General features: G+C 63.4%; 69 protein-coding genes (1 of these 69 running past the window's edge). 68 read left to right on the top strand and 1 reads right to left on the bottom strand.

The genetic code is table 11. The features are described from left to right. The first annotated feature begins 1 nt into the window (after window position 1). The 24 genes from BLO63_RS19370 to BLO63_RS19485 all read left to right on the top strand — a co-directional run bounded on the left by BLO63_RS19370 (window position 2) and on the right by BLO63_RS19485 (window position 22,192). A complete protein-coding gene (locus tag BLO63_RS19370; protein WP_162841848.1) occupies window positions 2-715 on the top strand; it encodes a phage minor tail protein L in 714 nt (237 codons plus the stop codon). Next, the gene (locus BLO63_RS19375; protein ID WP_091444171.1) at window positions 715-1,488 is read left to right on the top strand and encodes a Mov34/MPN/PAD-1 family protein; all 774 of its coding nucleotides are present in this window, start codon (window positions 715-717) and stop codon (window positions 1,486-1,488) included. The genes BLO63_RS19370 and BLO63_RS19375 overlap by 1 nt, the downstream gene beginning before the upstream one ends. Further along, entirely contained in the window at window positions 1,481-2,125 is a 645-nt protein-coding gene (locus BLO63_RS19380) for a tail assembly protein (RefSeq protein ID WP_091444173.1), read from the top strand. Before BLO63_RS19375 ends, BLO63_RS19380 begins: the two co-directional genes overlap by 8 nt. Beyond that, entirely contained in the window at window positions 2,122-6,807 is a 4,686-nt protein-coding gene (gpJ, locus tag BLO63_RS19385; protein ID WP_143007096.1) for a TipJ family phage tail tip protein, read from the top strand. The genes BLO63_RS19380 and gpJ overlap by 4 nt, the downstream gene beginning before the upstream one ends. After that, the gene (locus BLO63_RS19390; RefSeq protein ID WP_091444178.1) at window positions 6,804-8,126 is read left to right on the top strand and encodes a hypothetical protein; all 1,323 of its coding nucleotides are present in this window, start codon (window positions 6,804-6,806) and stop codon (window positions 8,124-8,126) included. The genes gpJ and BLO63_RS19390 overlap by 4 nt, the downstream gene beginning before the upstream one ends. Window positions 8,127-8,252: 126 nt before the next feature. Continuing rightward, the gene (locus BLO63_RS19395) at window positions 8,253-8,555 is read left to right on the top strand and encodes a hypothetical protein (RefSeq protein ID WP_091444180.1); all 303 of its coding nucleotides are present in this window, start codon (window positions 8,253-8,255) and stop codon (window positions 8,553-8,555) included. Window position 8,556: 1 nt separating this feature from the next. Continuing rightward, the gene (locus BLO63_RS19400; protein ID WP_091444183.1) at window positions 8,557-8,775 is read left to right on the top strand and encodes a DUF7940 domain-containing protein; all 219 of its coding nucleotides are present in this window, start codon (window positions 8,557-8,559) and stop codon (window positions 8,773-8,775) included. A 34-nt stretch (window positions 8,776-8,809) separates the two neighbouring features. Next, window positions 8,810-9,397: a lysozyme gene (locus BLO63_RS19405; protein WP_091444186.1), complete on the top strand. Its 588-nt coding sequence runs from the start codon at window positions 8,810-8,812 to the stop codon at window positions 9,395-9,397. Further along, window positions 9,397-9,795 carry a hypothetical protein gene (locus BLO63_RS19410; protein ID WP_091444188.1) on the top strand — a complete coding sequence of 133 codons (399 nt, stop codon included), beginning with the start codon at window positions 9,397-9,399 and terminating at the stop codon, window positions 9,793-9,795. Before BLO63_RS19405 ends, BLO63_RS19410 begins: the two co-directional genes overlap by 1 nt. Beyond that, window positions 9,785-9,991, top strand: coding sequence for a hypothetical protein (locus BLO63_RS19415; protein ID WP_091444191.1), 207 nt, complete (start codon window positions 9,785-9,787; stop codon window positions 9,989-9,991). Before BLO63_RS19410 ends, BLO63_RS19415 begins: the two co-directional genes overlap by 11 nt. Window positions 9,992-10,080: 89 nt before the next feature. After that, a complete protein-coding gene (locus tag BLO63_RS19420; RefSeq protein WP_091444193.1) occupies window positions 10,081-11,997 on the top strand; it encodes a hypothetical protein in 1,917 nt (638 codons plus the stop codon). 36 nt (window positions 11,998-12,033) lie between these two features. Continuing rightward, window positions 12,034-12,384 (top strand): hypothetical protein, encoded by a 351-nt coding sequence (locus tag BLO63_RS19425; RefSeq protein WP_091444195.1) that lies wholly within the window; start codon window positions 12,034-12,036, stop codon window positions 12,382-12,384. Beyond that, a complete protein-coding gene (locus tag BLO63_RS19430; RefSeq protein ID WP_091444197.1) occupies window positions 12,384-12,851 on the top strand; it encodes a hypothetical protein in 468 nt (155 codons plus the stop codon). The genes BLO63_RS19425 and BLO63_RS19430 overlap by 1 nt, the downstream gene beginning before the upstream one ends. Beyond that, complete coding sequence (locus BLO63_RS19435) at window positions 12,851-14,113, top strand: phage head spike fiber domain-containing protein (RefSeq protein WP_091444200.1); 1,263 nt, start codon at window positions 12,851-12,853, stop codon at window positions 14,111-14,113. Before BLO63_RS19430 ends, BLO63_RS19435 begins: the two co-directional genes overlap by 1 nt. Then, a complete protein-coding gene (locus BLO63_RS19440; protein ID WP_091444201.1) occupies window positions 14,110-14,520 on the top strand; it encodes a hypothetical protein in 411 nt (136 codons plus the stop codon). Before BLO63_RS19435 ends, BLO63_RS19440 begins: the two co-directional genes overlap by 4 nt. Window positions 14,521-14,630: 110 nt before the next feature. Further along, the gene (locus tag BLO63_RS19445; protein ID WP_091444204.1) at window positions 14,631-15,521 is read left to right on the top strand and encodes a PhoH family protein; all 891 of its coding nucleotides are present in this window, start codon (window positions 14,631-14,633) and stop codon (window positions 15,519-15,521) included. Between the two features lie 65 nt (window positions 15,522-15,586). Next, on the top strand, window positions 15,587-16,312 hold the full coding sequence (locus BLO63_RS19450; protein WP_091444205.1) for a hypothetical protein: 726 nt from the start codon (window positions 15,587-15,589) through the stop codon (window positions 16,310-16,312). An 82-nt stretch (window positions 16,313-16,394) separates the two neighbouring features. After that, window positions 16,395-17,720, top strand: a complete 1,326-nt coding sequence (locus BLO63_RS19455; protein ID WP_091444209.1) for a DnaB-like helicase C-terminal domain-containing protein — start codon at window positions 16,395-16,397, stop codon at window positions 17,718-17,720. Further along, on the top strand, window positions 17,720-18,838 hold the full coding sequence (locus tag BLO63_RS19460) for a hypothetical protein (protein ID WP_091444212.1): 1,119 nt from the start codon (window positions 17,720-17,722) through the stop codon (window positions 18,836-18,838). The genes BLO63_RS19455 and BLO63_RS19460 overlap by 1 nt, the downstream gene beginning before the upstream one ends. An 84-nt stretch (window positions 18,839-18,922) precedes the next feature. Continuing rightward, window positions 18,923-19,474: a WGR domain-containing protein gene (locus BLO63_RS19465; protein WP_162841849.1), complete on the top strand. Its 552-nt coding sequence runs from the start codon at window positions 18,923-18,925 to the stop codon at window positions 19,472-19,474. After that, on the top strand, window positions 19,474-20,037 hold the full coding sequence (locus BLO63_RS19470) for a hypothetical protein (RefSeq protein WP_091444216.1): 564 nt from the start codon (window positions 19,474-19,476) through the stop codon (window positions 20,035-20,037). Before BLO63_RS19465 ends, BLO63_RS19470 begins: the two co-directional genes overlap by 1 nt. Before the next feature lie 9 nt (window positions 20,038-20,046). Continuing rightward, entirely contained in the window at window positions 20,047-21,573 is a 1,527-nt protein-coding gene (locus BLO63_RS19475; RefSeq protein ID WP_091444218.1) for an ATP-dependent DNA ligase, read from the top strand. Next, window positions 21,570-21,980, top strand: coding sequence for a hypothetical protein (locus BLO63_RS19480; protein ID WP_091444221.1), 411 nt, complete (start codon window positions 21,570-21,572; stop codon window positions 21,978-21,980). Before BLO63_RS19475 ends, BLO63_RS19480 begins: the two co-directional genes overlap by 4 nt. Beyond that, complete coding sequence (locus BLO63_RS19485) at window positions 21,977-22,192, top strand: hypothetical protein (protein WP_091444223.1); 216 nt, start codon at window positions 21,977-21,979, stop codon at window positions 22,190-22,192. The genes BLO63_RS19480 and BLO63_RS19485 overlap by 4 nt, the downstream gene beginning before the upstream one ends. Window positions 22,193-22,194: 2 nt before the next feature. Here the strand turns inward: BLO63_RS19485 and repC are convergent, their stop codons facing one another. Then, window positions 22,195-23,322 carry a plasmid replication protein RepC gene (gene repC, locus BLO63_RS19490; protein ID WP_162841850.1) on the bottom strand — a complete coding sequence of 376 codons (1,128 nt, stop codon included), beginning with the start codon at window positions 23,320-23,322 and terminating at the stop codon, window positions 22,195-22,197. A 743-nt stretch (window positions 23,323-24,065) separates the two neighbouring features. On the opposite strand from repC, the gene BLO63_RS19500 reads away from it, so the two are divergent. The 44 genes from BLO63_RS19500 to BLO63_RS19690 form a co-directional block, all read left to right on the top strand. Continuing rightward, window positions 24,066-24,521: a helix-turn-helix domain-containing protein gene (locus tag BLO63_RS19500; RefSeq protein WP_091444230.1), complete on the top strand. Its 456-nt coding sequence runs from the start codon at window positions 24,066-24,068 to the stop codon at window positions 24,519-24,521. Between the two features lie 122 nt (window positions 24,522-24,643). Further along, window positions 24,644-24,913, top strand: coding sequence for a hypothetical protein (locus BLO63_RS19505; protein WP_091444233.1), 270 nt, complete (start codon window positions 24,644-24,646; stop codon window positions 24,911-24,913). 31 nt (window positions 24,914-24,944) lie between these two features. Next, window positions 24,945-27,323, top strand: a complete 2,379-nt coding sequence (locus tag BLO63_RS19510) for a cobaltochelatase CobT-related protein (protein WP_091444236.1) — start codon at window positions 24,945-24,947, stop codon at window positions 27,321-27,323. A 129-nt stretch (window positions 27,324-27,452) separates the two neighbouring features. Next, the gene (locus BLO63_RS19515; RefSeq protein WP_162841851.1) at window positions 27,453-28,715 is read left to right on the top strand and encodes an AAA family ATPase; all 1,263 of its coding nucleotides are present in this window, start codon (window positions 27,453-27,455) and stop codon (window positions 28,713-28,715) included. Continuing rightward, window positions 28,715-29,347, top strand: coding sequence for a sigma factor (locus tag BLO63_RS19520; protein WP_091444240.1), 633 nt, complete (start codon window positions 28,715-28,717; stop codon window positions 29,345-29,347). The genes BLO63_RS19515 and BLO63_RS19520 overlap by 1 nt, the downstream gene beginning before the upstream one ends. Continuing rightward, entirely contained in the window at window positions 29,325-29,885 is a 561-nt protein-coding gene (locus BLO63_RS19525) for a hypothetical protein (RefSeq protein WP_091444242.1), read from the top strand. The genes BLO63_RS19520 and BLO63_RS19525 overlap by 23 nt, the downstream gene beginning before the upstream one ends. Further along, window positions 29,885-30,157 carry a hypothetical protein gene (locus BLO63_RS21160; RefSeq protein WP_162841852.1) on the top strand — a complete coding sequence of 91 codons (273 nt, stop codon included), beginning with the start codon at window positions 29,885-29,887 and terminating at the stop codon, window positions 30,155-30,157. Before BLO63_RS19525 ends, BLO63_RS21160 begins: the two co-directional genes overlap by 1 nt. An 8-nt stretch (window positions 30,158-30,165) precedes the next feature. Next, window positions 30,166-33,528, top strand: coding sequence for a DNA polymerase III subunit alpha (gene dnaE, locus BLO63_RS19530; RefSeq protein ID WP_162841853.1), 3,363 nt, complete (start codon window positions 30,166-30,168; stop codon window positions 33,526-33,528). 52 nt (window positions 33,529-33,580) lie between these two features. Beyond that, the gene (locus BLO63_RS19535; protein ID WP_091444249.1) at window positions 33,581-34,132 is read left to right on the top strand and encodes a hypothetical protein; all 552 of its coding nucleotides are present in this window, start codon (window positions 33,581-33,583) and stop codon (window positions 34,130-34,132) included. Window positions 34,133-34,201: 69 nt separating this feature from the next. Continuing rightward, entirely contained in the window at window positions 34,202-34,426 is a 225-nt protein-coding gene (locus tag BLO63_RS19540) for a hypothetical protein (RefSeq protein ID WP_091444251.1), read from the top strand. 118 nt (window positions 34,427-34,544) lie between these two features. Beyond that, window positions 34,545-35,618 carry a hypothetical protein gene (locus tag BLO63_RS19545; RefSeq protein ID WP_091444253.1) on the top strand — a complete coding sequence of 358 codons (1,074 nt, stop codon included), beginning with the start codon at window positions 34,545-34,547 and terminating at the stop codon, window positions 35,616-35,618. 120 nt (window positions 35,619-35,738) lie between these two features. After that, complete coding sequence (locus tag BLO63_RS19550) at window positions 35,739-36,698, top strand: 5'-3' exonuclease H3TH domain-containing protein (RefSeq protein WP_091444256.1); 960 nt, start codon at window positions 35,739-35,741, stop codon at window positions 36,696-36,698. A gap of 58 nt (window positions 36,699-36,756) precedes the next feature. After that, window positions 36,757-37,863 (top strand): RecA family protein, encoded by a 1,107-nt coding sequence (locus BLO63_RS19555; RefSeq protein WP_091444259.1) that lies wholly within the window; start codon window positions 36,757-36,759, stop codon window positions 37,861-37,863. Next, a complete protein-coding gene (locus BLO63_RS19560) occupies window positions 37,863-38,210 on the top strand; it encodes a hypothetical protein (protein ID WP_091444261.1) in 348 nt (115 codons plus the stop codon). Before BLO63_RS19555 ends, BLO63_RS19560 begins: the two co-directional genes overlap by 1 nt. A 50-nt stretch (window positions 38,211-38,260) precedes the next feature. Continuing rightward, window positions 38,261-38,713, top strand: coding sequence for a hypothetical protein (locus tag BLO63_RS19565; protein ID WP_091444263.1), 453 nt, complete (start codon window positions 38,261-38,263; stop codon window positions 38,711-38,713). A gap of 63 nt (window positions 38,714-38,776) precedes the next feature. Then, window positions 38,777-39,244, top strand: a complete 468-nt coding sequence (locus BLO63_RS19570; RefSeq protein ID WP_091444266.1) for an ASCH domain-containing protein — start codon at window positions 38,777-38,779, stop codon at window positions 39,242-39,244. After that, window positions 39,213-39,608, top strand: coding sequence for a hypothetical protein (locus BLO63_RS19575; protein WP_143007097.1), 396 nt, complete (start codon window positions 39,213-39,215; stop codon window positions 39,606-39,608). Before BLO63_RS19570 ends, BLO63_RS19575 begins: the two co-directional genes overlap by 32 nt. Window positions 39,609-39,672: 64 nt before the next feature. Next, window positions 39,673-40,020, top strand: coding sequence for a hypothetical protein (locus BLO63_RS21015; protein ID WP_143007098.1), 348 nt, complete (start codon window positions 39,673-39,675; stop codon window positions 40,018-40,020). Then, window positions 40,020-41,114: a metallophosphoesterase gene (locus tag BLO63_RS19580; protein WP_162841854.1), complete on the top strand. Its 1,095-nt coding sequence runs from the start codon at window positions 40,020-40,022 to the stop codon at window positions 41,112-41,114. Before BLO63_RS21015 ends, BLO63_RS19580 begins: the two co-directional genes overlap by 1 nt. 54 nt (window positions 41,115-41,168) lie before the next feature. Further along, window positions 41,169-41,501, top strand: coding sequence for a hypothetical protein (locus BLO63_RS19585; protein ID WP_091444272.1), 333 nt, complete (start codon window positions 41,169-41,171; stop codon window positions 41,499-41,501). A 3-nt stretch (window positions 41,502-41,504) separates the two neighbouring features. Further along, complete coding sequence (locus BLO63_RS21165) at window positions 41,505-41,675, top strand: hypothetical protein (RefSeq protein ID WP_162841855.1); 171 nt, start codon at window positions 41,505-41,507, stop codon at window positions 41,673-41,675. A 1-nt stretch (window position 41,676) separates the two neighbouring features. After that, window positions 41,677-43,614: an AAA family ATPase gene (locus tag BLO63_RS19590; protein WP_162841856.1), complete on the top strand. Its 1,938-nt coding sequence runs from the start codon at window positions 41,677-41,679 to the stop codon at window positions 43,612-43,614. Next, window positions 43,611-43,880 carry a hypothetical protein gene (locus BLO63_RS19595; RefSeq protein ID WP_091444279.1) on the top strand — a complete coding sequence of 90 codons (270 nt, stop codon included), beginning with the start codon at window positions 43,611-43,613 and terminating at the stop codon, window positions 43,878-43,880. The genes BLO63_RS19590 and BLO63_RS19595 overlap by 4 nt, the downstream gene beginning before the upstream one ends. Then, window positions 43,877-44,152, top strand: a complete 276-nt coding sequence (locus BLO63_RS19600) for a hypothetical protein (protein ID WP_091444282.1) — start codon at window positions 43,877-43,879, stop codon at window positions 44,150-44,152. The genes BLO63_RS19595 and BLO63_RS19600 overlap by 4 nt, the downstream gene beginning before the upstream one ends. After that, on the top strand, window positions 44,149-44,376 hold the full coding sequence (locus BLO63_RS19605; protein WP_091444286.1) for a hypothetical protein: 228 nt from the start codon (window positions 44,149-44,151) through the stop codon (window positions 44,374-44,376). The genes BLO63_RS19600 and BLO63_RS19605 overlap by 4 nt, the downstream gene beginning before the upstream one ends. Beyond that, entirely contained in the window at window positions 44,366-44,614 is a 249-nt protein-coding gene (locus tag BLO63_RS19610) for a hypothetical protein (protein ID WP_091444288.1), read from the top strand. Before BLO63_RS19605 ends, BLO63_RS19610 begins: the two co-directional genes overlap by 11 nt. Before the next feature lie 82 nt (window positions 44,615-44,696). After that, window positions 44,697-45,176: a hypothetical protein gene (locus BLO63_RS19615; protein WP_091444291.1), complete on the top strand. Its 480-nt coding sequence runs from the start codon at window positions 44,697-44,699 to the stop codon at window positions 45,174-45,176. A 26-nt stretch (window positions 45,177-45,202) separates the two neighbouring features. Then, window positions 45,203-45,778, top strand: a complete 576-nt coding sequence (locus BLO63_RS19620) for a RuvC family protein (RefSeq protein WP_091444294.1) — start codon at window positions 45,203-45,205, stop codon at window positions 45,776-45,778. An 82-nt stretch (window positions 45,779-45,860) separates the two neighbouring features. Further along, window positions 45,861-46,826 carry a ribonucleotide-diphosphate reductase subunit beta gene (locus BLO63_RS19625; RefSeq protein ID WP_091444296.1) on the top strand — a complete coding sequence of 322 codons (966 nt, stop codon included), beginning with the start codon at window positions 45,861-45,863 and terminating at the stop codon, window positions 46,824-46,826. Between the two features lie 11 nt (window positions 46,827-46,837). Next, window positions 46,838-48,550, top strand: a complete 1,713-nt coding sequence (locus BLO63_RS19630; protein WP_091444299.1) for a ribonucleoside-diphosphate reductase subunit alpha — start codon at window positions 46,838-46,840, stop codon at window positions 48,548-48,550. Between the two features lie 2 nt (window positions 48,551-48,552). Next, on the top strand, window positions 48,553-48,882 hold the full coding sequence (locus tag BLO63_RS19635) for a hypothetical protein (RefSeq protein WP_091444302.1): 330 nt from the start codon (window positions 48,553-48,555) through the stop codon (window positions 48,880-48,882). Further along, entirely contained in the window at window positions 48,875-49,114 is a 240-nt protein-coding gene (locus tag BLO63_RS19640; RefSeq protein ID WP_091444305.1) for a glutaredoxin domain-containing protein, read from the top strand. Before BLO63_RS19635 ends, BLO63_RS19640 begins: the two co-directional genes overlap by 8 nt. Before the next feature lie 36 nt (window positions 49,115-49,150). Beyond that, window positions 49,151-49,528, top strand: coding sequence for a hypothetical protein (locus BLO63_RS19645; RefSeq protein WP_091444307.1), 378 nt, complete (start codon window positions 49,151-49,153; stop codon window positions 49,526-49,528). 82 nt (window positions 49,529-49,610) lie between these two features. Next, complete coding sequence (locus BLO63_RS19650; RefSeq protein ID WP_091444310.1) at window positions 49,611-50,129, top strand: hypothetical protein; 519 nt, start codon at window positions 49,611-49,613, stop codon at window positions 50,127-50,129. Continuing rightward, a complete protein-coding gene (locus tag BLO63_RS21170; protein ID WP_162841857.1) occupies window positions 50,122-50,265 on the top strand; it encodes a hypothetical protein in 144 nt (47 codons plus the stop codon). Before BLO63_RS19650 ends, BLO63_RS21170 begins: the two co-directional genes overlap by 8 nt. Then, window positions 50,262-50,465, top strand: coding sequence for a hypothetical protein (locus BLO63_RS19655; RefSeq protein WP_091444311.1), 204 nt, complete (start codon window positions 50,262-50,264; stop codon window positions 50,463-50,465). The genes BLO63_RS21170 and BLO63_RS19655 overlap by 4 nt, the downstream gene beginning before the upstream one ends. Before the next feature lie 3 nt (window positions 50,466-50,468). Continuing rightward, on the top strand, window positions 50,469-50,894 hold the full coding sequence (locus tag BLO63_RS19660) for a hypothetical protein (protein ID WP_091444314.1): 426 nt from the start codon (window positions 50,469-50,471) through the stop codon (window positions 50,892-50,894). Between the two features lie 23 nt (window positions 50,895-50,917). Beyond that, window positions 50,918-51,847 carry an FAD-dependent thymidylate synthase gene (locus tag BLO63_RS19665; protein ID WP_091444316.1) on the top strand — a complete coding sequence of 310 codons (930 nt, stop codon included), beginning with the start codon at window positions 50,918-50,920 and terminating at the stop codon, window positions 51,845-51,847. Window positions 51,848-51,857: 10 nt separating this feature from the next. After that, window positions 51,858-52,061, top strand: coding sequence for a hypothetical protein (locus BLO63_RS19670; protein WP_091444319.1), 204 nt, complete (start codon window positions 51,858-51,860; stop codon window positions 52,059-52,061). 8 nt (window positions 52,062-52,069) lie between these two features. Beyond that, window positions 52,070-52,525, top strand: coding sequence for a dUTP diphosphatase (gene dut, locus BLO63_RS19675; RefSeq protein WP_091444321.1), 456 nt, complete (start codon window positions 52,070-52,072; stop codon window positions 52,523-52,525). Between the two features lies 1 nt (window position 52,526). Beyond that, a complete protein-coding gene (locus BLO63_RS21175; RefSeq protein WP_162841858.1) occupies window positions 52,527-52,742 on the top strand; it encodes a hypothetical protein in 216 nt (71 codons plus the stop codon). A gap of 2 nt (window positions 52,743-52,744) precedes the next feature. After that, complete coding sequence (locus tag BLO63_RS19680) at window positions 52,745-53,365, top strand: AAA family ATPase (RefSeq protein WP_162841859.1); 621 nt, start codon at window positions 52,745-52,747, stop codon at window positions 53,363-53,365. 126 nt (window positions 53,366-53,491) lie between these two features. Beyond that, a complete protein-coding gene (locus tag BLO63_RS19685; RefSeq protein ID WP_091444325.1) occupies window positions 53,492-53,935 on the top strand; it encodes a hypothetical protein in 444 nt (147 codons plus the stop codon). Window positions 53,936-54,022: 87 nt separating this feature from the next. Next, window positions 54,023-54,090, top strand: partial view of a hypothetical protein gene (locus tag BLO63_RS19690; protein WP_091444327.1) — the beginning only. Its footprint extends 112 nt past the window's final position; the window shows 68 of its 180 coding nt (coding positions 1-68); its start codon is at window positions 54,023-54,025; the stop codon falls past the right edge of the window.

Genomic DNA, 54,090 nt, shown 5'->3' on the forward strand with positions numbered 1-54,090 from the left:
CATGACCAGTCAGATCAACGCCGAATCCCAGAGCCTGCAACCGAGCGCCACCATCTCGCTGTTCGTCCTGGACACGAGCTTTCTTGGCGGCCCGCTGCTCTATTTCGTCCAGGGTAGCGAGCACCGCGGCAATGTGCGCTTTGGCGGCATCGAATATGTCGCGATGGATGTCGAGTTCTCTGGGCTCGAGGTATCGGGCGCTGGCGGTCTTCCCACGCCCAAGATCCGGCTCGCCAACACTGACGGCCTGATCCAGGCGATCATCAACACCTGGGGCGATCTCGTCGGCTGCACGCTTCACCGCGTCCGGACCTTTGAGCGCTTTCTCGACGGACGCCCGGACGCCGATCCTGAAGCCTTCTACGGCCCCGACACCTTCCGTATCGAGCGGAAGGCGCTCGAAACCCAGCCCTTCATTGAATGGGACCTGTCGGCGGCGATCGACCAGGAGGGCAAGCAGATCCCGGGCCGGCAGGTGATCCGCGATACCTGCCTGTGGCGCTACCGGATCTGGAACGAGAACACGCACGCCTTCGACTACGCCAAGGCCCAGTGCCCCTACGCGGGCCTTCAGTCCTACGACATTAACGACCAGCCGATCTCTGATCCGTCCAAGGACGTGCCCTCGCGGCGGCTGAGCTGCTGCCGGGCCCGCTTCGGCGCCGGCAATCCGCTGCCCTTTGGCGGCTTCCCGGGTGTGGCGAGGACCAGCTGATGATTGACCGTTTCCCGGAGGCGTTCGCCGCCGCCGCCGCGCACGCGCGCGCTGAGTATCCCAAGGAGTCCTGCGGCCTCATCGTCGCCGGCGTCTATCAGCCGGCGGCCAATCTCGCCGACGACCCCATGAACGACTTCGTCCTCGATCCTGCTGTCATCAATCCGCTTCTGTTCGCCGGCGCAATGCGAACCGTTGACGCGATCGTTCATTCGCATCCGGGCGGCCCGCACTGGCCCTCGAAGGCCGACATGGAAGGTCAGATCCAGACCGATCTTCCCTGGGCGATCATCCCGCTCGACGAGGACCGCACCTACAAGCCGCTGGTCTGGGGCGCCAGCACGCCGATCCCGCCGATGATCGGTCGTGAATTCGTTCATGGCGTCACCGATTGCTACTCGCTGATCCGCGACTGCTTCCGGTTGGGCGCTGACGCACTGGCCGCCCAGGGCGTCACGAATGCCTGGCCGTTCATTCCGATCGAGCTGGAAGAGATCCCGCGCGAGGATAGTTGGTGGGCCGGCGACGCCGACCTCTACTCCGGCAATTTCGCGCGTATGGGCTTCGTCGTGGTGAAGATGCCCGACGTCCGGCCGGGTGACGTGTTCCTCACGAAGATCCGCTCGGAGAAGTTCAATCACGGCGGCCTGCTCGTCGGTAACGACCTGATCCTGCATCACCTTCCGGCCCGCCTCTCGCGCCGGGAGCCGGCCGGACTTTGGGGGCGCCAGGCTGGACTGTGGATCCGCTACGAGGGTCCGACCGATGCGTAAGGTCCATCTGCACGGCTCGCTCGGCAAGACCTATGGCCGCACGTTCGAGCTCGAGGTGGCGACGGCCGGCGAGGCTATTCGCGCGCTCTCGGTGAACTTCCCGGGCTTCCTGCAGACCATTCGCGACGGCGCCTGGCACATCGTGCGCGGCAAGAGCGTCGATAAGGGCTTCGACCTTGGCGAAGCGGAGATCGGCACGTTTCGGCTGGGTAAGGGCGATCTGCACATTGTGCCCGTTGTCGCCGGCTCCAAGCGCTCGGGCATGCTCAAGATCGTGCTGGGTGTTGCGGTCGCCGGCGCCGCCTTCTTTCTGGCGCCCGCTGCCGGCGGCCTGTCCGCCGCTATCGGCCCGGGCATGCTGTCCGGCATCACCTACGGCAATATGGCGATGTTTGGCGCCGCCCTCGCGCTTGCCGGCGCCTCGAGCCTGCTCTCGCCTGAAGAGAAGGACAACGGCGACGATAGCGGCTCCTTCACCTTCACCGGGCCCGGCAATGCCTATGCTCAGGGATCGCCGGTGCCGCTCGTCTATGGCGAGGTCATCACCGGCGGCGTGATGATCTCCGGCGGCATGGATGTCGAGCGCATCCCGGTCGGGAACGGCGCTTATGTCGGCTCCTATGGAGGCAAGAAGTGAACGCCCATACCCCCATGGGCGCGCGCGCTCTTGCCGATGCTGTTCCTCTCGTGCGGGGCTCTGGCGGCTCCAGCAAGGGCGGTGCCGCTCCGAACGCCCCCAATACGCTGCGCTCGCGCGCCCGGGCCAAGTTCATTGAGGCCATCTCGGAGGGTCCGATATGGGGCCTTGTTGACGGCGAGCGCTCGATCTTCTTCGACCAGACCCCGATCCGAAACGCGGACGGCACCTACAACTTCAAGGATGTCATCTGGGAGGACCGCAAGGGCAACCCCGACGACGCGCACTTCACCGGCCATTCGGCCGTGGAGACGCCCTTTGACGTCGAGGTGCAGGTCAAGAACGCCAACGGGCCGACCCAGCGCACCATCGTTGATCAGAACGCCGATGCCGTCCGGCTGATCCTTCGGATCCCGGCTCTCTTTCGCGCGGATGAAGAGACCGGCGCCATGCTGCCGGCCTCGCTCTCCTACGCCATCGACGTGCGCGCCTATGGCGGCGAATGGCAGGAGATGGTGGTCAAGCACTGGTTCAACCAGAAGACCACCTCGCCGTTCCAGGTGGCTCACCGCATCGATCTGCCGTTCCAGGGCTCGCCCTGGGATGTGCGCGTGCGCCGGCTGACCGCCGACTCGCCGACCGACAAGCTGCAGAACGAGCTCTACTGGGAGAGCTACATCACCCTCGTCGAGGGCAAGTTCACCTATCCCTTCACCGCGGCCGTCGGCATCGAGGTCAATGCGGAGGATCTGGGCTCCTCGATCCCGGCGCGGTCTTACCATGTCAAGGGCCTGCTGATTAACGTGCCCTCCAACTACGACCCGGAGACCCGCATCTATTCGGGCATCTGGGATGGCACGTTCAAGATCGCCTGGACCAATAACCCGGCCTGGGTCTTCTACGATCTCATCGTCAATGACCGCTACGGGCTCGGTGAGTTCATCTCGGCGGCTATCGTCGACAAGTGGTCGCTCTATACAATCGCCCAGTATTGCGATCAGCTGGTGCCGTCCGGCTACAAGAATGGCGACACGCAGGACGATATTTACGAGCCGCGCTTTACTTTCAACGGCGTGATCAACTCGCGCGACGATGCCTTCAGTGTGCTTCAGAGCATCACGAAGGTCTGGCGCGGCATGGGCTACTGGTCGCTCGGTCAGCTTTTCGCCACGGCCGACATGCCGGCCGATCCGGTCAAGGTGATCTCGCCGGCCAACATAATTGGTGGCGAGATCACCTATTCCGGCACCGCGATGAAGGCCCGGCACTCGGTCGTGGTCGTCTCCTGGAACGATCCGAACGACTTCTTCCGGCCGTCCAAGGAAGTCGTGATCAATCAGCAGATGCTCAACCGCTTTGGCTGGCGCGAGAAGTCGCTCCAGCTGACCGGCTGCACCTCGCGCGGTCTCGCCCATCGATACGGTAAGTGGGTCCTCGACACCGAGCAGAACGAGACCGAGACAGCTGAATACCAGGCGAGCTGGGACCACGCCGACGTCCGCCCGGGCGACATTATTGCGGATGCGAACCCTCACAGGGCGCGGGTTCGCCTGGGTGGCCGCATTGTTAGTCATCGCGGCCTGCGTGTCGAGCTCGACCACGATTTCGAGCCGGGCGAGGGCCACACCTACAAGCTCAAGCTCACCATGCCCGATGGGGCACTGGTGACGCGCGACATCGCGTCCTTTCTCGATGGACGCAATCTGCTGCTGGCGGACCCGTTTCCAGCCGAAGCCCTGCCGAATGCGATGTTCGCCATCACCGGCACGGACATCACGCCGCCTCTCTTCCGCGTGATTGCGCGCGAGGAGGTTGAGCCGAACATCTTCAAGATCTCGGCGCTTCAGCATGACCCGCAGAAGTTCGACCGCATCGAGCGCGGCATCGTTTTTGAGCCGCTGCCGGTGTCGCGACCCTCGACCACCGTGCCGGCGCCGACCAATCTGTCCGTGCGCGAGACCGGCTATGTCACCAACGGCCAGAGCTACCACTCACTGCTGCTCTCCTGGACGCCGCCGATCGACGTCGTCACCCGCGGCTTTCTCGTCTCGGCCGACACGCCCGAGGGGCAGCACATTGTTCTCGGCACGGTGCAGGGCTCCTCGCTGGAGCTGAGCAACACTCTGTCGGGTGAATACAAGTTCTACGTCCAGACCATCAACTTCACCGGCGTCGTCTCCGATCCGGCGGAGTTCGTGTTCGAGGCCGCGGGTCCACTCGGCTTCGCCCCGCCCGTCGTCACGGATTTGCGGCTGACGGAGCACCCGACGGCGAGCGAGTTCGCCGGCCGCGACCTGCGCGTGACCTGGCACAACCTGTTCGCCAATTCGACCGATGCCACGAGCGAGGGCGGGGCGCCGGCGCATGTCGTCTCGCCGAACTACTCCCACAACGTGGTCAGCGTCTACCACGGCGGCACGGGCGAGCTGCTGCGCCAGGTGACGGTGCGCGCCGAGGAGTTCCTCTACGACTACGGCTCCAACACGCTCGACAATGACGCCCTGGGTCGCGCCTATCCCTCGCGCTCCATCCGCATCGATGTGCAGGCGTTTGACGTCTTCGGCCGCTCCTCTGCCGTTGTCTCGCGGGTCTTTTCCAATCCCGTGCCGATGGCGATCGTGCCGAGCTACAATGTCGTCGGCTCGACCATCTTCCTGAGCTACTCGAAGGTCCCCGATCCTGACTTCGAGGGTATCCTGCTGTGGCGCTCGACCACGCCCGGCACGATCAATGTCCTGACCGACGCACCCTATTACGACGGTGCCAACAACCCGCTCACCATCTCTGGCGAGCCGGAGACCGGCTACTATTTCCGCATCGCCGCCTATGACGGCTTCGGCCCGGTCGATCTGAACTACTCGACCGAATTCACCATCACCACGCTGAGCGAGGGTGCTGATCTCGACCCCCCGGCCGTGCCGACGGGTCTTGCTGCGACCTCGGCCCTCCTGTCGAACGGCCGGGCCCGGGTGGGTGTCACCTGGAACGCCAACACCGAAGATGACCTCGCTGGCTATGACCTCGAGGTGCGCCAGAGCGGCGGCGCCTATGTCGCCTTTCCGACGACCACCAATCGCTACGAGTTCGATGGGCTGCCGGGCATCGTCTATCAGATGCGCCTGCGGGCCCGCGACAAGGCCGGCAATGCGTCGAACTTCACCGCGGTGCTCAACCACACCGCGTTCAAGGATGAGGTCGCGCCGGCGGCCGTGACGGCGGTCAGCGTGCAGCCGGGTCTGACCTCGCTCTGGCTGACCTGGACCAATCCGGCCGACGCGGATTTCGCCCATGTCGAGGTCTGGGAAGGCGCGAGCGCCCAGCAGTCGTCGGCGACCCTCATCGGCACCACCTCGTCGGGCTCCTTCCCGCGCACGGGCCTTGGGCACAACGTCCAGCGCTTCTATTTCCTGCGCGCGGTCGACACGTCCGGCAACAAGAGCGGCTTCGTTACGGCATCGGGCACCACGGCCCAGATGACGGCGCCCACGCGCTTGTCGATCAACGGCCTGGTGCTGACACCAAACAGCCCGGACGAAAACCGCGTCGCCTGGCCGACCTTCTCCATCACCTATGGCGAGCCCGGTCTTGCGCCGACCACGCGCGTGGTCGCCGCCGGCAATGCGCTGTGGACGGCGAACTCGCTGCATCTCTTCTATGTCGAGGGCGAGACGGTTCTGCGCGCCAGCACCAACGTCGCCGACGTCTTCACCAATCGCGGCTACCTGATCGGCATCTACCGCGGCGGCACCGATGTGCAGCTCGCCGAGGGCAAGGCGATGATCGACGGCGCCAATGTGCTCGCCGGCACGGTCGGCGCCAATCAGCTGGTGGCGAACGACGCCATCATCACCAACACGCTGCAGCTCGCCAATGGCATCATCACCGACGCCAAGATCGAGAGTCTCGATGCGTCCAAGCTGAAGGCGAACAGCGTTCTCGCCGACACCATCCAGGTGGGCGGCAGCACGCTCGGTGACATCCGGGAGTGGGCAAGTGACCCCGCGGCGCAGGTGAATGCCGGCGTGACCGCGATCGCGCCGGGCCGCATTCTGATCGGCGGCACGACCACCCTGTCGAACTGGATCTCGGGCTCCGACGTCACCAAGATCGACGGTGGCTCGATCGCGGCGAATTCGATCGCAGCGAACGCCGTCACCATCGGCATGCGCGGCCTGACGCTCGAGGGTATCGAGTTCGAGCACAACAAGCCGGCGGTGAATGACGTCGCCTGGACGGCCGGCACCATTTTCTACACGGACGACACCGGCGCGAACGCATCGGCGGCGATCGCCGCCGGCTCGGTCAGCTGGACGGCCGGGATCGTCTATATCTACTGGACGCAGGGCGCGGCGGCGCTCTCGACCACGACCTCCTTTGCGACGGCGAACGCCGCCAACAACGTGATCCTGGCGACCTATCGCGGCGCGGCGTGGCTGTTTGCCTCCTATGGCCGCACCGTCATTGACGGTGGCCAGATCAAGGCCCAGTCGATCGATGCTGCCCAGCTGAAGGCTGGCTCCATCACGGCGCAGATGCTGAGCGTCACCTCGCTCTCTTCGCTATCGGCGAACCTCGGCACGGTCACGGCCGGCCGGATCATGAGCGCCGACGGGTCGGTCGACTTCAATCTGGACGAGAAATACCTCGATTTCTGGTCCATGCCGCCGGGGACAGGCGCATGAGCCTTGGTCAGTCCCTCGTCGAGATCAATGGCATCCTTCGCTACCGCACGGTGCTTCCTGGTTACAACGCCAAGGATCCGGCCCTCGATCCGCGCTATGTCACCTTCGACAGCACCTGGCAGAATACGCTGAGGCTGATGGCGAGCGGGACAGTCGCCGGATCCAGTCTTTCGACGAGCATCTACCAGTTCCGGAACAGCGCGATAGGCGGCACGGTCATTGCCAACCGCATCGTGCGTGTAATCCCGGTGCCTGGTGCAACTGTCAAAACGCCGGCCCTGGTGTGGGCGGTCGCACCAGCTGGTAACGTGCAGAAGTTGACGGTTGTCGGCAACCAAGTATTTCAGACCCCGGTGCCCTTTCAGAAGGGGTATCGCATGTGCTCGGTCAACTTGAAGAACGACGCCATTCATGTGTCGCCCTCCTACAATAATCGGGACTACACCTACCTCGTCTTCAAGACCGACCCGACAACCACCGAGGAATCGGGTGGGAACGGCGCGCGTATTGGCCTGCATCCGCTCTATGGTATGGGCGCGTTCTTCTCAAGACCGGGCTTCAATCATCTCACCTGTTCGCTCGATGACATGATGCTGACGAGCGCCCGCAACATGGCGCAGGTCTATGAGACTGGCTATGTGACGGTGGATGCAACCTATTCGGGGGAGCCTTTCGGCAATAGCGGTGGTGGCGGGACGATCGTGAACCTGCGCGGCTCCTATCCCGACTTTCCGCCTGTCATTGCCTTTCGGACCTCTACGGGCGCTATCAGCCGGCTGATGTCCGTCTTCTGGCTGAGCCCGAGCCAGATTTTGGTCACGGGTGCTTCGAGCGGCAATCAGGTTCGCTTTGCTGTTCTCTCGGCTACGCCCGACTACATTCCTGATCCCGACACGCGCGCGGTCAGGCGCGTTCGTATGGTGAATGGCTCACTCGACATCACCAAGCGAAACATCGACTGGTCGGAGGCGACGAGCGACGCGGATTTTCTGTTCCGCTCGAGCCGCCAGACAGCGCAGTTCAACGGTATGCTGCCCTTTCCGACGGTCCTGAACAGCGGCTTCTACCCGCTGCACACCCCTTCTCCGGCAGGCGCCGGCCCGCCCTTCGTGTTCATGCTCGCCTTTGAGGCGACCTGTGGCTGGTGGTGTGGCTGTGGTTATGTCGACACTCAGGATATCGTCGGTATTACCCAGCAGTTCAATCCGCGCTTCCGCGGCGCCGTGATCAGCAACACCCATTATCAGTGGTATCGCGACTCGCAATACAGCAACAACATCAACGGCTGGGTCACCACGATGAACATCTCGGACTTCTAGGCGTGGCGCGATACCTCTGGCGATGAAAAGGCACGGCCGCGTGAGTGTTCTGCAGCCGTGCTTATGGACACTCCTCACCATCTAATGTATGTGTGTGCATACTTACTTTGACGGGTGATTAGGGTCATGCCAAGCGAGCCGAGCATCAGCCTGAACCAGAAGACGCTCGGCTTCTTCCTGGCCCTGGTCGCGGTCGTGACCCTGGGCTGGAACGCCGTCGCCTACTTCAAGGGCATCGAGCACAAGAACGTCGAGCAGGACATTCGCCTCGATCGCACCGACGAAGACCGACAGATCCAGAAGGAGCTGATCAAGGAGACCGGCGCCCTCAAGGAAGCAGTTGTGAAGCTCACCGGCGTCATCGAGCAGGCGCCGGGCCGCAAGGCGGAGATCCGCCCCAGCTCGCCCTCCTTCTTCGGGATGCCGTGACATGAAGCTCCTTCCGAACTGGCGCGAGATTCTCTTCAAGGCGTGGAGCGTGCGGCTCCTGATGCTCGCCATGCTGCTGACGGCCATCGAGGCCGTCCTGCCGCTCATCACCTTCATCCCCATTCCGCCTGGCTATTTCGCCGTCCTCTCCGGCCTCGTGACCGGCGCCGCCTTTGGCGCCCGGCTGCTCGCCCAGAAGAACCTCAGCGCCGGCGAGTGACCGCCCTGTAGCCCTTGCACCAACAGGAACCCTGATGCCCGTCTCCAAGCTCCGTCCCACCAAGCGCGCCTCCGCTGCGATCGCCGCTGTCATGGCCATGGCGGTGTCGATCGGTGGCGCCCTGTTCGTGACGGCTCCTAACGGCAAGCAGTATCCCGCAGCCGTCGTGCTGGCCGCCGAGCACATCGTCAAGGACTGGGAGGGCCTGCACCTCACCGCCTATCGCGACATGGTCGGCATCTGGACCATCTGCTACGGCGAGACGCTCGGTGTGAAGCCGGGAATGCGCAAGACCCGCGCCGAGTGTGAGGCGATGCTCTATGAGCGCCTCCATCGCGACTTCTACCTCGCCATCGTCAAATGCGCGCCCCAGCTCGCCGCAGCGCCGATCTCCGTGCAGGCGTCCATGCTGTCGGGCTCCTTCAATTTCGGCGTCGGCGCCTGGTGCCGCTCGACCGCCTCGCGGCACATCCGGGTCCGGGCATGGCGTCCGGCCTGTGACGCCCAGACCCTCTTCAACCGCGCCGGCGGCCGCGTCGTTCAGGGTCTCGTGAACCGCCGTGAGATGGGCGATGCCCAGCGTCTTGGCGAAGGCGAACTCTGCGTGTCGGGAATCAAGTGATGCTGTCGTTTCTCGGTATTTCCCCGCTCAAGCTTGCCGTCGCCTGCGGCGCGATTCTGGTAGTCCTCGCCAGCATCTTTGGCGCCTTTTCCTATGTGCGCTCGCTCACCCGCGAACTCGCCAGCACGCAGTCCCAGCTCGCCGTGGAAACCCAGCTGCGTGAGCGCACCCAGGCCGAGCTCACCCTCGTGCGCGCCGCCCAGCTGAAGCAGATCCAGGACATCAAGACCCTCGACGCGCTCAATACGGCCTCGGCCGTCGCTTGGGGCGAGGTCGAGCGCGAGGTCGAAACCATCAACACGAAAGGGCCGGCCGATGCGCTCGCTGCTGATCTCAACCGTCTCAATCGCGCTGCTAACGGCATGCTCCGGAAAGCCGCCGGAGCCGGTGACCGCTGAGCCGATCGCGCGCTATCACCCGCCCGTTCCGGCGGCGCCGCGGCTGGACGATGTCGATTACAAGTCCTGTGAGAGCGGAAAGATGATCTGCCTCACGCCGGAAGAGGCGCGAACCGAGATCGCCAACAAGGTGCGCGTCGGGGTGTTTATCGACAAAGCGATGAACGTGATCCGCTATTACCGCCTGCAGGACTAGACTACGCCGGAACATCCCGTTCCATCGCGTGTCTATTACTGTAATCTCTTAGATAACTATTATACTATACAGGCGAAGGAACGGGATGAATGCCCGGTAACGAGTTCGAGAACCGCTTCGCCCAGATCTACAACGACATCTCTGCCTACCCGACGCTCCGGGATGTGGCCCGCGGCCTCGGCAAGAGCGTCAAGACCGTGCGCAACTACTCGGCGCTGCTGCGCCGGCGCACGGAGGCGGGCAGGGCGGTTCCCGGGCTAATCTGGCGTGGCCCGGCGAGTGATGCGCCGGCCTATGCCCTGAAGATCGACGCGGCGCCCGAATTGTCCTCGGCCGATCATGCCCACCGGCGTGCCAGCCAGCTCGCCAACGACGTCTCCTCGCTTCTCCTGGCCTCGCGTTATCCGGTCATCAACCCTGAAGCCATGGTGGTGCGCTCGCACATGGTCCGGCGCTACGACCGCGCGCTCGGCGACTATGTCGAGGTTGAAGGATCTCCGCGGACCTGGCTGACCGACACGCTGCGTGTCGCCGGCGTAGACAAGCCGGCCGGCCGGACCTTCCTGTTCACCGGCGCCCAGAACGATGCTCCGGTGGATCAGGACTTCTGGCGCAACCTCAACGCCTATGCCCAGTGGCTTGGCGCGGAGATCGTCGTAGGACCCTGGACCTACGAGACCAATTGGTGGGATGAGAACAACCCGGCCAGTCGTGACTACGACCCGGTCCTGATGCCGCATCTGTGCTTCGGCCAGATGGAGATCGGCCCGGATTTCGTCTTCTGCGGCGAGATGAACACGCTGCCGACGGCCGCGCGGCCAATCTCGGATCTCACCACCTATTCGCGCGGGCGCTGGGCGGTGTTTCCGCACGCCAAGCTCCAGCTGCTCTCGATCCCCTCGACCGATCCGCACACGCCCGCCCATCAGATCATGACGACCGGGTCGGTCACTCGGCCAATGGTGATCCCGCGCAAAGCCGGCGTGAAGTCGCTGTTCCATCACGTCATCGGCGCCACCATCGTAGAGTTCGACGAGGACGGCACCTTCTTCTGCCGCCAGCTCAGCGCGGATGAGAACGGATCCTTCTACGATCTGGACGTGCTGGTGAAGGCGGGAGAGATCTCGACCGGGCACCGCGCGCTCGCCATGACCGCGGCCGACATTCATGCCGCCAAGCTCGACCGCGGCAATTGTCTGACCACATTCGGCTTCGACCCGAAGACCCAGGCGCGGCGCTCGGACAGCCTGCTGGATACGGTTCGGCCCGAGCACCTGCTGATCCACGATCTCCATGACCAGGAGAGCCGGAACCATCATCACGAGGACGACGTCAGCCACAATTTCGAGATGGCCGTGCGCGGCCGCGAGAGCGTGATGGGCGAGGTGCAGCGCGCCGTCGACTTCCTTTTGAGCATCAAGGCGCCCGAGACAGAGATCATCGTCGTGGAGTCGAACCATGACTTGGCGCTGGAGCGCTATGTGAGGGAAGGGCGCTACCGCATGGACGGTGTGAACTTCCGGGTGGGACTGACCCTGGACGCGGCCTATCACGACTGGCGCGCCGAAGTCGCAAAGGCGCTTGACGGCAATCTGCCGGCGCCGACCTTCTCGCTGCTCGAATGGACCATGCGCTTTCTCGCGGGTCCGAAGCTGCACCACGTCAAATGGGTGCATGACGGCCAGTCCCTTGTCATCGATGGCGTTCAGGTCGGCGCACACGGCTTCCGCGGCGCCAATGGAGCCAAGGGCACGGTCGCCGGCTATGCCCGGCTCGGTCAGAAGATGTCGATCGGCGACAAGCACTCGCCGGCGATCCTGGACGGGGTCTACGTCGCCGGCGTGATGCAGCTGAACCACGGTTACAACAAGGGTCCGTCCGGCTGGTCGGTGACCCATATCCTGCAGTATCGCAACGGGAAGCGGGCGCTCGTCACACTGCGCAACGGGCGCTTTCGGGCGTCGCGCCCGCGCATAAGCCTTGCAAATCCGTGCCCTGCTGTGTAAGTATGCCCTCACTTATTTCATGAGTGAGCCAGCCCGATGGATTACACCCAGTATCTGCCCGGCAAGGCCATTCAGACCGGCTGCGAGTGGCGTCTGAAGATCAAGATCACTTCCGCCGCGCTGGAAGCGTTTCCGGAGACCGCGACCTTTCTGGCTCAGATTCGTGATGACGTTGAAGGCCCAATAAAAGCCGCTCTCTCGACCGCACTCGGCTCTATCGTGCGTGCTGATGCCAATACAATCGAACTGCGGCTGAGCGGCGCGGCCACGACCGAGTGGCGCGCAGGAACTGTGGTGATGGACGTCGTTCGGACTGATCTTGTGCAGCCTGTTCATCTCGGCTTCGACCTCGAGATCCCGGTCAAGCGCTCCATTACGAGGCTCTAATGACCGATACGCTCGCCATCAATTATTCATCCGACATTGTGGTGCGCACGCGTCACAATCAGGAAGTCTATGTCGAGCTCTCCAAGGAAGGTGTCGAGGGCCCTCGTGGAATTCAGGGCCCCAAGGGAGACCCCGGTTCGCCGGGCGAGCCGCTGGTGCTGGCGGTGAGCGATGCGGCGGACATCGCGCCGGGCGGCTGGTGGGCGACGCGGGATTATCATGGCGTTGCGACCTTCACTCGCCTCCGCGCGGAAATGCTGGCCGGCGCCGCCGAAGGCGTGAGTCTCTATATCGAGAAGAACGGCCTGCCCTTCGCCGGCCCATTTGCACTCTCCAGCGCGGCGCCGACGATTATCACCGGCCTGACCCTCGTCCTCGCGCCCGGCGACAATGTCTCGGCCTATCGCGTGGGCGGCACGCTGGCCGGGCCGTGGCTGATGCTCCTGCAGCTGGACGGGAGGTCCTGATGCCGTCGATTAATTACAATGGCCTCGGCAAGCCGGCCCTCGAGCTGCCCGTCGCTGAAATGCTGCGGGGTCAGCCGGGCCTCGCTCTCGATTTCTCCAATCAGCGGCGCGCGCTCTCAACCATCCCCGGCACCGAGTATCTTGGCCCGGTGGCCGGCCTGCCGGGTCTGAGCTTCGTCCGCGCCTCGGCCGCCTCTTACATTGATGCAGCTGGTCAGATCCAGTTTGCGGCGAGCGGTCAGCCGCGCTTCGATCATGACGCGACGACCTTGGCGCCGCTCGGCTTTTTGGCCGAGGCGGCCCGGGCGAATGCACTCGTAAATCCCACCTGGAGCGGGCCGATCATCCCGACGTCGTGGAATTCCTATGATCCTGCGGGCGTGTCGATCGTCCCGTCTAAATTCGGACCAGCCGTCTCTGCGCGCAGGTTCACGGCCGAGTCCAGTCGCCCGCGACTGCACCAGGCAGTGACCCTGTCGGCCGGCGTCACCTATACCTTCAGTATCGAGGTGGAGAGTGTAAGCGGCGGTATAGCCACCGGGCACGCGGTCAACACCTTGACACCCGGCACGACGGTGACCTTCCCGGTATGCCCCGCGAATCCTGCGGGGGGCACGAGCGGGGCGGTAGGTGCGGGGAAGCTGGTCTACACCGTGGTGTCCGCTACAACGCAGGCGGTGTCCATTCAGATGGGCGCCGGCATCATGCACAATCTCGTCGGCATGGTTATTGATTTCTCGATGCCGCAGCTAGAAGCTGGCGGCTGGCCGACGTCTTTTATCCCAGGTGGGGCAAGGGCGGGCGAGCGGCTTTCCACGGCACTTCCCGATGGCCTCGATACCGAAGGTTTCACCTTGGCCATTCGCGGACGAGGGCCCCGCGATTATTCCCCAAGCGGAAACATGTTGGTGGCTTTCAGCCAAGGCGGCTCATTCACCAATCGGTTTCAGATCTATGGCCTGAACGGGTCAGTTGTTCTCCAACCAAACCCGACGGCCTATCCGACGACGGGCCTTAATGTCGGTGCGGTAAGGTCTCAGGATTTCCGCCTAGTCCTCGACTGGACCCCCGGTCGCCCTTGGCGGGCTTCACTGAATGGCGGAGCTATCCTCGAGCTCGCCGGGACGCCCTTGGCGTCCGGTCTCGATACGTGGGACTTCGGCGGGCTCAACACTTTGCAATGGGGTGGAAGCATCGCGGCGCAAGCCCTTTGGCGCGGTGCGCCGTTCAGTGAGACCGAGCTCAGGGGGCTGCTGGTATGATCGACCATCTCCTGCGGTATCCCGACGAGGCGACGGCCATGGCCGCGCTGCCGGCCTATGCGAGCGAGGGCATCGAGCCGGGCGTCCGGATCTGGGACATGACCTGCGTCATCCCCAATGTCGCCGCCTATCGCATCATGGGCTCCGAGGCGGTCGACGACGGAGAAGGCGGCACCTATGAGCACGAGATCCGCGAGTATCTGCCGGGCTGGTATCTCATCATCGCCCGGCCGGAGCGCGACCCGGCGCTCGAGGGCGAGGCGTGCGTTCTGATCGGCGATCGGGAGACGGGCGCGGTGCTGCACGCGATCACCACGCCGGAGGATCTGGCGACGCTCTATCTGGAGCCGACCTTCGCCGGCTCGGACTATCCCTTCGGCGCGCCGATTATCGCCACCGTGGAGTGACGCGTCGGGCGCGGCGTGTTAGCTCTCATAAATCTTATGTGAGCACTTACTTACTTTTCCCGTTTCGGCTACATTGCGGGATCAGTTATCTCCCTGGGGAGCCTCCCGAAATGACCAAGTTCAGCAAGTCAGCCGCGCGCACCAACCGTCGCGAGGAACGCTCCCGTTCGCGTAACGACACCCCGCTGCTCCTCGAGGCGATGAGCCGCGAGATTCCCGCCAAGCCAAGGGTGCGCGAGATCAAGCCGCTCACCGATGGCCAGAAGCGCTATGACGCCGCCATGCGCTCAGCCGACATCGTGTTCGGCATTGGACCGGCCGGCACCGGCAAGACCTGGCTGGCCGCCATGCGCGCCGCCGAACGGCTCGACAATCGGGAGATCGAGCGCATCATCGTTACGCGGCCGGCCGTCGAGGCTGGTGAGAGCCTGGGCTTCCTGCCCGGTGAGCTTGACGAGAAATACGAGCCCTATTTCCGGCCGGTCAGCGAAGCCCTGGTGCAGTTCTTCGGCGCCTCGCATCTCGAGCTCCTGATCAAGAGCAAGAAGATCGAGGCGCGCCCGCTGGCGCTGCTGCGCGGCGCCTCCATCGATAACGCGGTCGTCATCGCCGACGAGATGCAGAACGCGACGCTGACCCAGTTCAAGCTGCTGCTCACCCGCGGCGGCAAGGGCACGAAGTTCATCATCAACGGCGACCCGCGCCAGACCGATCTTCCGGGTGGCCGCTCGGGACTGACCGAGGCACAGAAGATCCTCGGCAAGGTGAAGGGCGTAGAGGTCGTCACCTTCGATCGTTCCGACATCGTGCGCTCCGGTCTTACGCAGCGCGTCGTGGAAGCCTTCGAGGATGCGCATGTGACAAGCGGCGCGAATCCGGCGGAAGGACGCGACGCCGCATCGATCTCACTCGCCTACCACTTTAGCGAGTTCGGGCTGGGTCACCTTCTCGAGGAAGTCCCGCGCCTGCCGCGCGCGGAGGTCGTCAGGTTCGGCTCCTAGGGCTGTCGCGTCAAATTCCAGAGCGCGAGCGCTATAAGTGACAGAGCGCTTATGAGAGTGATCTGATGCCCTTGAATGACCAGGCCCCGATCGGCGAGATGGACCGCAGCTTGCCGATCGACGACGACTATGTGACCTACACGCTGAACCTCGGCAAGTTCCAGGACTTTGACCTCGGCCTGTTCGCCACCAAATGGTTCGACTACCGGCATCTGACGCCTTTGCAGGCCACGCGCCTCTATACCGCCGCTCTGGAGCCCGTCTATCAGCGGATCTATGCCCGCGAGTTCGATCGGGAGAAGGCCAAATACATCAAGGTGGCCGACCTCGATAAGCTGCTCGAGGGCCTGCGCCGCGGTGACTCCCACGCCAAGGCGACCTTCACCGCCTGCTGGCGCGGCCGACAGGTCGCCGACGCGCTCGGTATGCCCTACGAGATCTATCTCGACCTGATCGTGAGCGCCCGGCTCCGGCGCTGGCAGCGCACGCAGATGCCGCGCCCGCAGCACCTCTACCACGAGTATGACGTCGAGAAGGTGCAGCTGCGCTGGGAGGAGATGCAGGCAAGCGACCTCTATCTCGCCGAGCACCCGGCCTACATGGTCCAGAACTACCAGGGTGCCCTGCACCAGAACGACTACCACGAGTGGCTGATCAAGCAGGCCAGGCTGCGCCAGAACACCGCCTATTACATCGCCCGCTTCATCGATGAGGACCGGCTTCCTCTCGACAAGGTCAGCTCGCGGCTCGAGCCTCACCTGTTCGAGCAGGTCACAAGCTACCTGCAGTAACCCATCAGCGTTTCGCTACAATTGAGACAGTGTATTGCACGTCTCGCCTTGTAAGTGAGTGCATACTTAAGGAGTTGAGCTAGTGAGTGACGCTGAGGCTTCGGCTCAATACGATTTCGACGTTCAGTTCCAGCACAAGATCGCCTCGCTGCTGATGCGTGACAGCGTGTTTGCGATGCGCACCAAGGATCTGATCAAGCCGGAATACTTCGCCGAGGCAGCCGTCGGCACGATGGTCGGCATCGTCCAGGAGCACATCAAGGTTTACAAGACCGTGCCGGACATGAAGATCCTGCCCACGATCCTGAAGGATGCCCTCGCGCGCAAGCGCATCCGGCCCGACATGCTCGACGGCATCAAGGCCATCATCCGCGAGGCGATGACCGCGGATCTCTCGAATCCGGATTTCGTGACCGACAAGGTCGCGAGCTTCGCCAAGCACCAGGCGATCGAGCAGGCCATCATGGCCTCGCTCCCGCTGCTGGAGAAGGGCGAGTTCGACAAGATCGCCCAGCTGATGAAGGAAGCCGGCCAGGTCGGCGCCGTTCTCGATGGCGGCGATTACGACTACTGGCAGGAGATTGGCAACCGCACCCAGCTGCGCAAGGACCTGGCCGCCGGCAAGGTGGTGCGCAACGGGATCACGACCGGCTATTCCGAGATCGATGGTCTGCTGTTTCACGCGGGCTGGGGTCGCAAGGAACTCAGCTGCATGATGGGGCCGGCCAAGGCCGGCAAGTCGATGTCGCTGGGCGACTTCGGCAAGAATGCCGCGCTCGCCGGCTACAATGTGCTCTACGACAGCCTCGAGGTCGCCAAGGAGATCATCGCCGACCGCACCGACGCGGCGCTGACCAGCACGCTGATGCGCGAGCTTCACAAGTCGGCCGATGATGTCGATCGGCTTGTCCGCGCCGCTGCGACGCGCGCAGGCCATATGAAATTCCGCGATCACGCCTCCGGCACGCTCAAACCCTCGACGCTGCACCGGCTGATCGAGGATTATCGCTCGGACGGCATCATCTTCGACCTGGTGATTGTCGACTATGCCGACATCATGGCTGCGGAGTATCGCTCCGACAGCCTCCAGGAGAACCTGCGCACCATCTACATCGACCTGCGCGCGATCGCCCACGAGTTCAACATCGCGCTGCTGACAGCGACCCAGACCAACCGTGACGGCGCCAAGGCGGTTACGGCCAAGGCGACCGACGTCGGTGATGACTGGAACAAGGCGCGCACCGTCGACATCATGATCGGCATCAGCGCTACCGACGCGGAGAAGACCGCCGGCGAGGCGCGCCTGTCCTGGCTCCTGTCGCGCAACACCGAGGACGGCTTCTCGATCAAGATCCGGCAGGACCGCTCCAAGATGCAGTTTCTCACCAAGGTGCTGGGGCGCATCTGATGGCCAGCAGTCTGTGGGATGAGATCGAGGCGAACCTCGATATGGAGTTCTTTCTCGATCGCGAGAGCCTCGCCTACCGGATCACGCGCGGCGTGTCGGGCGAGCAGCTCAACATCAAGCAGTGCCCCAATCCGAACTGCGGTGACTCCCGCTGGCGCGTCTATTTCGGGACCGACACCGGCCGGGGCAACTGCTTCGTCTGCGGCAAGGGGTTCGGGAAGACGAGCTTCATCCGCGCCCATTTCGAGCACACGGACTGGGCGGCCACGGCGCGCGAGTGCGAGGCGCTGTTAAAGGAGCAGGGCTGGCGACCGCGGCGAAAGGCCGTGGTGGCGGTCGAGCATGGCGATGTCGTGCTGCCGATCTCCATCGAGCTTCCCACGCCCGAGGGGTCGAACCTCGCCTATCTCGAGACACGCGGCATCGACGCCGAGATCTGCCGCTATTTTCGCCTGCGCTTTTGCGAATATGGATGGTGGAAGTTCACGGATCCGGATGGCGCCGTGAAAACGCAGTCCTTCGACCAGCGCGTGATCATTCCGGTCTTCGACCTCGACGGCAAACTGGTGACGTTCCAGGGCCGCGACGTAACCGGTATGAGCCAGTCCAAATACCTGTTCCCGAAGGAGCTGCCCGGCACGGGCCGCTATCTCTACAACGCCCACAACGTGGTCGCGACCGACCATGTGGTGATGGGGGAGGGCGCTTTCGACGTGGCCGCCCTCAAGATCGCCTTCGATGAAGATCCGGCGCTGCGCGACATCGTGCCAATCGGCTCCTTCGGCAAGCACCTGTCCTATGGCGACCCCGGCGCCAATGATCAGCTGGGGCGGTTCAACGCGCTCAAGGCGCGCGGGCTGAGATTCGTGACGATCATGTGGGACGGAGAGGAGAGGGCGCTCGAGGCCGCGCTGAACGCTGCCAAGCTGCTCTCCGGCATCGGCCTGACCGTGCGCATCGCGCTGCTGCCTCATGAGCGCGATCCCAATGAGGTGCTCCCCGAGGTCGTGCGCAAGGCGCACTACGCGGCGAGCACCTGGACGCCGGCGCTCGATATCCGGTGGAGGCTGCGCAACCCCTACTCGCCGCGTGAGCGCGTGCGCCTGGGACTATGTTAGCGCTCACATCTTTCCTCGCTCATTCCACTGAGCGTCGCGCTATAAATCAAGCAACAGAAATGCTCGATGAGCAGGAACGCAGCAATGTCGACCTATCCGATAGCAGTAGATAGCGTCGCCCTTGAGCACAAGGGTGGCACGAAGGCGTATTATGTCACCCGCATCTCGACCAATGACGGGAGACATCTCCTCGTCAATCGATGGGGAAAGGTCGGCGTCTTTGGTGAGGTCCAGGTCTTCAAGTTCACCGACAGAAAGACGGTCGAAAAAGAGTTCGAGAAGAAGATTCGCGCCAAGCGCACGGGTGGTTACGAGCTCAAGGCGAACGGCTCTGGATTGCCCAATCATGGCGCCGCAACCTTCGTGGCCTCCGACGCGCAGGAGCTCGTCAAGAAGCTCACCGTTCCCCTGTTCGACAAGCTCGGCAAGGACGCCATCAGCTTCCTCGACCCCGCGATCGACACCTCCCGCATGCGCGAGGCTGAACCTCCTCAGCTCGACGAGGAGGGTCGCAAGATCAATCGCAACACGGCGCGCAAGGCCGATCTGTCCGACGCGATCGCCGCCGAGAAGGAGGCCGAGCGCAAACAGGTCGAGCAGACCTACGCCAGCAATCCGCTCTTCGGGAGGTTCTAATGCGCAGGTTCAAGACGCTGGCGAGCGACAACCAGTTCTCGTTCATCTGCCCGATCTTCAACGTCGCCACGCGAATGGCCGCCTGCATGAAGCTGCGGGATCTCGTCTGGAAGGGAAAGGGCCCTGATGTTCGCAAGGGCTGCCAGGCGTGCATGAAGTCCAGCAAGTGCCCGGCCGCAGCGATCGTTGACCGCATTCACTACGGCGGGAAGGACGTCGCTGATGACTATGGCTCGGATCAGCCGGTCATGGGCAAGCTCGGTGCCGATGTGCTGGACCGCATCCGGCGCGTCATCGTGCAGGATGTCCATATCCAGCAGTGCGGGGTTCCGCCCGAAGAGCAACAGCTCATCCTGAGCGCCAATCCCCGCATCGACGAGCAGCTCAAGACCGCGCCGACCGACGGCAAGGCCAAGCGCTACGTTGCCTCCGATTACGAGGAGACGCCGCGACGCCGCGCGCCCAAGCCCAAGAGCGCGCCGCAGGACATCGCGTCGCCGGCACCCAGCAGCCGCGTCAACGACGCCGCCCGCACCGGCGATCTCGCCGCCGCCATCAGCTAAGAGGACATCATGGACGCCTATACCGTATCGCGCCGGATCGAGGAGATTGCGGCGACCGGCTCGCGCATCGAGAAGGAACGTCTCCTGAGCGAGCTCGCGGCCTCGGATCTCGGCAAGTTCGTGCTCAACTGGGCCTACAACCCGTTCATCACCTACGGCCTCACCGCTGCTCCCACGCCCAGCGACGAGGAGCTCAATATCAACTTCCGCCGGGAGCTGATCGAGCCGCTGCTGCTCAAGCTCTCCCGGCGTGAACTGACAGGCAAGGCGGCCGAGCGCGAGGTTGGCGAGGTGATGCGCGCGCTCAATCCCGACGGCGCCCGCCTGCTCTATCTCGTCCTGTCCAAGGATCTGAAGTGCGGCATCGCCGAGACCACGATCAACGCGGTGATGCCCGGCCTCATTCCGATCTTCTCGGTGATGCGTGCGCACACCTTTGACGTCAAGAAGGTCAAGTCCTGGCCGCAGAAGCTCGAATACAAGCTCGACGGCAACCGCAACACATTCATCGCCAAGGACGGCCACGGCGGTTTCTTCACCCGCACCGGCAAACGGGTGCTCTCGCTCGACTTCCTGGTGCAGGGTGTCCTCCGGGCCGCCCAGGTCGCTCTCGAAACCACGACGATGAAGGAGCTCCAGCGCACCCTGTCGCAGGACAATGGCCGCACCCTCAACTTCATGCTCGATGGCGAGGCGATGATGGGCCTGTTCGCCAACACGGGCGTCTTCAAGCGCACGACCGAGGACGCGGTCGGCGCCGAGCTGCACCTCTACGACATCATGTCGCTTCCTGACTTCGACGCGATCGGTTCGGTCGGCTACCCGCTCGAGCAGCGCCGCAAGATGCTGGTCGAGTTCGTGCGCCAGGCCAAGGCGGGCCTGCCCGAGAACCTCAAGGAGATGATCCAGATCTCGCCGCAGTTCTTCGTGAACAACGAGGCAGAGGTGCATGAATGGTTCGAGAAGGCGCGCGCCAAGACGCTCGCCTCCTACCTGGCGCGCGGCGATGCGCAGAAGGAAGCCGAGCTCGCGGCTGCGACCATCGACAAGGAAACCGGCAAGCCCAAGGTGCTCGAGGGCATCATGGTCAAGGATCCGGGCGGGCTCTACGACAAGAAGAAGTCCTATGGCTGGATGAAGATGAAGGCCGAGGAGACCGAAGATCTGCGGATCGTCGGCTTCTATAACGGCGAGGCCGGCAGCAAATACGAGTTCACGATGGGCGGCGCCATCGTCGAGCGCAATGGCGTGCTCATCCGCGTCGGAGGAGGGTGGTCCGACAAGGATCGTGCCGACTGTTGGGAGCTCTGGAAGCAGGATGCGGCGCTGCTCGGCATCGATCCGCTGGTTGGCTTCAAGCCGGGTGTCCACTTTGAGCTGGGGCGCATCAAGGCGGTAGAGGCCACGAACTTCCTCGGCCGGCTGCTCGAGGTCGAGTTCCACGAGGTGACACCCGACGGCTCGCTACGCCATCCCCGCGCGGTTCGTTTCCGCGACGACAAGGACGGCGAGCTCGAAACCCGTGAGGCAGCATGACCGGCTACACCACAGCCGCCGCGCGCTATGCGGCGTCGCCCGGCTCCGCCACGCCCATTCCTCAATATGTCGAGGCGGTCTGGCAGGATACTTGGGGCCACCTCGCGCCAAAGCCCAGGGCCGTCTATCGCGGCTCTGTGCTCTTTACCCTTGGCATTCATGGCGATCTCGTCGCCATCGACTGGTCCTTCAAGCTGGAGGATGACACGGAGCTCGTCGGCAGCCCGTGGTTCCACGAGGATCTGCACGAACAGATGGCGATCTGGGCCGAGCAGAAGAAGTGGTTTTACGGTGGCATCTGGCGCTTCGACGGCTCGTTTGAGCGCCTGAAGAATGGCAAGAGCCGGTGGCGTGGTAAAGTTCGGCCCATGCGTGCTGTCTATCGGTTTGGTGGAATGACGAAATGATGCAGACGGGCGATCTCCAGCCGGGTCTCAAGCTGGCAATCCGCCAGGCCACCAACACGATCAGTCGCGTCACCTATGAGATCGAGGTTGAGATCGTCTGGGTTGAGAACGGCCATGTTCATTATCGGCGAATCGGTGACGGCGCGGTCAAGCAAACGCCCATCGAGCGCTTCCTCGACGTGGTGAATAACCAGCCGCCTGCGCACCGCTGAACTCACTCCCGCGGCCGTCGATTTCGCAGAATGAGCTTGTGAATTTCAGCCTCGAAGTTCACGCGGCCCTCCTTGATCAGCCGGCACATCGAGCGGAAATAGCCACCCGGATTCTGGATCGGCCGCGCCCCTGGCGCCGGCCGGTTCTGCATTTGCACCACCCATAGCAGCACGCCGGCCGCCAGCACGGGACCGATCGCCGCGATGCCCTCGCCCCAGGCGTCGGCATGCACGCCGAACCCGCCGCGGTGCCGCGCCGCCTCGTTCACGAGATCCCGCTCGTTGTGGATGGGCTCCAAATAGGCGAGGGCGTCCGGGCACGCTTTGAGCAGGTCACTGAGCGTGGTCTGGGAGGCGCGAGGCGGCTGCCCCTCACACTTCGAAGGCTCCTTGTTACAAGACTGGTCAAGGGATTCGTTGTTATTGTCTTTCTGCCGGCATTCATTGCCGCCATAGGCGGTATTGTATTGAGCCTCGGCTTCGCCGCGCAGCGCCTTCCAGGCGCCAAGGAAGGGCTCCGGCGAGCGAGAGGGGCTGCGCCGCGGCGTTTCCTTCGCCAGACGCTCATACCGCTCCCTCAGCGGGCCGATGTTCAGTCGTGGAAACCACTCGGCCAGCGTGTTGAGCACCTCGAGCGTGGCGCGCCGGTCGATGGTGATCTGGTCGAAGCCGCGCTCATTCTCGCGCTCGTGCTCCTGCAGTGCGGTGAGCTGCTGCTGCCACTCCTCCTGGCGCTCGATGAGAGGGGAGAGGTCGAAGCCATAGGCGGTGACGATCTGGCCCTTGGCGTTGCGCTGGGCGAAGCGCTTGCCGTTGGGCGAGTCCTTGGCGCGCAGAATGCCCATGGTGATCAGCTGGCGCGCGGCCAGGCGCACCGTGCGCTCCCCGAGCCCTGTGCGCTCGCACAGCAGCTCGTTGGATGGCCACACCAGCATCCGGCCCTCGATGGGCCGGCCGGCGTAGAAGGTGCACAGGGTTTCGAGCACGAAGCGCGCCGCAGCCGTCGGCTGCATCACACGCGCGCACAGGCGCGCCGCCTCGAAAAGCTCCAGCTTCTCGGCCTTCTTGATCTCGGCCGGCGTCGGGCCGACAGGCGGCAATGACCGCCAGCCCGTGGACTGCGTTCTCATCCGATTCATCCCGATCTGCGGGACAAAGCTCCGCCCTCCCTCGCCAGTGCGAGAGTTGACAAACCAGCGGTGATTCGGGATAAATCGAACCTGCGAGAACGGTGGTTCCCGAATCACCGAGAATTCAAAAGGCTCCCAGACGGCAATCTGGGGGCCTTTTCGCTTTGTGCCCTACCTCATTTCCTCCACGAAGCGGCTCACGGCGGCAGATATCGCCTCGGAGCGGTTCTTGAACTGCCCGGCACGGACGGCCTCATCCAGCCGCTCGGTTAGGGTGTTCTCAACCCAGATCGAAAGCTGCTTGCGACCCTCAGCTTCCCGCGCTTGGCGGTAGGCGGCGGATCGTTTACGAGCGAGGGCTGTCTGCACAGTATTCACCACCAGTGGACGCTTGGTGTCGCTAGTGATGTCCGATTCGTGGCGATTCGGGAAGGGCGTTTCTAGGAACGCCTCGCAGGACGCGCCGGGCGCCGGCTATATCCAGGATTCGCAGAAGGAAGATTATGGAAAGTAAGCCTTTGATTTAACTAATGAATTTGTTAACCATAGCCCATTGACGCCCCGTGGACAATCACCTTTCCAATGGCGCCTTCTGGAGAAAAAAGTATGTGTGCATTGACTTACTTTCGATCTCTCATTAGGCGTAAGGGCATTCCTGCCTGCCTTTCTCGACCCCACGACGCGCTCGCTATATCTGAATTAATGAGACGCTCGAGCAACGAGAACAACGAGGAATTAAGAAAATGAAGCGTTCCGGGAAGTCCGACACCTTGGCGGCCAAGCGCCTTAGCTTGCGCGATTTCGTAATCCAGCGGGTTGACGAGCTCAAGCCGCGGAAGAGCCAGAAGGACATCGCGGCCGAGGCGGGCTATCCCAGCCAGAACATGATCTCCCAGCTGAAGCTGGGCACCAGCAAATTGGCGATCGATCGCGTGCCCCTGCTCGCCAAGGCTCTCGACGTCGATCCCGCCTATCTGCTTCGCCTGGCTTTTGGGCAGTATTATACCGGGGAGACGATCGAGTTCCTCGACCAGGTCTACACCGGCCAGACCACAGATAACGAGCGCGAGATCCTGAACTTCATCCGAGAGGTTTCGGGCGATCGCGACCCCAAGCTGAACGAGGGCTCAAAGGCGCTGCTGCGCGAAGCGTTCGGTGTTGCCTCCGCCGATGAAGACACAACCGCCCAGAGCGCCTGACAACTTCTGCGTCGCTCGTTGTTGCTTCGCCAATAAGGCTGAAAGCCCGTCTGCACGGGCTTTTTATTTCCATTCCAACATAAGTGACTAATCACTTATTTCAGGGTCAGTGAGAAATCGAAATGGCAGTGACGGAAGCGATTCCTACCGAAGCAATGATGGATCCTGCTGAGGCATACGAGTTGGCGTCGACGCTCGTTCGCCAGGATCGGGTCGAGCTCGAAGGTGTTGATGTGATCAGTGGTTATCATCGGGAATGGGGTTTTGTGACCATCGTCATTCCTTCCTTTGGTCGGTCCCTCGTCGTCAAGCCTCTCGCAGGACACGATGCTTTCGATCACCGGGAGACATCTAGCCTTTTGCAGTCCAATATGCTCTCGCGTATTGATTGAATACTGAGCAATAACAAGAGAGAGCGCGACAATGAACCGTGAGATCATCGAGCTTCGCGAGGTTATTCAGAAGCTCGTGCCGCTTCTGACCAATCGTGGTCTCAAGGTCACCCAGCGCGGCAGCCAGGCATTCGTGCTCACGGATCTGCGCACGCGCCAGCCTGTGTCGGTCAATATCCCGAGCGTCGGCGATGGCGCCTCGCCCGAGTTCATCCGCGCCATCCAGGGCTTCATCGATCACGAGGTCGCCCACGTTCTCATCACCGACTGGAACTATTACGGAGGCGGCCCGACGCCGCAGGAGGCGAAAGATCCGAAGGTTCGCGCCTTCCAGAACACCCACAACATCGTCGAGGACACGATGATTGAGCGGGAGATCGTCAAGATCTTCCCGGGCTCCGAGCGCAACATTAGCGATACCCGCAAGTTCTTCCTCGAGCGCATCACCTCCGAGGCGCTCAAGACGGCCAAGAACGAGCAGGAAGCTTTCATCTATCTCCTGGTGCCGGCGATGCGCGCGCTTGCCGGCCACGTCGAGATGGAAGACTACATGGACCGCGGCGGCCACTGGAAGAACCCGCTTGTCGACAATCTGGTGAACAGCCTCAAGCCGTCGACGCTCGCGGCGCTCAAGACCTGCAGCAGCACCAAGGAAACGCTGGAGATCGCGCGCGAGGTCCACGAGATCCTGTATCCGCCGGCTCCGCCCGCACCGCCGGCTCCGGCGCCCTCTCCTGAGAAGGGTGATGGGGAGGATAAGCCGGACGACACCGCCGGTCCCGGCGAGGGCGACAAGGAGCGCAAGCACGAAGAGGCTGGTGACGATGGCGAGGGTGAAGCTGCGCCCGACGCTGAGAATGGTGAGGACGAAGACAAGCCGGAAGACGCCGAGGGCAGCGAAGACGAAGAGGCCGAGGCGGCCGGCACTGAGGATGATGACGACTCCGAAGATGCTGAGGAAGAGGCTCCGCAATCCGCCGCACCCGAGGGCGAAGATGAGGATGAGGAGTCCAAGGACGACGCTGGTGATCAGGACGATGACGGCCGCGACGGCGACAGCGGCAAGGATGGCGAGAGCCAGGAAAAGGATGACGCGGGCGAGAGCGGTAAGAGCTCTGCCGGCGACGACGCCGACGATGACGCTGAGGATGGCGCGGTCGGTGGCGCCGAGGGCGATGAAGATGGCGAGGACCAGGCCGACGGCTCCGGTGCCTCTGGTGACGATGAGGGCGGTGAAGGTGGCGCCGGTGGCGCAGGTGAGAACGAAGACGGCGAGCAGTCCGACGACAGCTCTGCCGGCTCCACGCCGCAGGTCATCACCGCCGGCGCTGATGGCGGCGGCGTAGGTGAGATTGAGACGGCGGATGAGAGTGACGACAAGAAGGGCGGCGGAGGCGGTGTCGGCAATGCCGCCGGCAAGTCCATGTTCGAGTTCAAGGACGACGCCTTCGAGGGACAGGATCTCTCGGCCCAGATCGCCGTCTTGATCTCCGAAGAAGCGGTCGAGGCGCTCGATCGCGACCACTACACCGTCTTCACCCGCGAGCTCGACAAGATCGCGCCGCTGGTTCCGCCGGAGAAGATCAACGATAGGTGGATTCCGGATATGGAGGACGAGGTTCGCTCCATGACCAGCCGGATGCAGAAGGACATTGAGCGCCTGATGGCGGCTCAGTCCTACATCATCCGCACGCCCGGTCATCGCGCGGGCAAACTGCATGCGCCTTCGCTCTACCGGGTGCCGCAGGGCGACGGCCGTGTGTTCTCGCAGCGCGAGGAGCACAAGTCGAAGGACACCGCCGTGATGCTCCTGATCGACAATTCCGGCTCGATGAAGGGCCAGAAGATGCGCCTTGCGATGATGGCGGGTTACGCTCTCTCGACGACACTGGAGCGCGTCAGCATCGCTCATGAGGTGATCGGGTTCACGACCGGCGACTATTACGGCATCCCCAGTTCCCTGCAGGAGGCCATGCAGGAGGACGCTCGCAAGTCTGGCGTCCGGTGGGACCGGATGCTGCCGATCGTCATGCCCGTCTACAAGGAGTTCGACGAGCGGGTGACGCCCCTGGTCAAGAAGCGCATCGCCTACTCCATGAATGCGCAGAACGGCCTGCAGGGCAATATCGATGGCGAGAGCCTCGAGTATGCGGCCATGCGGCTCATCAAGCGGCGCGAAAAGCGCAAGGTTATGCTCGTGCTCTCCGACGGTCAGCCGGCTGGCTCCAACCACGCCGGCCCGCACCTGAAATACGTGGTCCAGAACCTCACAAAGATCGGGATCGAGACCATCGGCATCGGCATCATGGACCGCGCTGTGGAGCGCTACTACCCCAAGAGCGTGGTCCTCAACAATGTGTCAGAGCTGCCCAATGAAGTGATGGGCGCTCTCAAGAAAATCCTTCAGTGACAGCACCTTAGCCGTCACGAAAGAATCTGGCGGGATTCGCATTTGGTCGCTTGTGACCCAAGCTAAAAGTAAGTATGTAGATACATGACAACGCGCACGCGACATGCGCGACAATCTGGAGAGCCAGCCATGAGTGAAGCAGCGACCCTCGACGCCGCGCCGAGCGCGGCCGTCGTCCCTGCCGCCGTCAATGACGGCAAGATCACCTGCCACATCGACAACGCCCGCGTGCATTCGATCCAGCGGCATATCGGCGATCACTATGCCGCCGAGTGGACGATCGAGCGCTACAAGCAGGAATTCCCGGGCGAGCCGCTGCTCTCGCCGGTGGCCGAGCGGCTTCTCCAGGAGCGGGCTCAGGAGCGCGCCAAGCAGCAGGCGAGCGAGCAGGTTCCCCGTCAGCCGGCATCTCCCGCGGCGATTGCCGGCCTGGTGACCGCGGCGACCGCGCTCACGCCCAAGACGGTGATGCTCAACGAGGCGTTCGGCCTCGGCAATGCGTCAGCGGCCATGAATGGCGAAGGCCGGCCAATCCCGATCACGACGTTCACGGGGCATGACCGCGCGTCGCTCGACTATCTGCCGGATCTCGATGCGGACTTTGTGTTCAACATCGACCTGCTCAAGAAGGTCATCATCGGCTTCGAGCTGAACATTCCGACCTATCTCTGGGGCTTTCACGGCACCGGCAAGACGACGGTGCTCGAGCAGGCGTCGGCGCGCACCGGCCGGCCGTTCATCCGCGTCCAGCACACGATCAACATGCAGGAGTCCGAGGTGCTCGGGCAGTGGACCGTCAAGGACGGCGCCACGCACTTCCAGCTCGGCCCGCTGCCGATGGCGATGATCAATGGCTGGGTCTACTGCGCCGACGAATACGACTTCGCCATGCCGGCCGTGACCGCGCTCTATCAGCCGGTGCTCGAGGGCAAGGCGCTGCTCATCAAGGACGCGCCCCCGATGTTCCGGCGCATCGAGCCGCATCCGAACTTCCGCTTCGTCGGCACCGGCAACACCAACGGCATCGGCGACGAAACCGGCCTCTACCAGGGCACGCTCGTCATGAACGCCGCCAACTTCTCGCGCTTCGGCATCACCGAGGAGGTCACCTACAACGAAGCGAAGGTCGAGGAGAGCATCCTCATCAGCCGCACCAAGATCGACCGGGCGACCGCCTCGAAGATCGTCAAGTTCGCCAATGACGTGCGCAAGCTGTTCCGCGACGGCAAGATCTCCATGACGGTCTCGCCGCGTGAGCTGATCCGCGCCGCGCAGCTGGGCATCGCCTATGGCGCCAAGTGGCAGATCGGGCTCGAGCTCGCTTTCGCCAATCGTCTGTCCCGTGTCGACAAGAAGGCGGTGATGGAATTCGCGCAGCGGATCTTCGGCTGATGCAGCGCCGGTTCAATCCCGCCGACAGCGCGAAGCAGATCAAGGCGTTCGCGGCTCGTGTGCATCGCCGGCTCAAGGCGGCCGGCGCTGCGTCCCACGCGGTCGAGGACGTCGAGCAGGAGCTGTGGTGCATCTGGTGCAAGGCGTGCGACGCCTATGACCCGACCCAGGGTGCGTCGTTCAAGACGTTCCTGCACAAGGGCATGCAGCTCTACATCAACCGCTATGTCGAGAAGCATGTCAGTCGGCGCCATGCCGAGGTGGTCGCTCTGTCGATCGATTACTCCTATGGCGACGAGGACGACAATGCGACGCTCGGCGACGCTGTCAGCGCCGGCGACAAGTCGGCGGAGGATGAGCTGGCCGAGACCGACCTGTTCGGCAAGGTCATCGATCGGCTCTCCGCGCGCGCCCGCCTGTTCGTGACGCTGCTGCACGAGGAGCCGGCCGAGCTCGTCAATGAGGTGAAGCACCTCGAGCAGAAGGGCGATTACGCCAGGTCGCGCGGCCTGCCCTTCAAACAGTCCCTGCGCGTGACCAGTCGCATGGTGTTCGAGCTCATGGCGGCCGACCACGCCGAGCGCCGGGCCATTCTGGAAGAGATCAATCATGTCACCCGAAAGCTCGCCTGAGACCATCGACACGAACGTTCCCGAGTTCGCGCCCGGGTGCTTCGGTTCCGCCCTCGCCTATCGCGAGACGGACAGCATCTGCACGGCCTGCGTCTTCGCCGGGCGCTGCAAGCCGCTGCACCTGCAGGCCCAGGCGGCGTTGCGCGCGCGCTTTGGCATCGAGCTCACCGAGACGCAGAAGCGCCGGATCCAGCGCGCAGCGAACCCGCCCGCGCATCCCGCGGAGATGACCGTGCCCAAGAAGGTCCAGGCGCTGATCGATCGCTTCGACAACACCAATTCCCGGGTGGCCGAGCAGCTGGGCCAGGGCGTCAATCCGTTCGCGACCACGCTGCCCTTCATGCGCATCGTCTGCCACCTGCTGCTCAATTACGCCAAGCCGATCGACCGCGGGCTGTTGGCGACGGCCTTCGCCTCGCGCCTCAACTGGCAGCAGGACACGGCCGAAGCCCATGCGCGCATGGCAATCCAGGCTCTCACTCATATCGGCGCGGTCGACAATATCGACGGCGCGATCGCACTGCGGAGGATCGGCTGATGGGTATTCGCTTCGAGTTTACCGTGGTGCGCCCGGGCGAGACCCGTGCCGGCTATGGCTATGCCGATGTCGCCGACGCGGCAGTGAGAGGCCCGGTCACCGAAGGGCTGGTCATCAATATCGAGAAGGTTCTGCGCGACGCGCTCGAGCCGCCCGGCAGCGACGTCCAGATCTCCTCGTGGTCAGTGCGGCCGGTCGAGAAGTCGGATTTGGTCTGCCAGGGCGGCGTCCTGCCGGACATTCTGCCGATCATTCTCTCCTGCCGCTCATAGGAGCACCCATGCACTCGATCCTTGCCGCGCGCACCGACTTCTCGGTGGGCGAGTCCATCCTGGGCACTGAGCGCCTGGTCGAGCTCGCGGTCGAAGCGGGCCAGAAGGCCGTCGCCATGACAGACACGATGAGTGTCACGGGCATGGTGGACTTCACCAAGCGCACCAAGGCGGCCGGCCTCAAGCCGATCATCGGCACGCGGCTGCGCCTGATGGATGATCCCGCCTGGCGCCCGGGCACCGGCGAGAAGAAGAAGGACATGCCGCCGTCCTATTTCCTGACGGTCTATGCGCGCACCGAGGCGGGCATGAAGGGCATCTTCCGGCTGCTCACCCTCGCCAATTCCGAGGACCGCTTCTACTACGAGCCGAAGCTCGGCTTTGACGACCTGCGTAAGGAGCTGCGCGACCGGCTCACGCCTGACGATCTCGCTATCGTGCTGGGCGACGCGCACAGCGTTCTCACCCATCCCGACGCCGGCGTGATCATCGAGGACCTCAAGGCGGTCTGCGCCGATGTCTACGCGCCGCTGATCCCGGTCGACACGCCCTATTTCGGCCGGCTGAACCAGCTGGCGCTCGAAGCCTTCGGCACGCACCAGATCGAGCCGATCGTCATTCGTCCGGCCTTCTACGGCCAGGGCGAGGCGGACGCGCAGGAGATCATGAGCGCAATCACCGCCAACAACAAGGTCACCGACCCCTGGCACCGCTCGACCTTCAACCGCGACTTTCATGTGGTTGGCGAGGCGGCGCTCGGCGCTGAGGCGATGAAGGCGGCAAAGCATCTGCTGCGGCGCGGCGTCCCGGCTGTCGGCCCCGCGATCAGTCGCGGTCTGCGCAACACCGATCGCCTGGTCGCCAGCATCAGCTACGAATGGACCAAGGCGGAGCCGTCGCTGCCGAAGATGGCGGCCGACGAGTTCGCGGTCGTGGTCGAGGAGTGCAAGAAGGGCTTCAAGGAGCGCTTCGCCGCGCCGGTCTTCGGCCATCAGCCGAGCGCGAAGGAGCTGACGGAGATCTATCACCCGCGGCTTGTCTACGAGCTCGAAACCCTCAAGCGGCTCAATTTCTCCGGCTACTTCCTGCTCGTGCAGGACGTGGTGCAGTTCGCCAAGCGCTCCGGCATTCTCGTCGGCCCGGGCCGCGGCTCCGTCGGCGGCTCCCTCGTCGCCTATCTCATGGGCATTACCGAGTGCGATCCGCTGCGTTTTGGGCTGCTGTTCGAGCGCTTCATCAACCCCGACCGTATCGACCTGCCCGACGCCGACCTCGACTTCATGTCCGAGCGCCGGCACGAGGTGGTCGAGTATCTCGTCGCCAAGTATGGCCGCGACCGCGTCGCCGGTGTTTCCAACTTCGGCACGCTGGCGGCTGCCTCGGCGATCCGCGATGTGAGCCGCGTCACCGGCATCCCCGAGAAGGACTATTCCGTCTCGAAATTCGTGCCCAAGCTGCACGGCGCTAATGTGCCCCTGCCCAAGTGCCGCGAGCAGGTCGGCGAGATCGACAGCTTCGCCAACCAGTATGCGCCGCTCTGGCCGATCATGGAGCGGCTCGAGGGCACGATCCGCAACTTCTCTCAGCACGCGGCCGGCATCGTCGTCGGTGGTGTGGATCTGGTCGAGCGCGCGGTCGTGGAGCGGCGCAAGGAAGAGAGCGTCGTGTGCTGGGACAAGCGCATCGTTGAGGATCAGGGCCTGATCAAGATGGACATTCTGGGCCTGCGCACGCTGGACCTGGTGAGCCAGGCGCTCGCCTACATCAAGGAGCGCACCGGCAAGACCGTCGATCTGCACCGCATTCCGCTCGATCACCCCGACGTGCTGGCGAACTTCGCCAAGGGCAACACGACCGGCATCTTCCAGTTCGAGTCCGGCGGCATGCGCCGGCTGCTGAAGGAGCTCGGCTCGGATGGCTGCATCACCTTCGACGACATCACGGCCGCGACCGCTCTCTACCGGCCCGGCCCGATGGAGTCGGGCATGATGGACAGCTTCTACAAGCGCAAGCAGGGGCTCGAGCATATCGACTACGACCATTCGCTGATGGAGCCGGTCCTGCGCGAGACGTTCGGCGTGATCGTCTACCAGGAGCAGGTCATGAAGATCTCCCAGGTGATCGCCGGCTACAGCGGCGCCGACGCCGACAAGCTGCGCAAAATCATGGGCAAGAAGCTGCCCGAGGAGATGCGCAAGGAGCGGCAGAAGTTCGTCGATGGGTGCGTGGCGACGATCGGGTGCGCCGAGGACTGGGCCGGGCGGCTGTTCGACAAGATCGAAGGCTTCGCGGGCTACGGCTTCAACAAGAGCCATTCGGTCGAATACACGCTGATCTCCTACCAGTCGATGTGGCTCAAGACCTTCCATAGCGTGGAGTTCTATGCCGCCGGCCTCACGCTCATGGATGAGGACAAGCTCCCTGCCCTGCTGCGCGACGCGGCCCAGGGTGGCGTCAAGGTGACCACACCCGACATCAACATCTCCACCAACCGCTTTGAGATCATCACCGACACCAGCCTCGCCATGCCCTTCCAGCGCATCAAGGGTCTGTCGGAGAAGACGACGAACGCCATTCTCGAGGCGCGTGCCGCCGGCCCGTTCGTGAGCAAGGAGGATTTCCTCGCCCGCGTCGAGAAGCGCCGCTGCAATGTCTCCCATCAGGCCAAGCTCGATCAGGTGGGTGCCTTCGCGCGCATCGAGCCCTCGCAGCCTGCAGCCGACGATCCCTCGCGCATCCGGGATCAGATTGAGCTTCTGCCCGGCCTGATCACCGCCAATGTGCCCGTCCAGCGCGACATGCACACCGACAAGGTGACAAAGGCGGCGATCGGGGAGCTGGTGGACGAGTATCGGGCGCAGTTCGGCCCGGGCGCCGAGGTCGTGGACGGCATGCCGGTGAAGCCCTCCTTCGGACGCACGGCGCGCTTCATGCTCGTGATGGACGCGCCCAATGGCGAGGAAGAGGGCGTCGGCATGATGGGATTCACGCGCTCCTCGGCGCCGATCATCGACGCGCTGGCTGTCGTGGGCCTCGACCGGGCGGACGCCTACTGGACCTCGGTCATCAAGCGACCCAAGCGCGGCAAGCAGATCAGCCAGGAGGAGGCGAGCGCCTATTCCCCCTATCTCCAGCGCGAGATCGAGATCCTCAAGCCGCCCGTCATCGTGCTCTGCGGCTCCCAGGCTGTCCGGCTGTTCCTGCCCGACTTCAAGGGCAAGGCGTCCGACGCGGCCGGCAAGGTGGTCTACTCCAAGGAGTTCGAGGCCAATCTCGTCATCGGGTTCTCACCCGGGGAGATCTATTACGACGAGGACAAGCAGTCGAACATGAACGACGTGTTCGCCGCGGTCGCGGATCTTCTTTCTTAAGCTACCCAGCGCACGCGACGCTATAATTCAAGCGAGCAACAGGAATTCACGCATGAGCGAAACCCCGACAACCGGCGACGCGGCCGCACAGCCGACCGTCTACCAGGTCCGTGACTACATCGACGCCGCGCAGATGAAGCGCGATCTGGCGTTCAGCACCAATGACCTCACCACGGCGATGATGGAGCAGTCCGCGCTGTTCTCCCATTACGGCGTTCTCGCCGCCCAGGCATCGCACCAGGTGGATGTGGTGAAGATGCTGCTCGAGAACACCGAGGCGGCGGTCTACAAGGCCGAGCGCGACCGGCTGGCCAGCTCCGGCGAGAAGTTCACCGAGACGCTTCTGGAGAAGATTGTCTCGCGCCACTCGCGCGTCATCTCCATGAAGAAAGCCCTCAACGAGGCCAAGCGCATCGAGTCCATCGGCAAGATCGCGGTCGAGGGCTTCCGGCACCGGCGTGACATGCTGGTGCAGCAGGGCCTGATCTCCCGCGAGGAGATGAAGGGCGAGCTCAAGATCGCCGAGCGCAACGTGCGCGAGGATGTCCAGGCCCAGCAGCGCGAGGCGGTGCTGCAGCAGATGGCCCAGAGAAACGCAGCCTGACGAAATCTCTGTTTCGCTGCGCTATAATGTAAGTGACTGCATACATATTTCACCCCGAAAGGCTCTGACATGCCCAACCCCTTCAAGCGCCCGGCCAACGTCGACACCATTCTCGCGCCGATGGCCAAGATCGTCGCCAAGCTGAACGCCTTCGCCGAGAAGAGCCGCGCCACGGCGGATGAGAAGGCCGTCGAGGCCAATCGTCTGCGCGACGAGGCCGACGCCTGCCGCTTCGAGGCGGCCCGCGCGGAGCGCCTCAGCAAGAAATACGGCTCGCTGGTCACCGGCGACTGAGCGCAAATCGCGCAATCCCGCGCAAATCGTGCTATACATAAATAGCTAACTACAGTTTTCTGTATCAGCGGCACGAAGCATCAAGCACCAAGCACCAAGCACCAGGAAAGACAGCCACATGGGTCTCAATCCCCAGCTTCTCCAGATGGTCTCCCAGGCCAAGTCCAAGTATGCCGGCAACTCCGGCAAGGCCATCAAGCCCAAGGAAGGCCGCAATACCTACCGCATCGTCGCGCCCACGCATCAGCAGGCGCCGTGGGTCGATCCCGTGACCGGCAAGTGGTGGGCCGATCTCGGCGTCCACTGGATCAAGAGTGATCCGAACGGCAAGCCGATCGCCGTCGTCGGTGACTGCGACACCGTCTACCAGCAGCCCTCCCCGCTCAACACCGCGATCGAGATGGCGATCCACAGCGCCGTCGACGAGGATTCCAAGAAGCTCTACGAGGAGTGGAAGGCCCGCAAGTCGATCCTGCTCAACGTGGTCGATCGCTCGACCCCGGGTGATGACCCCGACGTGCTCGAGCTGACCACGACCACCTTCTCCAAGGTGCTCGAGCTCTACACGATGTATGCCGAAGCCGGCCAGGACATCACCGATCCGGCGAGCGGCCAGGACATCGTCATCACCCGCACCGGCAAGGGCCTCAACACCAACTACGACGTCGCCATCGCGCCGCTCGCGCCGGGCGCCTCGCACAAGCCGGTTCCGCTCGCGAGCCTGCAGAAGGCGACCGACCTGATGGACTTCATCCAGAAGAACTACTTCCGCGGTGAAGAGCAGAAGGCCCTGAACGCGATCGCCCAGATCGCCGGCGTGGCCCTGCCGCGTCTTGGTGCGGCTCCGGCCGGCGCTCTCGCCGCCCGCACGCCGACGGCCGCGCTGACCTCTGCGTCGGCCTCCGTCGCCGAGGCCGATCCGGTGACGACCGTGGCGCCGGCGGTGACCGCGCCTGTTACCCCGGCGGCCGCTGCGGCGCCCGTCGTGGACCAGGCGGCCATCGACCTTGCTGCGCGCCGCGCCGCGATCCTCAAGCGTCAGCAGGAAGAGCTGGCCGAGATCGAGGCGGCGGAAGCGGCGGCTGCCTCCAAGGCCGCTGCGCCGGCCCCTGCGGCTGCTCCCGCGGCCACTGTGCTGCCGGAAGCGGAGGTCGACAGCATCCTGAGCGAGCTCGACAACCTCGTCGGCTGATTGCTGCGCGAGGGTTAGCTCCGGGCCTTCGCGTAGCGTGATCCCGGCGTCGCGGCCGGATCACACAGAGGGCGGTGCAGTCCCCGGCACCGCCCTTCTTCCTTCAGAAAGGGAATTTCGATGGCCCCGAAAGGCTACCTCATCATCGATGGCAACAGCCTCGGCCACTACTACAACAACGGCGCCAAGCTCACGATCGGCAACGCCCAGGTGCAGGCCATCTTTGGCTTCCTGAAATGCGTCCGCTCGATGTGCGCGACCTACGCCAATCTGCAGCCCGTCGTCGTCTGGGACGGCGCGTCATGGCGCAAGATGCTGCTGCGCTCCTACAAGGAGATCCGCGATCGCGCCGTCACGCCCAATGAGCTCAAGCTGGCCGCGGCCAAGGCGGAATACAAGAAGCAGGTGCCGGCCATCCAGAAGGCGCTCCGCTTGATGGGCGTTCCCCAGGTCAGCGCGCTCAACATGGAAGCCGATGACCTCGGCGCGATCATGGCCGACCGCTACGCGGCGCAGGGCGCTCTGGTGGTCCTCGTCACCGGCGACAAGGACTGGCTGCAGCTGGTCGGCCCCAAGGTGATCTGGAAGGACCCGATCAACGACCGGATGGTCACGGCCAAGAACTTCGAGGACTTCACCGGCGTGAAGACCACGCGCCAGTTCGTGGAGATGAAGGCGCTCGCCGGTGACCAGGGCGACAGCGTGCCTGGCGTCGGCGGTATCGGCGAGAAGGGTGCGATCGACTTCCTCAACACCTATGGCAGCGTCGCCGATTTCACCAGCCAGTGCCTGCTCGAGAAGACCATCGACATCAAGAAGCTGCCCAAGAAATACCGGGCGCTGGTCGAGGACGAGAACAAGGCCATCGCCTTCGCCGGCAACATCAATCTCGTGGATCTGCGCTCTCCCGCGCGTCCCGCGCCCGTCAATCTGCACATCGACAAGGGAACGCCCGACGCGGCCAAGCTGCGCCTGCTGTGTGAGACGCTGCTGTTCCAGTCGATCACCAAGAACTTCGACGAATGGATCTCGGTGTTCCCGCGCCTGCGGGGCACTGAAGCGGCTCCGGCAGCCGCCTGAGCATCTTCGCCGATATGAGTGAGCAATCACTCACAACCGACCCAGTAAAGGACAGAGAATGAGCAGTCCCGAAGAACTCGCCAAGGCCCTTGCCGGTATCATCGGTGAGAACGATGAAGAGGCGACCGTCAAGCAGTTCCTTGATACCGGCTTCCCGCCGCTGAACAACGCCTCTGTCGCCCGTTGGGATGGCGGCTTCCCCGTTGGTCGTCTGATCGAGATTGCCGGCCCGCCCTCCTCCGGCAAGACCGCTATCGCGACGGCGGCCATGGGAGCGGCCCAGGCTGCCGGCGGTGTCGCAGGCTTTATGGATCACGAGCGTTCGTTCTCGATGGCGCTCGCGCCCAGGCTCGGCCTCAACATCAAGCCCGGTCACTTCATCTACAAGAAACCCGAAACGTTCGAACAGTCCGTCGGCATTTTCCACCTCGCCGTGAGGACCATCCGCGACAAGAAGCTGATCAAGCCGGACGCGCCGATCTGCTGGGTTTTCGATAGCCTCGCGGCGATGGTTCCGCAGTCGGTCCTCTACGATGACAAGGGCAATCTGCGTCCGCCCGAGAAGCGGAACATGAACGACAACACGGCGCTGGCTCGGGCGACCTCGGCGCACTTCCCGGCGATCGCCCAGATCGCCGAGCAGTATGGCGTGTGCGTCATCTTCCTGAACCAGATGCGCAAAAAGATCGGCGTCATGTTCGGGGACCCGCGCAAGACCACTGGCGGCGACTCTCCCGAGTTCTATTTCTCGCAGCGCCTCTGGCTCTCAGCCGCTCAGATCAAGGCCGGCAAGGAGAGCAAGGAGGTCGTGGGTATGGAAGTGACCGGGGCCTTCGTGAAGAACAAGGTCGCCCGGCCTTTTGCGAAGGCCAAGTGGCGGTTCATGTTCATGCCCGACGGCACCGGCCGCTTCGACGCCGAGGCGAGTCTGGTCGAGTTCCTCAATGAGCAGAAGCTGCTGCCGACCGCCAGGCCGGACGGCAAGCCGGTTCGCCAGGGCTATGTGCTCTGGGAGGGCAAGGAGGTCGCGCGCAGCCAGCTGCCGCGTCTCATCGAGGCGGAAGGCCCGGCCGGCTTCGCCAAGCTCACCAAGCTGCTGCCGGCCGCCTATGAGGCGCCGGTGATCTCGGAGACGGAGCTCGACGGCGAGCTGGAGGCAGCGTAATGGGCGTGAAGCTCACCGGCGCAGAATACAAGGCGTTCATCGCCTCGGACTGGGGCCATCCCGACGCCTATTGGGATGACACCTCGTTCAAGGTCGATGGTCAGAAAACCGACGACATCGATGACCAAGCGCTGAATGATGATGCCATTGTGGAAATCCTCGCGGGGTATTTCTTCGCCGACCAGAAGATGTCGACGCGGGGCGTAAAAGCGACCACCTTCGTCAAGAAGTGGCTCAAGAAACATACGACCTTCACCGTCACTGTAATCGTGCCGAAGGAGCGCCGGGACGAGCTGATGTCCCTTCTTGAGGGTATGGCGAGCAAGGGTGTATCGGTAGCGCGGTGAGGAAAGCTCCCGGCTTCACGGCCGGGAGCACAACGATAAGGAACGGCACTTTGAAAGACTTTTCGGCTCAGTTCGACGCGGGCACATACTTCGGCCACAGCACTTTATTCGCCGGCACGGCGAACACGGAGTCGTTGGTGGTCCACGTTGCCGCGCCCACGGAGAAGGCTGCTCTTGATGCGGTTCATGGCGTTTACGGACATTTGGTGAGCACCAGAGAACTGTCCAGCAAGCTCACACCGCCTGTTATCGTTCAAGTTCACCCGTCCGGGCCGGATGAGATTTCGGTAGTCGCGGCAAGATTGCATTATATCCTGGGCTCCATCCGAATTCTGGCGATCTTGCGGGAGGAGATTAATGGGGCCACGACTGGCGTGTCTGTGGTGGCGGAAGACGGCGAGCGCCGGCGGGTGATTATGATGACTTCGTCATCACAATTCGCCGATGCCAACAAATACATCAGCCCCTGGGCCGTATATCAGGAAGTGCTCAAGCACTTCTGATCCCACGCACTCCCCTACCCCGTTCTGCTATAAATGAATTTGACGACGCAGAACGGGGTATTCATGAAAGTCATCTCCATCTGGCAGCCCTTCGCCGAGCTGCTGGTCCGCAGATACAAGGTCTTTGAGACGCGCTCGTGGGCCCCTCCCCGCTCCTGCATCGGCCTGCGGATGGGCATCGCCTCGACCAAGACGCTCCGGCCCGAGCAGCGGGCTCATTTCAACGATCCCGAGTTTCAGGCCCATTACAGCAAGCTGGGCCTGCCTGAGCGGCTCGAAGATCTCTCCCACGGCTATCTGCTGGGCACCGCCGTGCTCGACTCCTACGAGCTCATCACCGCCGAGTTCCTCGAGGATGTGTCCGACGAGGAGCAGCAATATGGCTGGTTCAACCTCGGCGGCTATGCCTGGCGGATGGTCGATCCCATCAGGCTCGAGCACCCGGTGCCCATCCGTGGTGCGCAGGGCATCTACGAGTGGAAAGGACAGTTGCCCGGCCATGAACATGAAGAACGTCCAGCGCCGGTATAAGCGCGGCCGCATCGTGATCGGCATGGTCTACAAGCTCAAGGACGGGCGGGAGGTCTATCTCGCCCGGCGCAGTCAGAAGCACCTCTTCCGCAATGGCGAAAAGACCTTCTCGGATGCGCTCGCCATGGGCAAGGCGGCCTGGGCGATCGATGATGACACCCTGCTCCGGCTGCGCAGCGAGGGTGTCGATTGGGTCGGCATCTATGTGACCGACTCCCGCGAGTTCTATCTCACCACCATGGCGCATTATCAGGACACGCGGATCGCCAAGGTGCTGAACTACGAGGCCCGCGGCGGCTCGCTGCAGCGCTATCTGCCCACCGAGCATTTCGGGTATTTCGCGCGCCCGACGCGCATTCGCTGAACCCGCGCTCAATCCAAATGCGCACGCGCTATAACGTAAGTGAGTGCATACATAGAGAGACAACATGTCTGATGAAGAAGCTCATGCCGCTTTTATGGCTCGCTGGCGAGAAGATGAACTAGCCATCAAAGCCTTTATGCGGGCAGGAATGTCCGCGTGCGAGGCGCGTCGTGCTTATCGAGGCGTTCAGGACAAGTTCAACCGATTTTCTGCCATCACCGAAATCAGCGACGTTGTATTTATAGAATACGACAACTGCAGTTGGGCGTTTCGTTTACTAGGCCCCCGCCCGGCTGACCGCGATGACATACCAGTTTTCCTTTTGGAAAGCTCGGTTGCTTACTTCACTGGCGAGCGACGCCCGTTGCCTACCGGGAGAGAGTTTCGCTTCACCGATCTAAGGATTGAATGATGATCTACGGCGTCGTCTCCGACATTCACTGCCATGCCTGGTCCCTGTTCTCGCGCATCAACCCCGATGGCGTGAACTCGCGCCTGCGCATCACGCTCAATGAGCTGGAACGCGCCGCAACTGTCGTGCTTGCCAATGGCGGCCGCACGCTGGTGATCCCCGGCGACATTCTGCACACGCGCGGCACCATCGATCCCGAGGTGCTCAACCCGCTGCGCAAGACGATCGAGGGTATCCTCGACGACGGCGTGAGCATCTATGCCATCCCCGGCAATCACGACCTCAAGTCGGAGGATTCCCAGGAGCTCTCGAGCGCCATCCAGAACCTGGCGCAGATCTCCATCGAGGGCGCGCAGTTCAAGATCTTCAACCGGGTCGATGTCATTGCGGTCGAAGGGCAACGCCTGGGCTTCGTGCCGTGGCGCAACCGGCGCGAGGATCTGCTGAAGGATCTCGAGACGCTCGCCAAGCAGTGCCAGAAGCCGGCCGAGACCGACGTGTTCATTCACGCCGGCATCGAGGGCGTGCTGCCGAACATGCCGGCCTCCGGCCTGACCGACAAGATCCTCGGCGACTTCGGCTTCCGGCATGTCTTCGCCGGCCACTACCACAATCACAAGGTCATGCAGCACGGCGTGATCTCGGTCGGCGCCACGACGCACCATAACTGGGGCGACGTTGGCAGTCGGGCCGGCTTCCTGCTGGTCGGTGGCAGCGCCGGCGCCGTGACGTTCCAGGACACCCACGCGCCCAAGTTCGTCGACGTGTCGGGCATGTCCGAGGAGGACATCCAGCTTGGATGCGACGGCAACTATGTCCGCTTCCGCGGGCCGCAGATGACCCAGCAGCAGATCACGGAGTTGCGCGAGCAGTTCAAGGACTGGGGTGCGCTGGGCACGTCGATCGAGGTCCCCCGGGCGATCGCAACGGCGCGCGCCGGGGCCCCACGCACGGCCGGCGTCTCGCTGGCGACCTCCGTCCAGCTCTTTGTCGACGCCAGCGCCTCGATCCCGGCGCATGTCGACCGGGCCCGGGTGAAGGAGCGCGCGGCTGAGGTGCTCGCGGCCAGCCAGGCTGTCTACGAAGACGCCTGACGATATCCACGTATGTCTTTGATGATATAAGACAAATCGAAATCAGAGGCCGCGATGCTCTACACCGTTCGCTACACGACCAAGTCGATCGTCACCAAGTATGACGGCCGCGGCAACAAGGTCGGCACCTATACCGACGACGTTCCGGTCGTGATCACCGCGCTGCCGCATATCACGGCGATGCAATACAAGGACTGCGACAACTTCAAGATCGAGCCCTACTTCGCCGATCCTGGTCGCGGTGAGCCGGCGCCGCGGCGCACGCACGCCGAGAGCTCGGGCCGGGAGCGCACCCGCGCGCCTACGACCAAGCCGGCCGGCAAGCCCTCGGTCAATGATGCTGCCCGCACCGGCGATCTCGCCGCTGCGATCAATGGAGGCGCGTGAGACATGATCACCGAGGGGCAGGTGGTTGAGGCTTATCGCGCCTGGCTTCGACTAAAGATCCGGGAGCAGCGTCAGGGCTTGATCGAGACCCAAAGCCAGGCCGACGAGCGGCAAGATGCTCAATACCACTGGCAAACCTTTGAGCTGCAATACCTCGCGCAGGAGACGCGCTGACATGAATTTCCCCGAGCTCGAAATCGAGAACTTCCTCGCCATCACCTCTGCGAAGGTGGAGCTGGCGGATCGCGGCCTGGTGCTCATCCAGGGCGTGAACCACGACGACACCTCGACCCTCTCGAATGGCGCCGGCAAGTCGTCCATTCCCGACGCGCTGTGCTGGTGCTGGTTCGGCACGACGGCGCGCGGCGCATCCGGTGACGAGGTGATCAACGACATCGCCGGCAAGGGCACGCGCGTCATGTCCAAGCTGGTCGACGGCCACCTCACCTACACCGCGACCCGGCACCGCAAGCACAAGACCGGCAAGAACACCTTCACCCTGTCGGTGTTCGACGGCCTCAAGGAGACGAACCTCACCAAGGGCACTGAGAAACTCACCCAGGAGGTCGCCAACCAGATCATCGGCGCGTCCCTCGAGGTGTTCGCCGGCTCGATCTATGCCGGGCAGGAGCAGATGCCCGACCTGCCGGCGATGACCGACAAGCAGCTCAAGCTGCTGATCGAGGAGGCGGCCGGCGTGACCGCGCTCGAGGGCGCCTACAAGAAGGCCCGCGAGGATTTCAGCGCCGCCCAGGCCGTGCTCGGCGAGATCGATCTTGCCATCACCACGCTCGCCTCGAGCCTCACCTGGATCGAGGGGCAGATCGCCAGCACCCAGGCCGAGAGCGCCCGCTGGCTGACGAACCGCGACGCCCAGATCGAGCAGATGAAGACGCAGGCCGGCGCCATCGTCGCGAAGATCCGGGCGCTCGACATCGAGATGAAAAGCCTGCCCGACGCCGAGACGCTCAAGACGGCGATCGCTGGCCTCGACGCCCGGATCGGCGCCGTGAGCGCCGAGAACACCCGGCTGGCCGAACTGGAGCGCGAGGTCATGGCCGCCGCTCTGATGGAGAAGGCCAAGCGCAACCAGCTCAATGTCACCTCCCTGTCGCTGCAATCCGCGACCAAGGGGCTGGCCAATATCCGCCACCAGATCGGCTGCCCGTGCAGCAGCTGCGGGCGCCCGCTCACGGAAGCGGAGCTTGGCAGCACCACCCAGGCCCAGCAGGCGCGGATCGACGAGCTGAACGAGACCATCGCCACGCTCACCCGTGAGATTGGCGAGGCCGAGAACACGCACAAACGCGCGCAGGCGGCCGTCGACACGTTCAAGCTGTCGATGACCGATATCAGCGCGGCGAGCGCTGAGCGCGCGGCCCTGACGGCCGAAATGAACACCGTGAACGCAAAGCTGCACGAGCGCGAGACGCTGCTGGCCTCGGCCACGGTTGCGCGCGACCAGATAGTCGCCAAGGCAAAGGAGGCGTCCCCTCACCTCTCGCAACTGGCCAAGCTCGAGGCCGAGCGCACGGACGTCGCCGCCAAGATCGCGCTCAAGCAGAAGGTGCGCGCCGAGCAGGAGGCGAAGGTCGCCGTCGAGGCCGAGGTGGTGAAGGTCTTCGGCCCGGCCGGCGTGCGTGCGCACATCCTCGATGAGGTGACGCCTTTCCTGAATGCCCAGACCGCGCAGTATCTGTCGACCCTGTCGGATGGCAACATTGAGGCGATCTGGTCCACCCTGACCCCGAACGCCAAGGGCGAGCTCAAGGAGAAATTCTCCATCGACGTCGTGAACGCGACCGGCGGCAAGATCTTCAAGAGCCTGTCCGGCGGCGAGAAGCGCAAGGTCCGCGTCGCCACGGCGCTCGCCCTGCAGGACCTGGTCGCCACGCGCGCGAGCAAGCCCATCGACCTCTTCATCGGCGACGAGATTGACGATGCCCTGGATCCCGCGGGTATCGAGCGTCTGACGATGATCCTCGAGGACAAGGCTCGCGAGCGCGGCTCGGTCTTCGTGATCTCCCACAACGAGCTCAGCGACTATATCCGCCAGACGCTGGTGATCGAGAAGAAGGGCGGGAAGACCATCATCACGGGGAATGCCGCATGAGCATGATCGCGCCCCTTGTCTGGGAGGTAAGTGGCAGGTGGGAAACCGCCCGCACCTGCTTCGGCACCTATCAGGTCTGGAAGTCGGGCGATGAGTGGCGTTGGGGCTATTGCTTCGACGAATATCACGATGAAGATGACTTCTCCTGCGACAGCCTCGAGGAAGGCAAGCAGCTCGCTTGGGTTAATTGGTGCGAGCGTTTGGCGAAGTGCCTGACCCCTGAAGCCTGGGCGCTCTGCGCTCATCAGATTCCAGAGGTCGCATGAGCGGAAATCCGAACTGGCTCGAGGGTCTTTCCCACACGCCTCATCCCGACACCTGGTCCTACGACAAAGCCGGTGGCAACATCGTCTGTCCGTCGGCAAAAGGCGGCACCCGGCCGCTGATCGACATGCGCGGCTGGGGCTACCTCACTGGTCACGGCCATGGGGCGCTGGGCCTCACGCTCAAGGAAGGGCGCAAAGAGCAGGACGTGCTCGCCGAATTCCTGCTGCAGGCGTGCCGCGCGGCTGCAGCCAAACCGGAGGTGAAGCCGTGACCACGGCCAAATACGAGATCGAGGTGGTGCGCAAGATCCACGACAATGTCGGCGGGGAGCACCTGTTGGTCTGTGAGGATCGCGACGGGCTCGGCCTGGTGCGTATCGACGGCCAGAAGGAGTTCGGCGGCGAGATACAGATCGACCCTCACATGGCGCTCGAGCTGGCGAAGGCCATCGAGCTTTGCGCCAAGGAAATTCTGGAGAAGAGCGATGACCACTGAACCGCGCCCCATCAGCGAAGCCAAGAAGGACGGCACCGTCATCTTCGGCCTGGGTAAGGACGATGCCTGGCCGCAGCCGATGCGCTGGCTCACCTATGACGAGGCGACCGCGGAGGAGATCGGCGAGGATGGCTACTGGAGCTACGCGGAGGATCTCATCGGTGACGTCGCCGGCGATGCGAACCCGGTCGTGTTCTGGCCGATGTTCGAGTGGACGAAGGAGCAGCTCGGGCGCTGATAGCCCGGGCTATTCCCTAGCTGCATCTGCTATAATGTAAGTATGCACTAACTTTCGGTCTATCCAAGTGGGATATCTTCGCATGGCACGCGCCAAAACCGTCATCGACCCCGCCCTTAAGGCGCTCACCGAAGAGGTCGGCGCCGAACTCGTCCAGCTCGGCGGCGACATCTTCTCCGAGATCGAGCCCGCCGAGCCGATGACGGTTAAGTATCCCGACGGCGTCTACAAGAAGAAGCCGATCCTGCCCGGGCTCGAGTTCGCCCTGCGCTCTGTCTATGTCGGCGCCAGCGGCAAGACCATTTTCTGCTTCGAGCCCGAGGACGCCCAGGAATGGTCCCTGCTTGAGGTTCCGGCCGGCGAAGTCGATCACCGCTTCCCGCTATTCGGCTCGGTCGTGGCGAAGTTGTTCAACATCGCCACTGACGAGGAGGACTTCACCAATGTGTGGAAGCTCATCCTGTCCTCCGCCGCCGAGCGCAAGCAGAAGGCCCAGGAGGAGGCGCGCCAGGCCGAGAACCAGACCTATCGCGACAACCCGACCTTCGGCCGCTTCGGCTGACCCCGCATCCCAACCACGGAAATCCTATGTCCAAGGTTCTCATCGCCGGCCTCGACGGCTCCAAGACCAATTTCGGGGTCGCCCGGCTCCTGCTCGACATCGACACGCTGGAGCTGACGGTCGACGACCTGCTCCTCGTGAAGACCGAGAAGGACAAGAGCAAGCAGGTGCGCAAGAGCTCCGACAATCTCAAGCGTGCGCAGGAGATTGCCGTTGGTATCCGCCCGGCCCTGCAGGGCTGCGTCTCGGCCTTCATCGAGGTGCCGTCGGGCGGCCAGTCCTACGACGCGGTGCTCGGATTCGGCATCGTCATCGGTCTTTATGCCTCGCTGACCATCCCCACGATCGAGGTCTCGCCGGGCGAGACGAAACTCGCCTCGGTCGGCACCCGCACCGCCTCGAAGCAGGAAATGATCGAGTGGGCAGTCGAGAACTATCCCAAGGCGCCCTGGCGCGTGACCAAGCGCGGCGGCGTCATGGTGCCCACGCTCGACAACGAGCACCTCGCCGACGCCATCGCGATTGCTCATGCCGGCATCCGCACGCCGGCCTTCCGGCAGACGCTCGCCATTCTCACGGCGTCAAGCGCAAAGGCCGCGTGATCCGTAAATAATGCCCTGGAATATCAGTATGTAATCACATACTATCCGGGCCCTTTCGTTCTTTGCCGAGTGAAGCCTGACCATGCTTTTTGATCGCCAGATCACGCGACTGCCCGACCATTATCCACGGGCCCAGACCTTCATCGAAGCCATGCAGGATGGCTTCTGGACCGCCAAGAAGTTCCATTTCGACAGCGACAAGACCGACTTCGAGTTGAACCTGACCGAACAGGAGCGGGTGATGCTGACCCGCGTCCTCGCGGCGATCGCCCAGATCGAGGTCGCGGTGAAGAAGTTCTGGGTGCGCCTGGGCGATCACCTGCCGCATCCCTCGATCACCGACCTCGGCATCACCATGGGCTACATCGAGGTCATTCACAACAACGCCTACGAGAAGCTCCTCAAGAAGCTGGGCCTGACCCATGTCTTCGAGGAGAACATGAAGGTTCCCGCCCTCGCCGGCCGCGTGGGCTATCTGACCAAGCACAGCGAGCGCAACTATTCCGACGACCGCAGGCAGTTCATCTACTCGCTGATCCTCTTCACCCTCTTCGTGGAGAACGTGTCGCTGTTCAGCCAGTTCTACGTCGTTCTGAACCTGAACCGCTTCAAGGGCGTCCTCAAGGACACCGCCCAGCAGGTCAAATACACGCGCAACGAGGAGCTGCTCCACGCCCAGGCCGGCATGTGGATCATCAACACCCTGCGCGCGGAATACCCCGAGCTGTTCGACGAGGAGCTGGAGCGCAAGATCAAGCACGAGTGCCACGTCGCGCTCGGCGCGGAATGCGAGCTCATCAACTGGATGGTCGGTGACTACCAGGGTGAGAAGCTCAATGCGGAGCTGCTCAAGGGCTACGTCGCGCAGCGGCTGAACGAGAGCCTGGAAGGCATCGGCTACGAGCCGGTCTTCCACGTCACCGAGGAGGTCAAGAAGGAGACCTTCTGGATGACCGAGGGGCTGCTGGCGCCGGCCAAGGTCGACTTCTTCCACTCCGAGCCCACGGCCTACACGCAGGCCGACACCCCCGACGACGACAACTGGTGAGAGCCCCGATCATGCACGACCGTCCCGACTACGCCTATCTCAACGGGGTTGCGCTCAAGACCCTCTCGCGCGGCTATCTGCGCGAGGGCATTCTCGACAGCGAGCTCAAGACCGAGGCTATCAAGCGCCTCGACGTGATGATCTCCGCCGCCGAGAAGACGCTCGGCCGTGAGCTGCCCTGGGTCCGCACCGGCGTGAAGCGCGGCTGGGTCTCGCCCTCCTCGCCGGTCTGGAGCAATTACGCGGCCGGGCGCGGCCTGCCGATCTCCTGCAACGGCTCGTTCATCGCCGACAAGCGCTCGGCCATCCTGATGAAGGTCGCCGAGATCGGCGAGATGAGCGGGCGCGGCGCCGGCACCTCGGCCTATATGGGCGCTCTCCGCCCGTTTGGCGCGCCGATCTCCTCGGGTGGCCGGTCGGAAGGCCCGGTTCACTTCGCCCGGCTGATCCAGGAACAGGTCCAGGTCATCAGCCAGTCCAATGTGCGCCGCGGCAACTGCGCCATCTATCTCGACATCGAGCATGCCGACATCGACCGCTGGATGGAGATGCGCAAGATCGCCGGCGGCGAGCACCATGTGATCCAGCACCTGTCCTTCGGCGTGTGCATCGGCCGGCAGTGGTGGGCTGAAATGAAGGCCGAGGCCAAGGGCGGCCCGAAGCGCTCGCTCATGGCGCGGATCCGCAACAAGCGGCGCGAGAGCGGCTACCCCTACATCCTCTTCACCGACAACGCGAACGATGTCCGGCCGCAGGTGCTCAAGGACAAGGGGCTCAAGATCCACGCCTCCAACCTTTGCACCGAGATCATGAACCACTCGACGCCGGACGAGTCGTTCGTGTGCAACCTGTCGTCGGTCAATCTGCTCTGGTGGCATGAGTGGAAGAACACCCCGTTCATCCGGGAGATGATCTATTTCCTCGACGCGGTGCTCACTGAATACATCGAGAAGATCGAGGCGCTGCGCGACGAGGACCCGGAAGGCTTCCTGTTGATGGAGGCGGCCTACAACTTCGCCCGGCGCTGGCGCTCGGTGGGCTTGGGCGTGCTCGGCTATCACAGCCTGTTCCAGTCGAAGATGATCGCCTTCGAGAGCCAGGCGGCGCGCGACCTCAACATCGAGATCCATCGCTTTATCCGGCAGGAGTCCCACGCCGCGTCCCGCGCGATGGCCAAGGAATATGGCGAGCCGGAAGGTCTGGTTGGCACCGGCTACCGGCACATCAACCTGAACGCCATCGCGCCGACGACCAGCTCCTCGATCATCTGCGGGCAGGTGTCGCAGTCCATCGAGCCCTGGGACGCCAACATCTTCGAGAATGACAATGCCAAGGGTGTCTTCACCCAGCGCAACGTCCATCTGGAGGAGCTGCTGGAGAAGAAGGGCCACAACACGACCGAGGCATGGACCTCGATCCTGCAGGCCGGCGGCTCGGTGCAGCATCTGGACTTCCTGTCCGATCACGAGAAGGCGGTCTTCAAGACCTTCGTCGAGATCGACCAGAAGGAGATCATCATCCAGGCGGCCGATCGCCAGCGCTTCATCGACCAGGGCCAGAGCCTGAACATCAAGCTCCCGCCCGAGGCGACGATGAAGGAGGACATGGACCTGCTGTTCCTGGCGGAGGAGCTCGGCCTCAAGAGCCTCTACTACCGCAAGGGGCTCAACAAGGCGCAGGAGCTCGCCCGGGCGAACGCTTCCTGCCTGGCGTGCGAGGCGTGATCATGGCTGAGCCCATCAACAGCACCATCTCGCCCTGGATGCCTGAACAGGATCGGGTTCGGCTGGCCGTCCTTGGCAAGCTCGCAGAGGAGGCCGGGGAACTGGCCTCCCGCGCCGCCCGCTGCATCATTCAGGGCATCGACGAGACCGATCCCGACACCGGCCGCAGCAACGCCGACGAGCTCGGTCGGGAGATCGCTGATGTCATGGCCTGCGCCGCCGCGCTCGAAGCCCTTCTTCGCGTCAACTACAGCAAGCAGCGCGTCACCGACAAGGTGAGCGGCTTCGCCCGTTGGCATTGCATGATCCGGGAGCGCGATGCCAATGGCTGACTTCCACATCATGACCAAGCCTGGATGCACCTACTGCACCCAGGCCAAGGCGCTGCTCAAAGAGCGCGGCCACAGCTTCTCCGAGCTCCACCACCTCTCGGAGGAAGCCATCGAGGAGTTCAAGGCGCAGGGCTGGCGAACCTTCCCGCAGATCTTTCATGGCACCGTTCATGTCGGCGGGTTCGACCAGCTGGGCGCCTACCTTGCCGGCCTCGACACCGACGACTTCTGATTGACTCCCGGGCCGGCATGTTCCGTATATGTTCTCATGACGGAACAGGCCGAGCTCGGGATCATCTGTGTGGAGTGCGGCTGCGGCCGGCGCACCTGGCTGCGCGACAGCGAGATCAATTTCACCCCGCCTGAGCGCTTGGTGGGGCGTTTGCGTTGCCAGGGCTGCGGATCCCGCGACGTCAGTCTCCTGCGCCCATGGAAGGCAGCTCTTAACGATCCCCTCTTCGGCGAGGCTACCTTTAAGATCGAGGTCTGGAACGACGCCGGGATGCGGCTCGAGGAGTTGGTGGCGACATCTTCCGGCTCCATTGTCGCCCATGCGGCCTATGACGCGGCATTGATCGCCCGGCCCAATCGCTACATCACCCTGCGCCAACGGGCGCGCGTGCTGCGAAAGAGCAGAGACGGCTGAAACAATCTCGACACCCTGCATCAACCCAAACTCGCACGCGCTATAACGTAAGTAAGCACATACATTAAAGCGAGCGCAGAGAATGAGCGACGAGACCGCCCAGAGCGACTTCGAGACCATGATGGCCATGCCAGGCACGTTCGTCTTCGGCGAGAACCAGGTCGCCATGCTGGCGGCCGTCGTGGCGAACATGGGCGCGATCGCTTTTGCCCATCGGGCGAAAGCCGAGACCTTCCGCGATGCGAGCACCGGCGAGCTGGACCGCGACGCGCTGTTCATGGACGCCGACACGGTGCGCCTCCTGCTGCCGAGCTCGGACGACGCGATCGGCCTGATCGGCGTCATTCATCACGTCATGACCAAGCTGGGCGAAAGCCACGGCTTCGATCCGGAGCAGGTGATGCTGTCGCTTCCGACCGTCACCGGCGCCAAGCACGCCGCGCGTGTGACCGAGCTGCTGAACCACAACAACAGCCAGCTGCAGGAGAACCGCAATCAGCGGGCGGTGATCCGCGATCTTCTCAAGGCGCTCCAGGACGGAAACACCAACGACACTCTGGAAGAAGCGATGGCGCGCGCGAAGGAGCTCATCGGTGCGTAGGCGGCCCAGACGCTGGTTCACGAACCTCTTCTTTCACGACTGGAGCGCCGAGCCGCCGGTCGATCAGGTCATCGACCTGCTCAAGGACATCCGGATTCTCCTGCTCCTCATTCTCATCTTCGGGGTCATCACATGATCGAGCGCCGTATCACCACAGGCCCGACACCGCCTCAGAACGCCGAGCGCCACGATTCTCTGAAGGAGATCGCCGGCCGGCTGGTGAAGCTGTCCTATCGCGACATGCTGACATTCGCGGCGCTGGTTAGCCAGGACAAGCCTTCGGGCGAGGTCGCCCAGAGCCTGCTCGTCGCGGCCGACCGGCTCCTCAAGGACTGATCCATGAGTGACGAGAAGGCATTCACCGGGCCGCCCATGCACCCCGACGACAAGCGGGCGCTCAAGCGGTTCATGACCGGCCAGATCCAGAACATCCTCGCCAATGAATACGGCGTCGGCGGCTCGAAGCGGCTCAAGAGCATCGTCGAGGATGCGGTTCGCGCCGAGGTCGCTCGTCGGACGAAGTTCATGGAGGAGCCGGCGTTTCTCGAGCGCATGGCTGGCGCGCTAGTGACAGGCTATCGCACCGGCAAGAACCGCGAAGATGCTGCCAAGCTAATGGCGCAGATCGCTCGCGAGGAGATGAAGCTCGCGATCAAGGAGGTGGTCGGCGAGGCAGCCTCCCGCCTGCACATCACCCTCTCCATTGAGGCGCCTCCACCGGCCCCTGACGAGCCGCCGAAGCCCGACAACTTCGCCCGTTTCTGATTTTCCAGATCACAGGACACCCCGTGACCACGATCTCCTCCACCACCATTCTGCGCTCGCGCAATCTGGCGAAGCCCGACAAGGTGCTCTCGACCCTGCTGCTGCGCTATCCGCGGTTCATCCATGCCGAGTTCATGACGCACCGGGTCATGACCCGGAATGCTGCCTCGAGCCGCGCGATCCCGATCAAGAAGCTGATCCAGGACGTGGTCGACAATCCGGTCGTGCCGCTGTTCTGGGGCAAGAACCAGCCCGGCATGCAGGCTGGCGAGGAATGCACGAGCGAGGTCGGTGTTCGGAATGTTCACCTCGACTATGACGAGGAGAATACCTTCGGCCGGACGCATGACCTGGTATCGCGCGAAGCGGCCTGGCTCGAAGCTCGCGCCCATGCCGTGGAAGCTGCACAGGCATTCGCCGACGCCGGCTACCACAAGCAGATCGTCAACCGCCTGCTCGAGCCCTTCGCCCATATCACCGTGCTCGTGAGCTCGACGGAGTGGGAGAACTTCCTCGAACTGCGCGACGATCCGGCCGCCGAGCCGCACATTCAGGTGCTGGCGCGCGAGATCCGCAAGTGCCTCGAGGACGAGAGCACGATCCAGGATCTTAAGCCGGGTGAGTGGCACCTGCCGTTCATCACCCCGGAGGAGCTCGCAAGCACCAAGCGCGGCTCGCCGACCGATCCGCTGATGTTCCCGGGTCATGACGTTATCCAGCTGTCCGCCGCCCGGTGCGCCTCAACCTCCTTCAAGACGGTCGACGGGTTCGACATGACGTTCGAGAAGGCGGAGGAGATCTTCGACAAGCTGGTGACGTCGAAGCCGATCCATGCCTCGCCGTTCGAGCATGTCGCCGAAGCCGACGCCTTCTATGCCGACAAGAGCCGTTGGGCGACGCCGCAGCAGCACGGCAACTTCGTCGGCTTCCGCCAGTATCGCCACATGCTCTGAGGCGATGGCGATGCAGGTGATCAACGACTTTCACATCGAGCTGGAGCAGCGCGCCGACGGTTCCTATGCGCGCATGCTCGACGCCGAGACCGACGAAGTGATCTTCGACTGGTCCGGTCCCCACTCCAACTTCGACGCCGCCCAGGCGGCTATCCGTCAGTCCCTCGAGCAGATCGCCGTCGCCCGCGCGAAGGCCATCCTCGGCATCAAGTGAGTATCAACATGGGTGGGAACACCAAGAGCATCATCAATGTCGGCTACAAGCGCCTGCGCCCGGACGCGCAGATGCCGCTCTACGCCACGGCCGAGGCCGCCGGCGCCGACCTCTTCGCCGTCGAGGACGTGACGCTGACGCCCGGCAAGCGCGCCCTCGTGAGCACCGGCATCTCCATCGAGCTCGATCCCGGCTTTGAAGCCCAGATCCGGCCGCGCTCCGGTCTTGCCTTCAAGCATGGCGTCACCGTGCTCAATGCGCCGGGCACGATCGACAGCGACTACCGCGGCGAGCTCAAGGTGCTGCTGATCAACCACGGCGACACGATCTTCGGCATTCGCGCCGGCGACCGCGTCGCCCAGCTGGTGATCGCGCCGGTCACGACCGCGCATTTCTTCCACGTCGACGAGGATCTCTCCACCACCGACCGCGGCGAAGGCGGTTTCGGCTCGACGGGCGCCTGACATGCCGGAGCTCTCACAGGAGATCAGTCGGGCGATTGCCCTCAAGAAGGGGAACAACGAGTTCGCGCTGTTCTTCTTCGGCCCGGACCAGTGGACGGCGGAGATTGGCAACACCAGCCACTACGTCAACCTCGGCGAGTCCTCCGGCGAGCTCGTCGGCGCCGGCAAGACGCCAGAGCTCGCCGTCGCCGACCTTCTGCGCCAGCTGGGAGGTTGATCGTGCTCTATGGCCTGGCCGGCTCATCCGGCACTGGAAAGACCACGCTCGCCAAGCGCATCGCCGCGGAGCTGGACATCACCTATATGCCCACCTCGATCACGGAGTGCGCCAAGCGGCACGGCTTCGACCCCGTCGGCATTCTTTCGCTCCAGGATCGGATCGTCCTGCAGCTGCATCTGCTGCAGGACCACCTCGACATGCTCGACGCGGCACCGCGGCCGCTCATCGTGGACCGCACGCCGATCGACTTCATCGGCTACATGATGGCCGAGGTCGACATGAACTCGCATCTGCGCCTCTCCGCAGAGGAGATCGAGCGGATCGAGCAATACAAGCGCCTGTGCCAGACCGCAGCGGTCAAGCACTACGACGCCATCTTCATGCTCGGGCAGCTCGACACCTATGAGGTGGCGAACACCCGGCCGGCGGCCAACCGCGCCTATCAGACCCACTCGCAGCTGGTGATGCTGGGCGCGCTGACGGAACTGTCGGGGAGGCTCGACCACGTCGTTCTGCGCGTGACCGACCTCGAGCAGCGGGTGGAGTTTCTGCACGACACCATCGCCAAGCGCCTGGATGAGATCCAGACGCTGCACAAGTCGACGCCTTACATTCACTGAGTATTTCCTCGCGCATCCTTCTGCGTCCCAAAGCAGATAGCGCTATAAAAGAAATGCAGTGAGCGCATACTTAAGCGCACAGACGACTAACAACGCGACAAAGCATCGCCCCAACCGGAGAATTACATGGACACCAATGCGAATGGCGCCGACGTGCGCAAGCCGATGACGATCGCCGAACTGGAGGCCGAACACGAGGCGGGCGCAAAAGCTCATGCCGAGCGGGTGGAAGCGCACAAGCGCCGTGAAATGCTCGAGCAGATCGTGGAGCTGAAAACGCAGTTCGCCGGCCGGCGCGAGAAGCTCAAGGACGAGCGGAAGGCGATGAAGACGAAGGCTGGCCACCTCAAGGCGGCGCTCGACTTCCTCGCGAGCGTCGAGAATGACGAGCTGACGACCGACCAGCTTCGGGAAGTGCGCAAGATCGCCTCGAACCTGGCGGCGGGTCACGAGAATGGCGTGGCGCCGGGCGAGATCGATGCCCGGCCGATGTCCTTGGCTGAATTCTCGGGGCTTACGATCAACCTCGGCAAGATCCTCCCCGGCGAGCTCCGCTTCGCCCACCGCTGATCGGCTTCTCACCGAAGCGCAAACGTCAGCGTCAGGCGTGACGGCGGGGAGAGCACCCGCATCCCATTCGATTTCGGGAAGAGCGAGATGGCAGAGCAAGAGGGCATGACCCGCACCGCCCTATTCGCCAAGAGCAAGCAGAAGCCCAAGCCGGT

The sequence above is a fragment of the Ancylobacter rudongensis genome, from assembly GCF_900100155.1.
Taxonomy (GTDB): Bacteria; Pseudomonadota; Alphaproteobacteria; order Rhizobiales; family Xanthobacteraceae; genus Ancylobacter; species Ancylobacter rudongensis.

Bases quoted from the DNA above. Each gene is read 5' to 3' on its own strand.
- dut (WP_091444321.1), top strand. From the start codon at position 52,070: ATGGGTGGGAACACCAAGAGCATCATCAATGTCGGCTACAAGCGCCTG.
- BLO63_RS19650 (WP_091444310.1), top strand. From the start codon at position 49,611: ATGAGCGACGAGACCGCCCAGAGCGACTTCGAGACCATGATGGCCATG.
- BLO63_RS19580 (WP_162841854.1), top strand. From the start codon at position 40,020: ATGATCTACGGCGTCGTCTCCGACATTCACTGCCATGCCTGGTCCCTG.
- BLO63_RS19510 (WP_091444236.1), top strand. From the start codon at position 24,945: ATGAACCGTGAGATCATCGAGCTTCGCGAGGTTATTCAGAAGCTCGTG.
- BLO63_RS19660 (WP_091444314.1), top strand. From the start codon at position 50,469: ATGAGTGACGAGAAGGCATTCACCGGGCCGCCCATGCACCCCGACGAC.
- BLO63_RS19535 (WP_091444249.1), top strand. From the start codon at position 33,581: ATGAGCGAAACCCCGACAACCGGCGACGCGGCCGCACAGCCGACCGTC.
- BLO63_RS19470 (WP_091444216.1), top strand. From the start codon at position 19,474: ATGCGCAGGTTCAAGACGCTGGCGAGCGACAACCAGTTCTCGTTCATC.
- BLO63_RS21175 (WP_162841858.1), top strand. From the start codon at position 52,527: ATGCCGGAGCTCTCACAGGAGATCAGTCGGGCGATTGCCCTCAAGAAG.
- BLO63_RS19520 (WP_091444240.1), top strand. From the start codon at position 28,715: ATGCAGCGCCGGTTCAATCCCGCCGACAGCGCGAAGCAGATCAAGGCG.
- BLO63_RS19635 (WP_091444302.1), top strand. From the start codon at position 48,553: ATGGCTGAGCCCATCAACAGCACCATCTCGCCCTGGATGCCTGAACAG.
- BLO63_RS19475 (WP_091444218.1), top strand. From the start codon at position 20,047: ATGGACGCCTATACCGTATCGCGCCGGATCGAGGAGATTGCGGCGACC.
- BLO63_RS19575 (WP_143007097.1), top strand. From the start codon at position 39,213: ATGAACATGAAGAACGTCCAGCGCCGGTATAAGCGCGGCCGCATCGTG.
- BLO63_RS19685 (WP_091444325.1), top strand. From the start codon at position 53,492: ATGGACACCAATGCGAATGGCGCCGACGTGCGCAAGCCGATGACGATC.
- BLO63_RS19460 (WP_091444212.1), top strand. From the start codon at position 17,720: ATGGCCAGCAGTCTGTGGGATGAGATCGAGGCGAACCTCGATATGGAG.
- BLO63_RS19625 (WP_091444296.1), top strand. From the start codon at position 45,861: ATGCTTTTTGATCGCCAGATCACGCGACTGCCCGACCATTATCCACGG.
- BLO63_RS19545 (WP_091444253.1), top strand. From the start codon at position 34,545: ATGGGTCTCAATCCCCAGCTTCTCCAGATGGTCTCCCAGGCCAAGTCC.
- BLO63_RS19425 (WP_091444195.1), top strand. From the start codon at position 12,034: ATGGATTACACCCAGTATCTGCCCGGCAAGGCCATTCAGACCGGCTGC.
- BLO63_RS19540 (WP_091444251.1), top strand. From the start codon at position 34,202: ATGCCCAACCCCTTCAAGCGCCCGGCCAACGTCGACACCATTCTCGCG.
- BLO63_RS21160 (WP_162841852.1), top strand. From the start codon at position 29,885: ATGGGTATTCGCTTCGAGTTTACCGTGGTGCGCCCGGGCGAGACCCGT.
- BLO63_RS19505 (WP_091444233.1), top strand. From the start codon at position 24,644: ATGGCAGTGACGGAAGCGATTCCTACCGAAGCAATGATGGATCCTGCT.
- BLO63_RS19485 (WP_091444223.1), top strand. From the start codon at position 21,977: ATGATGCAGACGGGCGATCTCCAGCCGGGTCTCAAGCTGGCAATCCGC.
- BLO63_RS19555 (WP_091444259.1), top strand. From the start codon at position 36,757: ATGAGCAGTCCCGAAGAACTCGCCAAGGCCCTTGCCGGTATCATCGGT.
- BLO63_RS19570 (WP_091444266.1), top strand. From the start codon at position 38,777: ATGAAAGTCATCTCCATCTGGCAGCCCTTCGCCGAGCTGCTGGTCCGC.
- BLO63_RS19590 (WP_162841856.1), top strand. From the start codon at position 41,677: ATGAATTTCCCCGAGCTCGAAATCGAGAACTTCCTCGCCATCACCTCT.
- BLO63_RS19655 (WP_091444311.1), top strand. From the start codon at position 50,262: ATGATCGAGCGCCGTATCACCACAGGCCCGACACCGCCTCAGAACGCC.
- BLO63_RS21165 (WP_162841855.1), top strand. From the start codon at position 41,505: ATGATCACCGAGGGGCAGGTGGTTGAGGCTTATCGCGCCTGGCTTCGA.
- BLO63_RS19595 (WP_091444279.1), top strand. From the start codon at position 43,611: ATGAGCATGATCGCGCCCCTTGTCTGGGAGGTAAGTGGCAGGTGGGAA.
- BLO63_RS19620 (WP_091444294.1), top strand. From the start codon at position 45,203: ATGTCCAAGGTTCTCATCGCCGGCCTCGACGGCTCCAAGACCAATTTC.
- BLO63_RS19405 (WP_091444186.1), top strand. From the start codon at position 8,810: ATGCCCGTCTCCAAGCTCCGTCCCACCAAGCGCGCCTCCGCTGCGATC.
- BLO63_RS19515 (WP_162841851.1), top strand. From the start codon at position 27,453: ATGAGTGAAGCAGCGACCCTCGACGCCGCGCCGAGCGCGGCCGTCGTC.
- BLO63_RS19670 (WP_091444319.1), top strand. From the start codon at position 51,858: ATGCAGGTGATCAACGACTTTCACATCGAGCTGGAGCAGCGCGCCGAC.
- BLO63_RS19395 (WP_091444180.1), top strand. From the start codon at position 8,253: ATGCCAAGCGAGCCGAGCATCAGCCTGAACCAGAAGACGCTCGGCTTC.
- BLO63_RS19525 (WP_091444242.1), top strand. From the start codon at position 29,325: ATGTCACCCGAAAGCTCGCCTGAGACCATCGACACGAACGTTCCCGAG.
- BLO63_RS19440 (WP_091444201.1), top strand. From the start codon at position 14,110: ATGATCGACCATCTCCTGCGGTATCCCGACGAGGCGACGGCCATGGCC.
- BLO63_RS19585 (WP_091444272.1), top strand. From the start codon at position 41,169: ATGCTCTACACCGTTCGCTACACGACCAAGTCGATCGTCACCAAGTAT.
- BLO63_RS19420 (WP_091444193.1), top strand. From the start codon at position 10,081: ATGCCCGGTAACGAGTTCGAGAACCGCTTCGCCCAGATCTACAACGAC.
- BLO63_RS21015 (WP_143007098.1), top strand. From the start codon at position 39,673: ATGTCTGATGAAGAAGCTCATGCCGCTTTTATGGCTCGCTGGCGAGAA.
- BLO63_RS19560 (WP_091444261.1), top strand. From the start codon at position 37,863: ATGGGCGTGAAGCTCACCGGCGCAGAATACAAGGCGTTCATCGCCTCG.
- BLO63_RS19465 (WP_162841849.1), top strand. From the start codon at position 18,923: ATGTCGACCTATCCGATAGCAGTAGATAGCGTCGCCCTTGAGCACAAG.
- BLO63_RS19480 (WP_091444221.1), top strand. From the start codon at position 21,570: ATGACCGGCTACACCACAGCCGCCGCGCGCTATGCGGCGTCGCCCGGC.
- BLO63_RS19375 (WP_091444171.1), top strand. From the start codon at position 715: ATGATTGACCGTTTCCCGGAGGCGTTCGCCGCCGCCGCCGCGCACGCG.
- BLO63_RS19370 (WP_162841848.1), top strand. From the start codon at position 2: ATGACCAGTCAGATCAACGCCGAATCCCAGAGCCTGCAACCGAGCGCC.
- BLO63_RS19450 (WP_091444205.1), top strand. From the start codon at position 15,587: ATGCCCTTGAATGACCAGGCCCCGATCGGCGAGATGGACCGCAGCTTG.
- repC (WP_162841850.1), bottom strand. From the start codon at position 23,322: ATGAGAACGCAGTCCACGGGCTGGCGGTCATTGCCGCCTGTCGGCCCG.
- BLO63_RS19645 (WP_091444307.1), top strand. From the start codon at position 49,151: ATGACGGAACAGGCCGAGCTCGGGATCATCTGTGTGGAGTGCGGCTGC.
- BLO63_RS19615 (WP_091444291.1), top strand. From the start codon at position 44,697: ATGGCACGCGCCAAAACCGTCATCGACCCCGCCCTTAAGGCGCTCACC.
- BLO63_RS19630 (WP_091444299.1), top strand. From the start codon at position 46,838: ATGCACGACCGTCCCGACTACGCCTATCTCAACGGGGTTGCGCTCAAG.
- BLO63_RS19500 (WP_091444230.1), top strand. From the start codon at position 24,066: ATGAAGCGTTCCGGGAAGTCCGACACCTTGGCGGCCAAGCGCCTTAGC.
- BLO63_RS19640 (WP_091444305.1), top strand. From the start codon at position 48,875: ATGGCTGACTTCCACATCATGACCAAGCCTGGATGCACCTACTGCACC.
- BLO63_RS19550 (WP_091444256.1), top strand. From the start codon at position 35,739: ATGGCCCCGAAAGGCTACCTCATCATCGATGGCAACAGCCTCGGCCAC.
- BLO63_RS19400 (WP_091444183.1), top strand. From the start codon at position 8,557: ATGAAGCTCCTTCCGAACTGGCGCGAGATTCTCTTCAAGGCGTGGAGC.
- BLO63_RS19600 (WP_091444282.1), top strand. From the start codon at position 43,877: ATGAGCGGAAATCCGAACTGGCTCGAGGGTCTTTCCCACACGCCTCAT.
- dnaE (WP_162841853.1), top strand. From the start codon at position 30,166: ATGCACTCGATCCTTGCCGCGCGCACCGACTTCTCGGTGGGCGAGTCC.
- BLO63_RS19435 (WP_091444200.1), top strand. From the start codon at position 12,851: ATGCCGTCGATTAATTACAATGGCCTCGGCAAGCCGGCCCTCGAGCTG.
- BLO63_RS19430 (WP_091444197.1), top strand. From the start codon at position 12,384: ATGACCGATACGCTCGCCATCAATTATTCATCCGACATTGTGGTGCGC.
- BLO63_RS19410 (WP_091444188.1), top strand. From the start codon at position 9,397: ATGCTGTCGTTTCTCGGTATTTCCCCGCTCAAGCTTGCCGTCGCCTGC.
- BLO63_RS19610 (WP_091444288.1), top strand. From the start codon at position 44,366: ATGACCACTGAACCGCGCCCCATCAGCGAAGCCAAGAAGGACGGCACC.
- BLO63_RS19390 (WP_091444178.1), top strand. From the start codon at position 6,804: ATGAGCCTTGGTCAGTCCCTCGTCGAGATCAATGGCATCCTTCGCTAC.
- BLO63_RS19445 (WP_091444204.1), top strand. From the start codon at position 14,631: ATGACCAAGTTCAGCAAGTCAGCCGCGCGCACCAACCGTCGCGAGGAA.
- BLO63_RS19380 (WP_091444173.1), top strand. From the start codon at position 1,481: ATGCGTAAGGTCCATCTGCACGGCTCGCTCGGCAAGACCTATGGCCGC.